Origin of the sequence: Streptomyces sp. NPDC127098, from assembly GCF_042722465.1 — a bacterium.
Classification (GTDB): domain Bacteria; phylum Actinomycetota; class Actinomycetes; order Streptomycetales; family Streptomycetaceae; genus Streptomyces; species Streptomyces millisiae.
The window spans coordinates 1-56,803 of sequence record NZ_JBHXFJ010000037.1 but is presented as its reverse complement, the minus strand read 5'-3'; the positions used below and the strand labels follow the sequence as shown (position 1 = coordinate 56,803).

Genomic DNA, 56,803 nt, shown 5'->3' with positions numbered 1-56,803 from the left:
CACCGACCGCACCTTCGGCTTCGACACGGCCGTCGGCGTGGCCACCGAGGCCATCGACCGGCTGAAGACCACCGCCGAGTCCCACCAGCGGGTGATGGTGGTCGAGGTCATGGGCCGGCACGCGGGCTGGATCGCGCTGGAGGCCGGCATGGCCGGCGGCGCGCACGGCATCTGCATCCCGGAGCGCCCCTTCCAGGTCGACGACCTGTGCAAGATGGTCGAGGACCGGTTCGCGCGCGGCAAGAAGTTCGCGGTCATCTGCGTCGCCGAGGGCGCGCGCCCGGCTGAGGGCTCCATGCCGTACGAGCGCGGCGAGATCGACCCCTACGGCCACGAGCGGTTCGCCGGCATCGGCAACCGGCTGGCCGCCGAGCTGGAGAACCGCCTCGGCACGGAGGCCCGCCCGGTCATCCTCGGCCACGTCCAGCGCGGCGGCACGCCCACCGCGTACGACCGCGTCCTGGCCACCCGCTTCGGCTGGCACGCCGTCGAGGCCGCGCACCGCGGCGAGTTCGGCATGATGACGGCGCTGCGCGGCACCGAGATCGTGATGACCCCGTTGGCCAACGCGACGATGGAGCTCAAGCGGGTCCCGCAGGACCGGATGGACGAGACCGAGGCGGTGTTCTGACCGAACGGCGTTCTGGCCGAACGGGCCTGGCGGGCCGGCGCTGGCCCTGGCGGGCCGGCGCTGGCCCTGGCGGGCCGGCGCCGGGCGTGAGCCCAGGCCGCCGGCCGCCGACCCTGGGCCTGCCCGCCGGGCGCTGACCGCCCGGTGCGCGCCCCGCTGGCGCGGCCGTGGGCGCGACAGCGCGGGCTTGGCGCGCCGCCGCCGGCCGGCCCGGCGGCGCTGGTCGTCCCGCGCGTCCGCGTGCCCGTGGGTCGGCGTCTCGGTGAGGCCCCCGGCAGGGTAGGGGTGGCCCCACCAGGAAGGCGGCGGCTGGCGCCAGTGTGGGGGTGGCGGGCCCGCGCCTAGCGTCGCCGCATGGGAAAGAACAACTGGTTACCACGGGTCGCGGCCTCGGCCGCCGTGCTCGGCGCCTGCGCCGTGGCGGCCCCGGCCAACGCCGCCGACGCCGCCGAAGGCGGCGAGCGTCTCGCCCGGTACCACGCGCAGGAGCTCGACTGGCACGCGTGTGCGCTCGGGCCCGAGGACGAGGTCGGGCGGGAGCTCGACGCGGCGGGGGCCGACTGCGCCGAGCTGACCGTGCCGCTCGACTACGCGGAGCCGGGCGGCAGGACCATCACCGTCGCGCTGTCCCGGCTCCCGGCCGCCGACCGGGAGCACCGCGTCGGGCCGCTGTTCCTCAACAACGGCGGCCCCGGCGGGGCCGGCCTCGACATGCCGCTCACCGTCGGCGCGGCCATGGGGGACGTCGCCGAGCGGTTCGACCTGATCGGGATGGACCCCCGGTTCGTCGGCCGCTCCACGCCGCTCGACTGCGGCTGGGACATCGGCACCGGCATCTACTCGGCGGGCCCCGACCGGGCCTCGTTCGCCGCCTCCGCCGCCCGCGCCCGTGAGCTGGCCGAGCGGTGCCGGCGGGCCGCCGGCGACCTGCTGCCGCACGTCAGCACCCGGAACACGGCCCGCGACATGGACGTGCTGCGCGGCGCGCTGGGCGAGGACCGGATCTCGTACCTCGGCTACTCCTACGGCAGCTACCTCGGCGAGGTCTACGCCGCGCTGTTCCCTGGCCGGACCGACCGGATGGTGCTGGACGGCGTCATCCACCCGGACCGCTACCGGCAGACGCTGCTCCAGGGCGCCGAGGCCGCCAACGAGAGCGCGCTGCGCGGCTGGGCCGACTGGGTCGCCGAGCGCGACGACGCGTACGGCCTCGGTGCCAGCCGGGACGCGGTGCTGGCCGCCGTGGACCGGATCCACCAGGCGGCGGCCGAGAAGCCGTTGGAGGTCGGGGAGTTCAGGCTCGACGCGCACCTGCTGCCGATCGTGTTCTTCGGCGGCCTCGGCAGCGACCTCGACGAACGGCGGGCCGCGCTCGCCGAGTCGGCGGCCGTGCTGGCCCGCGCGGCCGCCGGGGAACAGGTCGAGCCCGGGCCCGGGCTGGCCGAGGAGCTCGCCTGGCTGACCACCGGCGCCGGCTCGCGGCAGGCGAGCGCGCAGACGGCCGTCATCTGCGGGGACGTCGCCGAACGGCGCGGGCTCGGCGCCTACTGGCGGGACATCCAGGGGAGCCGGGCCGAGTACCCGTTCGCCGGGCCGCTGGCGTCCAACGTGAACCCCTGCGAGTACTGGGGCCGCCCGGCCGAGGGGCCGACCGCGCTGCCCGACGACGTGCCGGCGCTGCTGGTGGCCGCCACCGGCGACCCGCGCACCGTGTACGAGGGGACCACGGAGGTGCGTGCCGACTGGCCGTCGTCGCGGCTGGTCACCGTGGCCGGTGCCGCCCAGCACGGCCTGTTCGGCGAGTACGGCAACGCCTGCGTGGACGCGCGGGTCAACGTCTACCTGGCCGAAGGGAGGCTGCCGGCGCGCGACCTGACCTGCCGCCCGTAGCGCGTGCCCGCGCCCTGTCAGCCCGCTGTGCGCCGGCTGACAGGGCGCCCCGGCAGCCTGGCGTCGTCAGTGAACGACGAGACGACGTGAGAGGAGTCCAGGTGAGCTACGCCTTCCGGGCCGAGGGCCTGGTCAAGCGCTTCGGCGACACCACCGCGCTGAACGGGGTGGACCTGGCGGCCAGGCCGGGCACCGTGCTCGGGGTGCTGGGGCCCAACGGCGCGGGCAAGACGACGGCGGTGCGGATCCTCGCGACGCTGCTGCGGCCCGACGCCGGCCGGGCGGAGGTCGCCGGGTTCGACGTGGTGCGGCAGCCGGACGAGGTGCGCCGCCGGATCGGGCTCACCGGGCAGTACGCCTCGCTGGACGAGGACCTGACCGGCCACGAGAACCTGGTGATGATCGGCAGGCTGCTCGACCTGTCCAGGGCAGAGGCCAGGGCCAGGGCGGCCCAGCTGCTCGACCGGTTCGACCTCACCGAGGCGGCCGGGCGGCGCGCCGGCACCTACTCGGGTGGCATGCGCCGTCGCCTCGACCTGGCCGTCAGCCTGGTGGCCAGGCCCGAGGTGGTGTACCTGGACGAGCCGACCACCGGGCTCGACCCGGGCAAGCGGGACGACGTGTGGACGCTGGTGCGGGAGCAGGCGGCGCAGGGCGCCACGGTGCTGCTGACCACCCAGTACCTGGAGGAGGCGGACGCGCTCGCCGACGAGATCGCCGTGATCGACCGGGGCGCCGTCATCGCGCACGGCACCCCGCACGAGCTCAAGGCCGTGGTCGGCGACCAGACCCTCCAGGTGCGGCCGCTCGACGAGGGGCGGCTGCCCGAGGTGGCCGAGGTGCTCGAACGGGTCGCCGGCCAGCGCCCCGACTCGCCTGGCCGGGGGGTGCTCAGCGTCCCGGTGGTCGGCGACGCGACGCTGCGGCCCCTGGTCGCCGAGCTCGCCGAGCGCGGCATAGCCGTCACCGAGCTTTCGCTGCGGCTGCCCAGCCTGGACGAGGTCTTCCACGCCCTCACCGGCGAGGCCGCGAAGCGGGTGGCGGCATGAGCGGCACCCGTCTTCTCTCGCACAGCCTGACCCTGGCCCTGCGCAGCCTGCGCAAGATGGTCCGCACCCCCGAGCAGCTGTTCGACGTGACGGTGCAGCCGGTCATCTTCGTGGTGATGTTCCTCTACCTGCTCGGCGGTGCCGTCTCGGGGTCGACCGGCGAGTACCTGTCGTTCCTGCTGCCCGCGATCATGGTGCAGACGGTGGTCTTCGCCTCGGTGCCCACCGGCATCAACCTCAACACCGACATCAGGAAGGGCGTCTTCGACCGCTTCCGCAGCCTGCCCATCGCGCGCTCGGCGCCCCTGCTCGGCGCGGTGCTCGGCGACATGGTCAGGTTCGTGGTGTGCGTCGTGGTGCTGCTCGGCTTCGGCTACGCGCTGGGCTTCCGGATCGGCACCGACCCGCTGTCCGCGCTCGCCGCCTGCCTGCTGATGATGGTGTTCGCGTTCTCGCTGGTCTGGGCCTCGGTGCTGCTCGGCGTGACCGCCAGGGACCCGGGCAGCGTGCAGGGGATCATGTTCCTGGCGATGTTCCCACTCACCTTCGGCACCAACATGGTCACGCCCACCGAGACCATGCCCGGCTGGCTCCAGTGGTGGGTCGGGGTCAACCCGGTGACGGACGTGATGGAGGCGGCCCGCGGGCTGCTGACGTCAGGGCCGGTGGCGGGGCCCGTCACCAGCACCCTGCTGTGGTCGGCCGGCCTGTTCGCGGTGTTCTTCCCGCTCGCCGTCCGCGCCTACCAGCGCGGCACCGCGTAGCAGGTCGACGGCGGCGTCGCGGTGCCGGCCCGCGCCCCGCCGCAGCGCGGCGGCCCAGGGCCCGGCGCCGAGCGCCGCCTCCAGCCGGGCGGCGAGCGCGGCGGTGTCCCGGCTGCCCAGGTCGGGCATCCCGCGCAGGGCCTGCGCGGCGCCCAGCGCCTCGGCCGCCAGGGCCGGCTCGCCCCGGCCCTCGCACAGCAGGGCCACGGCGACGCCCACCCGGGCCACCACCGGCATGTCCCAGACGTCGCTCGCCTCGTCGAGCGCCTGCCCGAGGAGGGTGCCGGCGGCGCGGGTGTCCCCCTCGGACAGCGCGAGCAGCGCCAGGCCGGCCCGCACCAGCGCGCTCAGTTGGGGCTGGACGAAGGTGCCGCGCTCGACGTGCCGCATCGCCGTCTCGTAGTGCTCCCTCGCCTCGGCCGCATCGCCCCCGCGGCGCGCCAGATCGCCGAGGGCGAGCCGCACGTGCGCCACCCGGTAGCCGGAGCCGAGCCGGTCGGCCGCCTCGGCCAGCGGGATCAACTCCTCGCGCACCGCGTCGAGTTCACCCTGCTCGACCCGGACGACGGCCAGCAGGGCGCGCAGCTGGTCCAGGCCGGACTCCGAGCGCAGCTCGCCCATCAGGCCCAGTGCCTCGGTCAACGTGGCGCGGGCCTCGGCGAGTTCGCCGCGCTGCCGGCACAGTTCACCGAGCGAGGTCAGCGCCATCCCGAGCCCCCACCGGTCCCCGGCCTCCCGGAACCCGGCCACCGCCGGCCGAAGCTCCGCCTGCACCCCGTCGGGATCGCCCGCGTTCTCCAGGATCGCGGCCCGCATCAGGCGCAGCATCGCGCGGGTCCACGGGTCCGGATGGTCGATCGCCGCGGGGAGCCGCGCCCCCTCCGCCGGGGGGTCGGCGAACATCGCCAGGCCCTGTTCGAGCGCCCCGACCAGCGGCAGCGTCCGGGCGTCCACGCCGGGGCGCGCCAGCTCGGCGCGCAGCCGCTCGGCCTCCGGCCACGCCTCGGCCGGGCGGCCGGTGGCCGTGGCGTTGAGCACGAACAGGCCGCTGGCCACGGTGCGCGCCTCCCAGGGCGACGCGCCCGGTACGTCCAGCGCCAGCCGCAGCCAGTGGGTGGCCTCGTCGTGGTGGCCGCGCATCGTCCAGTACAGGCCGAGCGCCGCGACGAGGCGCACGGCGGTGTCCGCGTCCGCCACGGCCACCGCGTGGTGCAGGGCGGCCAGCAGGTTGTCCCGCTCGGCGCTCAGCGTGGCCAGCCAGGTGAGTTGGGCGTGCCCCCGCAGGTGCGGCGCGGCGGTCTCGGCCAGCCGCAGGAAGTACGCCGCGTGCGCGTCCCGCGCCGCGCGGGCCAACCCGGCCGCCGCGAGCCGCTCCCCGCCGTACTCGCGCAGCGTCTCCAGCATCCGGAACCTCGGTGCGGAACCGCCGTCGCCCTCCGCGAGTTGGAGCAGCGACTTGTCGGCGAGCGAGGTCAGCGGCTCCAGGGCCTCGCCGGCCGGCAGCCCGGTGACCCCCTCGGCGCTCTCCGGCGTGACCCCGCCCGCGAACACCGCGAGCCACTCGGCGAGCCGCCGCTCCTCGTCGGACAGCAGCTCCCAGCTCCACGCCACGACGGCGCGCAACGTCTGGTGGCGCGGCAGCGCGGTGCGGTTGCCGCCGGTCAGCAGCCGGAACCGGTCGTCGAGGCGGGACGCCAGGTGGTCGGGGTCGAGGGTGCGCAGCCGGGCCGCGGCCAGTTCGATGGCCAGCGGCAGCCCGTCGAGCCGGCGGCAGATCTCGCGCACCGCGGCGACGTTGCCGTCGTGCACCGTGAAGCCGGGCCGCACCGCCGCGGCCCGCTCCGCGAGCAGCCGCACGGCGGGGGAGGCCGCGGCCTCGGCGGCCCGCGCCCCCGGCGGCGGCAGCCGCAGCGGCGGCACGGGCGCCAGCGCCTCGCCGAGGATGCCGAGCGGCTCCCGGCTGGTGGCCAGCACCCGCAGCCCTGGGCAGTCGCCCAGCAGCCGGTCGGCGATCCCGGCCGCCGAGTCCACCAGGTGCTCGCAGTTGTCGAGAACCAGCAGCGCGGGGGCGCCGGAGAGCGCGTCGACGAGCTGGTCGAGCGCGTCCCGGGAGGCGGCGGACGGAGGTCGGGGCTCCAGGACGCCGTGCGCGTGGGCGCCCAGCGCGTCGAGCGCGGCGCGCGGCACGTCCTCCGGGTCGCCGACCGAGGCCAGCTCGACCAGCCAGACGCCGCCCGGGAAGCCGCCCGCCAGCTCGGCCGCCGCGGTGGTGGCCAGCCGCGTCTTGCCGGCGCCGCCCGGGCCGACCAGCGTCACCAGACGGGCCTCCGCCAGCCGCTCGCCGACCAGCCGCAGCTCCTCCTCCCGGCCGACGAAGCTGGTGAGCGGGGCCCGCAGGTTCCCGGCCGGCGGCCGGGGCGCCGGGGCGAGCGCCGGGTCGGCGCGCAGCACCGCCAGGTGCAGCCCGCGCAGCTCAGGACCCGGATCGGCGCCCAACTCCTCGGCCAGCAGCGACCGGTACTCCGCGTAGCCGGCCAGCGCCTCCGCCTGCCGGCCGGCCGCGTAGCGCGCCCTGATCAGCAGGGCCCGAGGCCGCTCACGCAGCGGGTGCGCGGCGACCAGCGCCTCAAGATCTGCCAGCACGGCCGCCGGCCGGCCGGCGGCCAACTCGGCCTCGGCCAGGTCCTCGACGGCCGCGTCCCGCAGCTCGGCGAGCCGGGCCGCGGCCGCCACCACGTACGGCGCGTCCCCCGCGTCGGCCAGCGCGGGACCGCGCCACAGCGCCAGCGCCTCGCGCAACGTCCCGGCCGCCGCGCCCGGCTCGCCACGGCCGAGCGCCCGCCGGCCGGCGCCGGCGAGGCGCTCGAACCTGGCCGCGTCCACGCAATCCGGCGGGACGGCGAGCCGGTAGCCGCCGGGCTCCGAGACGACGAGCCCGGAGCCGGGCAGCGCCCGGCGCAGCCGGGAGACGAGGGACTGCAGCGCGTTGGCCTGGTCGCCCGGCGGCGCGTCGCCCCACAGCACCCCGGCCAGCGCCTCGCCGCTCACCCGCGCTCCGGCGTCCAGCGCGAGCCTGATCAGCAGCGCCCGCAGCCGCGCGCCGCCGACGCCGACGGCCTCGCCCTGCGCGGAGGTGACCTGAAGCGGCCCGAGGATCCCGACCTGCACGGCGGCAAGTCTCTCACCGGCGGCGGAAACCGACTGGACAGGCGGTCGCCCGGCTCCCTACAGTCGGCGACCATGCGCAGCCCCGAGTCCGACAGAGCCTAGCCACCGGCGTCCGGTGGCTGTCCGCGCTCTCCACTCCGCCCCCGTCGTGGGGCGTCGCGCGCCCTGAACCCCTCCGCACGCCGGCGTGACCGTTCGACGTCATCCGCTCTCTTCCACGGCTGTGGGGTCTCGCTGTGCCTTTTGTGCTGTACGTACTCGCCCTGGCGATCTTCGCCCAGGGCACCTCGGAGTTCATGTTGGCCGGCCTGGTGCCGGACATCGCCGCCGACCTCGGGGTGTCGGTCGGCGCCGCCGGCGGGCTGACCTCGGCCTTCGCGGTCGGGATGATCGTGGGCGCGCCGCTGATGGCGGTGCTCGCGATGCGCTGGCCGCGCCGGCTCGCGCTGCTGTCCTTCCTGGTGGCCTTCCTGCTCACGCACGTCGTGGGTGCCGTGACCACCAGCTATCCGGTGCTGCTCGCCAGCCGGGTGGTGGCCGCGCTCGCCAACGCCGGCTTCCTCGCGGTGGCGTTGGCCGCCGCGACCGCCCTGGTGGCGGCCGACGCCAAGGGCCGCGCCACCTCGGTGCTGCTCGGCGGCGTCACCCTGGCCTGCGTCGCCGGGGTGCCGGGCGGCGCGCTGCTCGGTCAACTCTGGGGCTGGCGCTCGGCGTTCTGGGCGGTGGCGCTGGTTTCTGTGCCGGCGGTGGTGGCCGTGGTGCGGTCCGTGCCGGGCGGCGCGGCCGACCCGGCGGGCGCCGGGGGCGCGCGCGGCGAGCTGCGGGCGCTGCGCCGGCCGCGGCTTCTGCTGATGCTGGCGCTCGGCGCGCTGGTCAACGGCGCGACGTTCTGCACCTTCACCTATCTCGCGCCGCTGGCCACCGAGGTGGCGGGGCTCGGCGACGGCTGGGTGCCGGCGCTGCTCGCGCTGTTCGGCCTCGGCTCGTTCCTCGGCGTCACGCTGGCCGGCCGGGTGGCCGACCGCCGGCCCACGCCGCTGCTGGTCGGCGGCGGCCTGGCGCTGCTCGCCGGCTGGACGACGCTGGCCCTGGCGGCCGGCACCGCGGCCGTCGTGGTGCCGCTGGCCCTCGTGCAGGGCGCGCTGTCCTTCGCGGTGGGCTCCACGCTGATCGCGCGCGCGCTCTACGAGGCGCCCGAGGCGCCCCGCCTCGGCGGCGGCTTCGCCACCGCGGCGCTCAACGTGGGCGCGGCGCTCGGCCCGTGGGCCGGCGGCCTCGCCATCGACGCCGGCCACGGCTACCGCTCCGCGCCATGGGTGAGCGCCGCCCTGCTCGCCCTGGCCCTGACGACGGCGACCCTGGCCACGACGCGCCTCCGCCGGGCGTCCGAGCCGGTCGGCTAGCCGCCGACCGCGCCCCGTGCCGACCAGGTGTGTTCGACGAAGGGTGGCTCGGGGCCGTCCAGGGTCTCGGCCACCCACCGTTCGTAGGCGCCCTCGCCGGTCAGCCGCACCCCGAAGGTCCACATCGGGTCGGCGAACAGCACCGCGCCGTGCGTGAAGGTGAACTCGGCGCAGCGGACCGTGCCGCGCTCGGGCACGGACTCCCGGTTGGTGGTGTAAGGGACAGGGACGCGGACCGGACGGTCACCTCGGGGACGAGGGAAAGCGCGAGCTGGCCCCGGTTGCCGACCGAGTCCATCCGCAGGAGGCCGGCGTCCAGCACCAGGTAGACGGTCGGGGTCCACGGGGCGAACCGGGGGCGCCCCCCGTCCCGGTCGAGGGAGCCGGGCGCGAGCACGTCCGTCACCTCGCGGTCCGCCAGGGCCGCGAGGACCTCCGTCGGCGTCACGACCGCGCGTCGGCGAGCAGCGCCCGGGCCGCCGCGAGGGCCGCGGCGGCGGCGTCGGCTTCGCCGGCGATGGCGAAACTGACGATCGCGCCCTCGTGCAGGCTCAGCAGCTGTACCGCGAGGCGGTCGGGGTCGGTGGCCCCGGCCGCCGTGAGCTCGTGGTGGAAGAAGTCGCGCAGCCACTTCTTCTCGGCGACGATCACCTGCCGGCCCGGGTGCTCGGGCTCCGGCAGCTCGGCGAAGGCGTTGATGAAGCTGCAGCCGCGGTCGGAGTCGCCGAGCCACTCGGGGAGCACCTCGAACGGCACGAGCACCCGGCGCGCCGCGTCGCCCCTCGCGGCGTCGAGGCGCTCGGCGATCAGGTCGCGCCAGCGCTGGTCGCGGGTCTCCAGGTAGGCGACCAGCAGGCCGTCCTTGGAGCCGAAGCGGTCGTAGAGGGTGCGCTTGGTGACGCCCGACTCGGCCGCGATGGTGTCGACCCCGACCGCGTGGATCCCGCGGCGGTAGAACAGCTCGGACGCGACGGCCAGGATCCGCCGGGCGCCCGGGGTCAGCTGGTCGGCGCGCGTGGCTTCGCTCGTCGCACGAGACATCGGATTCCCCCTTGACTTCACAGGTCTGTATACCTAGCCTCGACTCCAGTACTTCACAGACCAGTGTAGTCGGAGGCAATCATGGAGCGAGTACTGCGACCGCTGGCCAGGTTCGTGCGTGACGTCGGCTACGGCGTCCACGCGGGGAACGCCATCCGCCACGGCCGGCCGCTCGACCCGACCACCCGCGAGGCCACCGGGGCCGCCGGGGCGGCGCCCGCCGCCGGGACTCCCCGGGACCGGCGGCTCCTCGGAAGCTAGGCTGCCGGCGAGGGAAGAGGCCGCATGTACGTCGGCCTCCCGCCGACGGCGGGCTGACCCGCCGGGCTCAGTCCACCAGCGAGCGAGGGTCGGTGTTGGCGCCGCACAGCACCACGCAGACCTCCTCGCCGGGCCCGGCCTCCGGCGCCCCGGCCAGGGCCGCGGCCGCCGCGTGTTCGACGGCGAGGCGGTGTTCCCGCCACAGCAGCCGCCTGGCCGCCACGATGACCTCGTCGGAGACCAGCACCGAGCTGACGTGCGGCATCCCGGCCCAGCGCAGCGCCTCGGCCGAGACCCGGCGGGCCCCGAGCGAGTCGGCGGCCACCGAGTCCACCGGCACGTCCACCGGTTCGCCGGCGGCGAGCGCCGCGTTCAGGCACCGGCAGTTCTCCGGCTCCACGGCCACCACCCGGATCCCGTGCTCGGCGGCCGCGGCCGCCACCCCGGTGAAGAGGCCGCCGCCGCCCACCGCGACCACCACCGTGGTCACCGTTGGCCTGGCCGCCACGATCTCGTCCAGCAGCGTGCCGGCGCCGGCGGCGATCAGCGGGTGGTCGTAGGCGTGTGAGGCCAGCGCCCCGCTCTCGGCGGCGAACTCGGCGCAGGCCGCCGCCGCCTCCGCGTACTCGCGGCCCACCGGGCGCACCTCGGCGCCCAGCTCCCGCAGCCGGTCCAGCTTGACCGCCGGCGCCGTCTCCGGCACGAAGACGGTCGCCGGAATCCCGCGCTGCGTGGCCGCCCAGGCGCAGGCGAGGCCCGCGTTGCCGCCCGAGGCGATGGTGATGCCGGCCGCCGGCATGGCGCCGCTCTCCAGGGCGGCGGTGGTGAAGTTCAGCGCGCCACGCGCCTTGAAGGTGCCGGTGTGCTGGAGGTGTTCGAGCGCGAACGACCAGCCTTCCGCCGCCCGCGCCACCGCCACCGGCCGTACCCGTCCCTCGATCCGCTCGCGCGCGGCCTTCACGTCGTCATAGCTGAACACCGCGCCAGCGTAGTCCGCCCCTACGACCGGCCAAGCAGGGTGTCGACGTCGAGTTCCACCGCGGCGCCCACGGACTCGGGCAGGGTGAACGACTCCCCGGGGCGGTAGACGGACCGGGACCGGTACTCGCCCTCCAGGGGGTCGGTCAGCAGCACGGCCTCGCGGTTCTGCCGGTCACCGATGAGGTAGACCGGTACTTCCGCTTCGGCGTAGCAGCGCGGTTTCACCACCGTGTCGTTCGCGTGGTTGGACGAGGTGATCTCGACGACCATGCGAAAGATGGATGGCGCGTAGCAGTTGTAGGGCATCTGGTGGTCTTCGAAGTCGCCGTCCACGACGGCGAGATCCGGGATGACATGGTCGAGCGTGCCGGTGGGAAGCCACAGCCCCACGCCTTGGACGACCAGGGTCTCCTTCCCGTGCAACGCGGCCAGTGCCAGGGTCAGACCGGTGAGGGACCTGGCGTGTTGGCCATCCGCTGGTGGGCTCACGGTGAGCGTGCCTCCGATGATCTCCGGGCGAAAGCCGGGCATGTTCCGACGAACCGTCTCGGCGAGATCCAGCAGATCGGGCGCCGTCTCCAGTGCGGCCGGCGGCTCGAAGGGCGTGACGGGGCGCTCAGGGGCGATGGTCATGTCGGTGTTCCTGTCTCCCTCGCGGGGCATGGACCTCACCTCTGATCCTAGGAGCGGGCAACGGTCACCAGAATCGATTCTGCCAGGTCAGCGGGGGTGAACGTGGGCTGATGCGGCGGTGAGATAGGTTCACTGGCCATGGATATAGCGATCAGATCGGGTCATGTCGTTCCCGTGGACGGGGATCCCATCGAGGGCGGGACCGTGCTCGTCATCGGCGGGAAGATCGCCGCCGTCGGGCCGGACGCGGAGGTCAGTGTGCCGGAGGGGGTGCCCACCGTCGACGCGGCCGGGAAGTGGGTGCTGCCCGGGTTCGTCGAGGCGCACGGGCACATCGGCGTCCACGAGGAGGCCGAGGGCTGGGCCGGTCAGGACACCAACGAGATGACCGACCCCAACGGCGCCAGGATGCGGGCGCTCGACGCGATCAACCCGGCGGACACCGGGTTCGCGGACGCGCTCGCCGGAGGCGTCACCAGCGCCGTGATCAAGCCGGGCTCGGGCAACCCGATAGGCGGCCAGACGGTGGCCGTGAAGTGCTGGGGGCGCAGCGTCGACGAGATGCTGGTCCGGCAGCCGGTGAGCGTCAAGAGCGCGCTGGGCGAGAACCCCAAGCGGGTCTACGGCGAGAAGAAGCAGCTGCCGTCGACCCGGCAGGGCGTGGCCGCCGTGATCAGGGACGCCTTCACCAGGGCGCAGGACTACCAGGCCAAGCGGGACCACGCCGCCGAGGAGGGGAAGCCGTTCGAGCGCGACCCCAGCCTCGAGGTGCTGGTGAAGGTGCTCGCCGGCGAACTGCCGTGGTGCCAGCACACCCACCGGGCCGACGACATCGCCACCGCGCTGCGGCTGGCCGACGAGTTCGGCTACCGGGTGGTCATCAACCACGCCACCGAGGCGCACCTGATCGCGGACGAGATCGCCCGCCGCGAGGTGCCGGTGATCAGCGGGCCGCTGTTCACCACCCGCAGCAAGGTCGAGCTGCGCCACCGCACCCTGGCCAACCCGGGCATCCTCGCCCGCGCCGGGGTCAAGGTGGCCATCACCACCGACCACCCCGTGGTGCCGATCAACTTCCTGGTGCACCAGGTGACGCTCTCCGTCAAGGAGGGCCTCGACCCGGCCGAGGGCCTCCGCACCATCACCGCCAACCCGGCCGAGATCATGGGGCTCGACGACCGCGTCGGCTCGCTGAAGCCGGGACTCGACGGCGACGTGGTGATCTGGTCCGGCGACCCGCTCGACGTGATGAGCCGGGCCCTGCGGGTCTTCATCGAGGGCCGCGAGGTCTACAGCTACGACGAGGAGAAGCGGGTGGGCCGGGTCGCCGACCCGTACTACCGCGAAGCGGCCTGACCCTCACAAGAGCGATCCACCCTGAACTTGCCGTGGCGGAAATTTTTCCGCCACGGCAAGTTTTGCTACGGTGGTCGGCATGACACCGGATGCCGACGCTCCCCTCGGCCTGCGGGAGCGCAAGAAGCGGGAGACCCGAGTCGCGCTGAGCCGCGCCACCATCCGGCTGTGCGTCGAGCGCGGCTGGGAGAACGTGACGGTGGAGGACGTCGCCGCGGCCGCGAACGTCTCGGTCCGCACCTTCCGCAACTACTTCTCCGGCAAGGCCGAGGCCATCGCCGCCAGCCATGTGGAGCGCATGCTGCGGATCGCCGACGAACTGCGCGCCCGACCCACGGCCGAGCCGCTGTGGGACGCGATCACCGGCGTCGTGCTCGCCGAGTTCGGCGGGCCGGCCGAGCCGGCGGGCGCCGAGTCACCGCAGGCCCGCCGCTGGCGCGACGGAGTCCGGCTGATGCTCGCCGAACCCGCCCTACAGGGCGAGATCGTCAAGGCGAACGCGGCGGCGCAGGGCGCCTTCGCCGAGGCCGTCGCCGAGCGCATCGGCAGCGACCCGGCGCACGACGTCTACCCCAAGCTGGTGGCCGCCGTCGTCGGCGCCGCCAGCTCGGTCGCCGTCGAGCACAGCCTGACGGCCGAGCCGCCGGCCGCCGTCGGCCCGGTCCTCGCCGAGATGCTGGAGCGGCTGGCCGTGGGCCTCCGCGCACCGTCGTAGGCGCGTACCGCCCGGTTGTTCTCCGGGCGGTTCACCCTGCCCTTTTTGAATCGGGCACATCCCTCAGAGAGGTGCGTAACACGTGATCGCCGATGTCGTCATAGCCGGCGGTGGCCCCAACGGGCTGATGCTCGCCTGCGAACTCAGCCTGGCCGGCATCCACCCCGTGGTGCTCGAACGCCTGCCGGAGCCCAGCGAGGAACCGAAGGCCAACGGCCTGCTCGGACAGGTGGTGCGGCTCGTCGACCACCGAGGGCTGCACGAGCGGCTCGGCGGCGGCCCGAACCCGCCCCAACCCAACACCAGCTACTTCATGTTCGCCGCGATGGGCCTCAACCTGGGCCTGCTGCCCGCCAGCCCGATCTACGGGCTGCCCGTGCCGCAGCGGGAGATCGTGCGGGTGCTCGAAGCACGCGCCGCCGAACTCGGCGTCGAGATCCGGCGCGGACACCAGCTCGTCGGCCTGGCCCAGGGCGAGGACGACGTCACCACCGACGTGGCAGGGCCGGACGGTGAGTACCGGCTACGGGCGCGCTACCTCGTCGGCGCCGACGGCGCGCACAGCGTCACCCGCAAGCTGTCAGGCATCGGCTTCCCCGGCGTCAGCTACGACCGCAGGACCAACCGCACGGCACACGCCACGGTCCCGGCGGAGTGGGTGGACCCCGCCACGGGCGCCCTGACCGTGCCGGGCCACGGCACCATCCGGCCCTTCCTGCCGCTGCGCACCGAGCACGGCGGCTTCGCCTACGCGCCGTTCCCCGGGCACCCGCCGCTGATCAGCACCACCGAGTGGGACCAGCCGGAGACCGAGGAGCCCATGAGCCTCGACGAACTCCGGGCCTCCGCCCGCCGGGTGCTCGGCGCCGACCTGCCGCTCGGCCCGCCCGTCGGCGAGGAGCACCCCGTGCTGCGCCGGCTGACCGGCGGCAACACCCGGGTCGCCGAACGCTTCAGGGACGGCCACGTGTTCCTCATCGGCGACGCCGCCCATGTCTACGCCGAAGGCGGCGGTCCGGGGCTCAACCTCGGCCTGCAGGACGCGGTCAACCTCGGTTGGAAGCTTGCCGCCGAGCTGCGCGGCGGCGCCCCGGCCGGGCTGCTCGACACCTACCAGACCGAGCGCCGGAAGGCCGCCGACCGCATGGTCATGAACGCGCAGGCGCAGTCCTCGCTGTCCGCCCCCGGCGGCGACATCACGGCGCTGCGGCAGCTGTTCGCCGAGCTGCTGGGCCAGTGGGACGTCGTCCAGCACCTGGCCGCCCTCATCGCCGGCGCCGACGTGCGGTACGACATGGGGGGCGCCGATCCTCACCCGGCGGTCGGCTGGTTCGCGCCCGAGCTGGCGATCGAGACGGCAAGCGGCACGGTCCGCCTCGCGGAACTCACCCGCGCCGCACGTCCGTTGCTGCTCGACCTGACGGAAGGCGGCTCGGCCGCCCGGGCGTTGGAGGATCGCAAGGACCAGCTGGACATCGTCACCGCGCGGCCAGGGACGCCAACCCCGGAGGTCACGGCCCTGCTGCTCCGCCCGGACTGCCATGTGGCCTGGGCGACGGCCTCACCGGACCCAGGCCCCGCCGAACGGGAATCGCTCCGCGCGGCGGCCCACCGCTGGCACGGCGCGCCGTAACCGCCGGGTGGTCAGCGGACGGTGGTCACGAACGCCGACCAGGCGCCGCGCGGGACGTCGAGGTGCGGGGCGGCCGGCTGCTTGGAGTCCCGGACGTGGACTATGGGCCCGGCCGCCACCTCGACGCAGTCTCCGCCGCCGGAGTCGCTGTGGCTGGACCGGTGCCAGTCGTGGGCGACTTCGACGCAGGCACCGCCGCCGTCGTCGCTGTAGCTGGACTTGAACCAGCGCAGGGTGTCGCTCATGCCCACTCCTCTGCCAACTGCTCGATGAACGCCAGGGATTCGTCCTGGCTCAGGGCCTGTGCTCGGATCTTCGCATACCGCTGGGCGAGCTGAGTCACCTTGGCCGGCTCGGAGATGAGCAGGCTCTCGCCCTCGGTTTCGAGGTAGACCACGGTCTGGTGCTCGTTCGTCTCCAGGACCTTCATGGGGCCGCGCAGACCGGCGTGCTGGCCGGTCGCGCCGCGCCGCAGGGGCAGGACTTGGAGCGTGACATTGACGCGTTGAGCCTGTTCGAGCAGATAGCGGAGCTGGTTGACCATGACCTCCGGGGTGCCGATCTGGCGGCGGAGGGTGGACTCCTCCAGGACCAGCTCCAGCATGGGCATGGGCTTGCGGTCGAAGAGCGTGCGACGGTCCATCCGGCCGCGCACCAGGCTCTCCACCTCCTCCGGGTCGCGGGGCGGATAGCCACACTCGATGAGTGCGCGGGCGTACTCCTCGGTCTGGAACAGGCCGTCGATCACCAGGGTCTCGTAGGAGCAGATGCTCAGCGCCGCCATCTCCAGCTTCGCGTAGTTCTTGAAGTAGCGCGGATAGCGGTCCATCCGCAGGTACTCCTGGGCCTCCCGGAGCACCTTCTTGCCGCCGAACAGCGCCTCGTCCAGCTTGGCGAGCTTCATCTCGCTCGGCGGCTGGGCGCAGCGCTCAAGCGCGCTGATCGCCGAGCCCGTATAGCCGGACTGCGTCCCCAGATCCTCCTGCGTCCAGCCGTTCCCCTCCCGCAGCGTGCGCACCAGGTGTGCGACGAACTGGTAGGTCGGTGAGGGGTCCCCGTACTCGTTCACCCAGGCCGACATGTGCAACTCCCCTTCGCTCGATGTCGTGCAACACGCTCAACGTCCGTTCGACCAGCCTCGCCAGTCCCACGGTCATCGAGAGTGACCTCCTACACACACTACGTTTCAGCACTGACAGTGGTGCCGTGAACGCACAAAGCGATGTCGTCGCGGAAGACGACGATGACTTCGAGCTGCCCTGGCTGCCGGACCGGTGGACCGGGTTGCGGCTGGCCGGGGTGCACTTCGACGCGATCCGGATCGACGGGCCCCGGGGGAGGGTGGTCGCCGACCAGTTGGCGTCCATCACCACGGGCGGCCCGGGGCCGGTGATCCTGGCCTACGGCGGGAAGCGGGCCACGTACTTCCTGGTGCCGGTCGGCAGTACCGGGCATCGCGCCTGGCCGCCGGGCGTCGCCCGGCTCACCGGTCCGGTGGCGTGCGAGCGCCGCCGCTACTTCATCGGCGTCCCGGCGTTGCGCGGCTCCACGTGGCCGCTGACCTGGCACTCCCGCCCGACGCCTGACGGACGTCTGGTGAACGTGTCGCTGCTGCACGCGGTGGTGCGGGCGGTGTGGGCGGCATCCGAGTAGCGCCGGGGTCAGGCCGGCCGTAGCCACACCGTGGCGAGCGGCGGCAGGGTCAGGCGGATGCCGTCGTCGTGGTGCTTGATCGGCTCGGAGTTGACGAGGCCGCTGCCGCCGTAGCGTTCCGCGTCGGTGGTGAGGAGCTCGGTCCAGGCCGGGATCGCCGGCGGCGCGGGGACCGGGTAGTCCTCGCGGACGACGGGGCAGAAGTTGCTGATCGCGAGCAGCGGTGGGCCGGCCTTCGGGAGGCGGAGGAAGGCCACGACGTTGTCGTCGGCCCGGTCGGCGGCCAGCCACGCGAAGCCGGCGGGGTCGTGGTCGAGCTCCCAGAGGGCGGGCGTGGCACGGTAGGTGTGGTTGAGGTCGGCGACCAGCCGCTGGACGCCGCGGTGGTCCTCGGCGGCCGGCCAGTCGTCGTCGAGCACCCACCACTGCGGGCCCGCGACGTCCGACCACTCGGTGCCCTGGGCGAACTCCTGCCCCATGAAGAGGAGTTGCTTGCCGGGATGGGCCCACATGAAGGCGAGGTAGGCGCGGTGGGTGGCCCGGCGTCGCCACCAGTCGCCCGGCATCTTGGCGACCAGCGGGCGCTTGCCGTGGACGACCTCGTCGTGCGAGACGGGCAGCACGTACCTCTCCGACCAGGCGTAACTCAGGGAGAACGTGATCTCGTCGTGGTGGAACCGGCGGTGGACCGGGTCGTGCGACAGGTAGCGCAGCGAGTCGTGCATCCAGCCCATGTTCCACTTGAGGTCGAAGCCGAGGCCGCCGGCGGCCACCGGCCGGGTGACGCCGTCCCAGGCGGTGGACTCCTCGGCGATGGTGAGCAAGCCGGGGCAGCGGGCGTGCACGGTGGCGTTGAGCTCGCGGAGGAAGGAGACCGCCTCCAGGTTCTCCCGGCCGCCCTCGGCGTTGGGGCTCCACTGGCCCTCGCCGCGCGAGTAGTCCAGGTAGAGCATCGAGGCGACGGCGTCCACCCGCAGGCCGTCCAGGTGGTACTCCTCGCACCAGTAGACGGCGTTGGAGATCAGGAAGTTGCGCACCTCGGGGCGGCCGTAGTCGAACTCCAGGGTGCCCCAGTCGGGGTGCTCTGCGCGGCGCGGGTCAGGATGCTCGTAGCAGGGGGTGCCGTCGAGGCGGGCGAGCGCCCAGTCGTCCTTCGGGAAGTGGGCGGGGACCCAGTCCATGATCACGCCGATGTCGGCCCGGTGCAGGGCGTCGATCAGGTACTTGAGGTCGTCCGGGGTGCCGAGGCGGGAGGTGGGGGCGTAGTAGCCGGTGACCTGGTACCCCCACGAACCCCCGTACGGGTGCTCGGCTACCGGCATCAGCTCGACGTGCGTGAAGCCCAACTCGGTCAGATAGGGCGGTAGTTCGGTGGCCAGCTCGCGGTAGCCAAGGCCCGGGCGCCAGGACCCGGCGTGGAGTTCGTAGACCGCGACCGGGGCGCGGAGCTGGTCGCGGTGGCGGCGGGCCGCCAGCCAGGCCGCGTCCCGCCAGCGGTGGCGGGAGGCGTGCACGACGGACGCGGTGCCCGGCGGCCGCTCGGTGCGGCGGGCCATCGGGTCGGCACGCAGCGAACGGGTGCCGTCCGCGCCCACGATGTCGAACCGGTAGCGTGCCCCGGCGTCGAGCCCCGGCGCGAACCCCTCCCAGACGCCGGAGTCCCCCAGCGGGCGCAGCGGGCAGCCGGCGCCGTCCCACCCCGCGCGCTCGGTGGCGAGGCCGACCGAGCGGGCGCCAGGGGCCCAGAGCGCCACATGGCTGCCGCGTACGCCCCGGTGGCGCGTCGGATGGGCGCCCAGGACGTCCCACAGACGCGGGTGGCGGCCCAGGGCGATCAGCCGGAGGTCCGACGGGGTGAGGGGCACGGCGGATTCTCCTGGTCAGTCGGGTGTGCTGGCCGCGAGGCGGCGGATGGCGGTCATCGGGACATGCAGCCAGTGCGGGCGGTGCCTGGCCTCGTACAGCACCTCGTAGACGGCCTTCTCCGTCTCGTAGGCGCGCACCAGCTCCAGCTGGTCCATCGGGTCGATCCCCGAGGTGTCCGCGTAACCGCGGCAGTAGGCGGCCCGGTTGGCGCGCGACCAGGACTCGGCCCAGGAGCCGCCGGTGCCGTGCTGGCAGGCCGCGTAGTCGAACGACCGCAGCATGCCGGCGACGTCGCGCACCGGGGGTCCTGGTCGGCGGCGGTCGGTGAGCGGGCGGGCCGGCTCGCCCTCGAAGTCGATCAGCGACCAGCCGCCGTCGGCGGTGCGCAGCACCTGACCCAGGTGCAGGTCGCCGTGGAGCCGCTGCACCCGGCACTCGCCGCCGCGCTCCGCGTACTCGGCCAGCGCCCGGTACGTGCGGCGCAGACCGGCCTGGTAGGGGCGGAGCGCCGGCACCGCGGCGGCCGCCTCGGCCAGCCGCTCGGTCATGCCGGCCGCGGCCTCCTCCAGCTCCGGGCGGCCCAGCGTCCCGGTGGGCAGCGCGGCGGCCAGCGCGGTGTGCACCTCGGCGGTGGCCCGGCCGAGGGCGCGCGCGGCGCCGGTGAAGTCGGTGCGCCGGGTGAGCGAGGCGAGGGCCAGCTGCCAGCCGTCGGCCGAGCCGGCGAGGTAGGGGACGAGCACGCCGAGGGTCAGCGGCTCGGTCGCCTGGCCGAGGAGGGCGGCGCCGGGGAAGGACGCCTCGAACCAGGCGGCGGGCGCCGGCACCCTGGCACACCCGGCCTCGGCCAGCGCCAGCGGCAGTTCGAGGTCGGGGTTGACGCCGGGGCTGACCCGGCGGAACAGCTTGAGGATGTGCGCCTCGCCGTAGACCACCGAGGAGTTGGTCTGCTCGCCGGTGAGCAGCCGGGCAGTGGGGCCGGCGGGGATCGCGGTGCCCGGGGCCCGGCCGAAGCTGAGGGTGCCGTGCCGCCCCGGGGCGCGCAGCCGCTCCAGCATCAGGGCGGCGAGCCGGGTGTCGTGCAGCGCCTCGTAGACGACCTGGCCGCGCAGCGGGCCCTCGGTGGGGCGGCCGACGAGGGCGGGGGAGAGGGTGGGCGGCAGCACCGGGCGGACGCCGAGCAGCAGTTGGTAGCAGTCGTCCGGGGTGGTGTCGCGGGCGCCGCCGTGGCGGGCGCGGACCAGCAGGTGCAGCAGCCCGGGGCCCGAGCCGGCGCCGGAGCAGGGCAGCAACTCGGTGGCGGAGACCAGGGTGAGGGAGCTGAGCGGTCGACCCTTGCCGGCGAACCAGCGTTGCTTGGGCAGCCAGCGCGCGAGCGGGCCCGTCAGGGAGCGCAACAGGGCGCTGCCGTGCGGCACTGACAACTGGGGGAGGCGCGCGTGCACCGTCCGGGGCGAGGAGCTCTCCGTCATGGCGTCCTTTCCCCGGGTGAGAAATATGCCCCGAAGTGTCCCGGATGATGGGCCGGGTTGTCCGGCGGTGCGGGACGTGTCGTGCAGGAACGGCCGTGCGGGTGAGCGTGGAACCGCCCGGATGGCGGCGCGGAACCTGGGCATTCCTGAAAACTCGGGGCCGGGGCGCCATGGCAGGGCCGAGGGCCGCCGCCGGAGGTGGCCGCGGCCCGCGGTGTGTTGGGTCGGTCAGGACTGGGGCGCCGAATCCCGGCGGCCGGGTTCCGGCTTGCGCAGCCGGAACCAGTAGAAGCCGTGCCCGGCCAGCGTGAGCAGGTACGGCAGTTCGCCGACGGGCGGGAACCGGACGCCGCCGATCAGCTCCACCGGGACGCGGCCGACCCAGGAACGCAGGTCGAGCTCGGTGGGCTGGGAGAAGCGGGAGAAGTTGTTGACGCACATCACCAGGTCGTCCCCGTGCTCGCGCAGGAACGCCAGCACGGCGGGGTTGGAGGAGGGCAGCTCGCAGTAGGAGCCGAGCCCGAACGCCGGGTTCTGCTTGCGGATCTCGATCATCCGGCGGGTCCAGTGCAACAGCGAGGCGGGCGAGGACATCGACGCCTCGACGTTGGTGACCTGGTAGCCGTAGATCGGGTCCATGATGGTCGGCAGGGACAGCCGGCCCGGATCGCAGGAGGAGAACCCCGCGTTGCGGTCAGGCGTCCACTGCATCGGGGTGCGCACCGCGTCCCGGTCGCCGAGCCAGATGTTGTCGCCCATGCCGATCTCGTCCCCGTAGTAGAGGATCGGCGATCCTGGCAGCGACAGCAGCAGCGCCGTGAACAGCTCGATCTGGTTGCGGTCGTTGTCCAGCAGCGGGGCGAGCCGGCGGCGGATGCCGATGTTGGCGCGCATCCTCGGGTCCTTGGCGTACTCCGAGTACATGTAGTCGCGCTCCTCGTCGGTGACCATCTCCAGGGTCAGCTCGTCGTGGTTGCGCAGGAAGATCCCCCACTGACAGTGGGCGGGGATCTGCGGGGTCTTGGCCAGGATCTCGGAGACCGGGTAGCGGGACTCGCGACGCACCGCCATGAAGATGCGCGGCATCACCGGGAAGTGGAACGCCATGTGGCATTCGTCGCCGCCCTTGTCGTAGTCGCCGAAGTAGTCGACGACGTCCTCCGGCCACTGGTTGGCCTCGGCCAGCAGCACGGTGTCGGGGTAGTGGGTGTCGATCTCCTCGCGCACCCGGCGCAGGAAGGCGTGGGTGGCAGGAAGGTTTTCGCAGTTGGTGCCCTCCTGCGCGAACAGGTAGGGCACGGCGTCGAGGCGGAAGCCGTCGATGCCGAGGTCGAGCCAGAAGCGGAGGGCGGAGAGGATCTCCTCCTGCACGGCCGGGTTCTCGTAGTTGAGGTCCGGCTGGTGGGAGAAGAAGCGGTGGAAGTAGTACTGCTTGCGGACCGGGTCGAAGGCCCAGTTGGAGGTCTCGGTGTCGACGAAGATGATGCGGGCGTCCCCGTACTGCTTGTCGTCGTCGGCCCACATGTAGTAGTCGCCGTAGGGGCCCTCCGGGTCCCGCCGCGACTCCTGGAACCAGCGGTGCTGGTCGCTGGTGTGGTTCATGACGAAGTCGATGATGACCCGCATGCCGCGCTGGTGGGCGGCGTCCACGAACTCGACGAAGTCGGCCAGATCGCCGAACTCCGGCAGGACGTCGTTGTAGTCCGAGACGTCGTAGCCGCCGTCGCGCAGCGGCGACTTGAAGAACGGCGGCAGCCACAGGCAGTCGACGCCGAGCCACTGGAGGTAGTCGAGTCTGGCCGTGATCCCCTTCAGATCGCCGACCCCGTCACCGTTGCTGTCCTGGAAGGAACGGACCAGGACCTCGTAGAAGACCGCACGCTTGAACCACTCGGGGTCCCGCTCGCGGGCTGGCGTGTCCTCGAAGGTGTCGAGGACCGGCTCATTGACGCTCATGGTTGGGTGACCCTCCGGTCTGTGAGGACGGTCGCAGGGCCATGATGTGGGCGGACGAGGCGTACGCATCCGCACGGCCCGGCTCAAGCCGCACATAGTTGTCCCTGCCCCAGTAGTAGGTCGCACCGGTGAGCTCGTCGCACACCGGGAAGGGTTCGGCGCCACCCGCCTGCGCGGGCGTGAGACCGGCCCCTTCGAGTTGCGCCAAGTCCAACGAGATCGTCGCTTCGTGGGTGTGGTGCGGATCGAGGTTGACCACGATCAGCACGCAGTCGGCGTGCGGTGTCCGGGTGCGCTTGGAGTAGGCCAGGATGTGCTCGTTGTTGGTTCGGTGGAAGTGCAGGTCGCGCAGGCGGCGCAGCGCCGGGTGGCGGCGGCGCAGGGTGTTGAGCGTGGTGATGAGGGGGGTCAGGGAGCGCCCCTCCGCGTCCGCCTTGTCCCAGTCCCTGGGGCGGAGCTGGTACTTCTCGGACTCCGCGTACTCCTCGCTGCCCGGCTCGGCCGGGGCCGCCTCGCACAGCTCGTAGCCGGCATACATGCCCCAGCTCGGGGAGAGCGTGGCGGCGAGGACGGCGCGCGTCTCGAAGGCCGCGCGCCCGCCGCGCTGGAGGTAGGCGTGCAGGATGTCCGGTGTGTTGACGAAGAAGTTGGGGCGCATGTAGGCGCTCGCGGGGCCGCTGAGCTCGGTGAGGTACTCGGTGAGCTCCTGCTTGGTGTTGCGCCAGGTGAAGTAGGTGTACGACTGCTGGAAGCCGATCTGGGCCAGGGTGTGCATCATCGCGGGCCTGGTGAAGGCCTCGGCGAGGAAGATGACGTCCGGGTCGGTGCGGTTGATCTCGGCGATCACCTTCTCCCAGAACACCACGGGCTTGGTGTGCGGGTTGTCGACCCGGAAGATCCGCACCCCGCGCGCCATCCAGAACCGCAAAAGACGCAGCGTCTCGTTGACCAGGCCGCGGAAGTCCTGGTCGAACGAGATCGGCACGATGTCCTGGTACTTCTTCGGCGGGTTCTCGGCGTGCGCGATGGTGCCGTCGGCGCGTCTGCGGAACCACTCGGGGCGCTCCTTGAGCCACGGGTGGTCGGGGCTGCACTGGAGGGCGAAGTCCAGCGCCACCTCGAGGCCGAGGCCGACGGCCGAGGCGACGAAGTGGTCGAAGTCCTCGATGGTGCCGAGGTCCGGGTGGACGGAGTCGTGGCCGCCGGCCGGCGAGCCGATGGCCCAGGGCGAGCCGACGTCGTCCGGCCCGGCTTCGAGGGAGCCGCCGGGGCCCTTGCGGAAGGAGGTGCCGATCGGGTGCACCGGCGGCAGGTAGACCACGTCGAAGCCCATCCGCGCGATCGCGGGCAGCCGCTCGGCCGCCGTGCGCAGCGTGCCGGAGACGGGCGGCGAGCCCCGGCGCACCACGGCGCCCTCGGAGCGCGGGAACATCTCGTACCAGGAGCCGAACAGCGCGCGCTCGCGCTCCACGACCAGGGGCATCGGGCGTGAGCTGGTGACGAGTTCGCGCAGCGGGTGGCGGGTGAGGGCCTCGACCACCTCGGGCGCGCACGCGGCGGCGAGCCGGTCGGCGTCCGGGCGGCCGGCGTCGCCCAGCGCCGCGGCGGCGGCCAGTACGGCGTCCCGGCCCGCGGCCCGCGGGACCTGGGCGGCGGCCTGGCGCAGCAGCGCCGCGCCCTCGGCGAAGGTGAGCTCGGTGTCGGTGCCGGCCGGGATCTTGATCAGGGCCTGCTCGCGCCAGGTGGTGACGGGGTCGCCCCACGCCTCCACCGCGTAGGTCCAGCGGCCCTCGCTGTTGGGGGTGACGTCGGCGCCCCAGCGGTCGGTGCCGGGGGCGAGCTCACGCATCGGAATCCAGGGCCCGCCGCGGCCGTTGGGGTCGCGGAGCACCACGTTGGCGCCGACCGCTTCCGAGCCCTCCCGGAAGACGGTGGCGGTCACCTGGAACGTCTCGCCCGGCACTGCCTTGACGGGGCGTCTGCCGCAGTCGATGCGGGGCTGGACGTCGAGGACGGGGATGCGACCGATCATCTGAGTATCACCTGAAGACGCTTGGGGATTGTGGCCTTTGTCCTTTGTATCGGTTTCGTCCTTCCGGATCGGCGAGTGGACCCCTTCGGGCGGTGGCGTGTCCACGCGAGAGGGCCCGGACCGAGGTCGGTCCGGGCCCCCTCGCCGCCTGGCGCGCGCGGGTTACCGCGCGCCGTCCACGCCGAAGATCTCCGCCATGTCGTCGAGCACCTGGTTGGCGCCCTGCAGGGACACGGAGGTCATCCAGATCTCGTCCCGGACCTCGTACGCGTGCCCGTTCTGCACGGCGGTAAGGCGCTCCCAGAGGGGATTGGCGAGGAATCTCTCCCGCCGCTCCTCGCCGCCCGAGTAGGAGGTGTAGAAGAGGACGTCGGCGTCGGCCTGTTCGATCTGCTCCTCGCTGATCTCGATGTTGAACTCCTCGGGGTCGCGCTGGTTCTCGGGTCGCGCGAGACCCATGTCGGCGAGGATGATGCCGCTGAAGGTCGCGGGCAGGTAGATGCGGGTCGGGCCGTCGAGGAAGCGGACGACGGAGACGGTCGGGTCGCCGAGCTCCTCGTTGACGGCCTCGCCGATCGCGGCCGCCCGGGTCTCGTAGGCGGCGATCTGCTCGGCCGCGCTGTCCTCCTCGGCCAGCGCCTCGGCGAGCAGCTCGATGTTCTCCTTCCAGGACGGGCCCGTGGTCGCCACGAAGACGGTCGGCGCGATCGCGGAGAGCTGGTCGTAGAGGTCGTCGTGGCGGACGGTCGCGGAGACGATCAGGTCCGGCTGGAGGCTGGCGATCAGCTCCAGGTTCGGGCTCTCCAGCGGGCCGACCTCCTCCGTCTCGGCCACCGCGTCGCCCAGGTACTCGGGGAACCCGCCGAGGTCGCGGTAGGAGGAGATGCCGCCGACCAGGTTGCCGTCGAGCGCGACCACGGCCTCGACCAGGCTGTTGTCCAGTGCGACGATCCGCTCGGGCCTGGCCTCCAGGACCGTCTCGCCCTTGTCGTGGGTGATGGTGCGGGGGTAGGCGGCGTCCGAGGCGCCCGCCGGGGCCGCGGGGTCGTCCGCCGTCCCGTCGTCCTCGGACCCGCCGCAGGCGGTCAGGGTGCCGGTCAGGGCCAACGGCAGCAACAGGGCCGCGAGTCGGCCGCGCAGGCGGCCTCCCCGGTTGAGGGTGCTGATCAAGGATCTCTCCAGCGAGTACTTAGGCAAGCCTAACCTTCACAAAATCCGTGTGAGAATACCCCTTGGTCCGAGTCCCGCACCATATGGGGGTGAGGGGCGGGTCAAGTTAGGTTTCCCTTACCGTGTCCTGGTGCACCTGAAGCCCGCACCCGTCCCCGTGGCCGCGAAGCCGCCACCCTCCTCCCCGCCGGCGCCGCCGCGCGCCCGGCGCGCGCTGGCGCTCCCGGTCCTGTTCCTCGCGCTCCTCGTCGTCTGCTGCGCCTCCCTGGCCATCGGCACCAAGTCGGTACCGCTCTCTGACGTGTTGGCCGCCCTCACCGGCAGCGAGGAGGGCGACGCGGTGGTGGTCGCCGAACTCCGCGTGCCGCGCACCCTGCTCGGGCTGCTCGCCGGGCTGGCGCTGGGCGCGGCGGGCGCCGTCGCCCAGGACATCACCCGCAACCCGCTCGGCGACCCCGGGCTCATCGGGGTCAGCGCGGGCGCCTCGTTCGCCGTCGCCGCCGGCATCGGGCTGCTCGGCCTCACCCACTCCTACCAGTACATCTGGTTCGCCTTCCTGGGCGGCGCCCTGGCCGGCGTCCTCGCCTACACCATCGGCGGCACCGGCTACGGCGGCGCCACCCCCGCCAAACTGGCGCTGGCCGGCGCGGCGGTCACCGTGCTGCTCGACGCCTTCACCAACGCGCTGGTGCTGCTCGACGTCCGTACCCTCGACCAGTACCGCGCCTGGGCCGTCGGCTCGTTGGCCGGTCGCGACCCCGACCTCGCCCCGCAGCTCGCCGCGTTCGTGCTCGTCGGCCTGGGGCTCGCCGTCGCGCTCAGCGGCCGGCTCAACGCCCTGGCCCTCGGCGACGACCTGGCCACCACGCTCGGCACCCGCGTCAGGACCACGCGGGCGCTGGGCGCCGTCGCCGTCATCGTGCTCACCGGCGCCGCCGTGGCCGCCTGCGGACCGGTCACCTTCGTCGGTCTCGTCGTGCCGCACGTCGTGCGCGCCTTCACCGGGCCCGACGCCCGCTGGCTGGTGCCGTGCTCCGCGCTCGGCGGCGCGGTGCTGCTGCTCGGCGCCGACGTCATCGGCCGCGTCGTCGCGCGGCCCGCCGAACTGGAGGCCGGCGTGGTCACCGCGCTCGTCGGCGCCCCCTTCCTCGCGCTGCTGGTCAAGCGCGGCAAGCTGCGGGAGCACACCCGATGAGCACCCCGCGCGAACTGCGCCTGACCATCGGCCCCTTCGGCGCCCGCCTGCGGGCGCGGGTGGCGCTCACCGTCGGCCTGCTGGCGGCCACCGGCTTCGTCGGCCTTGTCGCCTCCGTCTCCTTCGGCACCTTCGCCCTCCCGGTCGGCGACGTGCTCGGCGCGCTCTTCGGCGGCGGTCCCGCCGACGCCCGGCTGATCGTCCACGACCTGCGGCTGCCGCGCGCGTTGACCGCGGTGCTCGCCGGAGCCGCCTTCGGCCTGGCCGGCGCGGTCTACCAGGCCGTCACCCGCAACCCGCTGGCCAGCCCCGACCTGATCGGCGTCTCGGCGGGCGCCGGCGCGGGCGCCGTCGCCGCCATCATGTTCGGCGGCGTCACGGCCGCCGGCGCCGCCAGCTTCGGCGCCGTCCCCTTCGGCGCCCTGGCCGGCGCGCTGGCCGCCGCCACGCTCATCTACCTGCTCGCCTACCGGGGCGGCACCGTCACCGGCTACCGCTTCGTGCTGGTCGGCATCGCGGTCAACGGGGCGCTGGCCGCGCTCACCCGCTGGATGCTGGCCCGCGCCGACATCGACCAGGCCGCCCGCGCCATGGTCTGGCTCACCGGCAGCCTCAACGGCCGCGGCTACGAACACGTCCGCTGGGCCGGGCTCGCCCTGCTGCTCCTCGTCCCGCTCACGCTGGCGCTGATCCGGCCCTACCAACTGCTCCAGTTCGACGACGACACCGCGCGCGGCCTCGGCATGCCGCTCGCCCGCGCCCGGATCGCGCTGCTGGTGCTCGCCACCTGCCTCGCGGCGCTCGCCACCTCGGCGGCGGGACCGGTCGCCTTCGTCGCGCTCGGCGCGCCACACATCGCCCGCCGCCTCGCCGGCACGGCCGGCATCCCCCTGATCACCAGCGGCCTCACCGGCGCGGCGCTCCTGGTCCTCGCCGACCTGGCCGCACGGCTCGTCCTCGACCCGATCGAACTCCCGGTCGGCATCATCACCGGCGCCGTCGGCGCCCCCTACCTGCTACTGCTCCTGGCCCGCGCCAACCGGGCCGGAAGGGGAGGCTGACGTGTCACTACCGTTGGGTGAAGCGGCGTCCAACGACCACGGCCGACCGCCGGGTGGCGCCGACGGCGCCACCGAGGCGGCGGCGGGTGCCGGCGAGGCAGGGGCCGGTCCCGTCGCGCCGGCGGCCTGGCCGCCGGCCGGTGGGGTCGGCTCGGCACCGGCGCCGGGTGGTGCCGACGGCGTTGGCGGCCTGACGCCGAGTGCGGTCGCGCCTGGCGGCGGGCCCGGCTCGGCGTCTGCGTCTGTCGGCTCCGTCGAATCCGAGTCCGGTTCGGCTCCTGCCCGGTCCGGCGGCCTGCCGCCCAACCACCGGCGGGGTCCGGCAGGCTCGCCTGGAGGCGGGTCCAGCCCGGCGCCTGCCGGTGCCGGCCGAGCCGGGTCCGACGTGGCCGGCCCTTCGGCCGGCCGGACGCCGGGTGCCGCCGCCTCGCCTGGCGGCGAGCCCGGCTCGGTGGCCGGGCCCAGCGGGGCGTCTGCGCCCGGCTCCGTCGAGTCCGAGCCAGGCTCGGCGCCTGCGCCTGCCGGATCCGGCTCGGCCGAAGCTTCGGCCGACATGGCTGCGACCGCCGGTGAGGCGAGGTCCGGCTCCGCCGGGTCGGCGGTCCGGCCGCGGGCCGGGGAGGCCGGCTCGGGCCGCCTCGACCGCACGTCCGCGCCGGTCGGCTCGCCCGGCGCCAACGGCGCCGTTGGCGCGCCGCTTGGCGGTGAGCGGCTGCGGCTCGGGTACGGGGACCGGGTGGTCGCCGAGGGGCTTGACCTGGAGATCCCGGGTGGGGTCGTCACCGCGCTGGTGGGGCCCAACGCCTGTGGGAAGTCGACCGCGCTGCGCGCGCTGGCGCGGCTGCTCAGGCCGTCGGCCGGCGCCGTCCACCTGGACGGCGCGGACATCGCGCGCCTCCCGGCGCGCGAACTCGCGCAGCGGCTCGCGCTGTTGCCGCAGAGCCCGGCCGCACCCGACGGGATCACCGTGCGGGACCTGGTGGCGCGGGGCCGCACCCCGCACCAGCGGTGGTGGCGGCAGTGGTCGCGCGAGGACGAGGCCGTGGTGGACGCCGCCCTCGCGGCGACCGGCAGCGCCGAGCTCGCCGATCGGTCCATCGACGAGCTGTCGGGGGGCCAGCGCCAGCGCGTGTGGATCGCCATGGCGCTGGCCCAGGACACCGGCGTGCTGCTGCTCGACGAGCCGACCACCTACCTCGACCTCGCGCACCAGGTCGACGTCCTCGAACTCGTCGCGGGCCTGAACCGGGACGACGGCAGGACGGTCGTCATGGTGCTGCACGAGCTGAACCTCGCCTGCCGCTACGCCGACCACCTGATCGCGATGCGCGACGGCCGCGTGGTGGCCGCCGGGCCGCCGGGGGAGATCGTCACGCCCGAGCTCGTGGCGGACGTGTTCGGCCTGCGGGCCGCGGTGATCGCCTGCCCGGTCGCCGGGACCCCGCTGGTGATCCCGGAGGGCGGCCGTCGCGCGGGCCTCGGTCAGCGGTAGGTGATGTCCGAGGCCGCGTAGCGGCAGTAGGTGCCGTCCGCGTCGGCGCCCGACTCGTCGGGCTCGTCGCCGTCGTCGTTGCCGATGTACTTCTGGCAGGGCACGACGTCCCGGCCCGAGTCCCCGACGATCGTGACGTTCCGCAGCGTGGCGGTGTCCCCGTAGTTCTCGTTGATGCCGACGAGGCGGTCGGCGGGCACCGTCACCTCGACGCCGTCCAGCACGATGTCGCGCTGGTACTGCGTCGAGCAGTTGCCGCACGAGCGGACCAGGGTCGCGAAGTCCTCGGCCACGAAGTTCCGCACCGTCAGCGTGCCGCCGCCGTTGTGCTGGAACACCTTGTCGTCACCGGCCACCGCCGCCCCGCCGGAGACCGTGAACCGCGAGCCGTCGCCGCCCCTGAAGGTGGCGGCGTCCTCGCCGATGTTCTCCCACCAGACGTTGGTCAGCGTGCAGCTGTCGTAGCAGTGCACGCCGTCCACGCCCGGCGAGCCGATGATGACGTTGGACAGCGAGCCGCCGTCCTCGACGCGGAAGACCGGCAGCTGGTCCTCGTTCTGGTCGCCCGCGCCCAACTCCGGTCCTGGCACGTAGCGGACGTTCTCGCCGTCGAACGGCTCGTCGACCAGGATGGTCTCGTGGACGACGATCTCGTCGGTCGGGGTGGGGAAGTCGGCGGCCAGCGGCCGCTCCACGGCGGGGGCCGACGCGGCCGGCTCCTCGGCGCCCGCACCGCCGGCCAGCGTCGTGAGACCGGTGGTGGCGAGCAGCGCGGCCAGACCGATCGACAGCAGCGACCGGACGCCTCGGGTACCGATGTGGCGATGTGGGGATCGCACGTGACGCTCCAATAGCTCTCGTGGGGGGCCCTCGGGGGAGGGGGATTGTCACCGTGGTGTTGCCGCCGCATGGTCCTGAGGTTGCCGAGACAGAAGAATTCCCGTGAAACGCCGGAACCGAAGCGGAAACAAACGGAATTGTCCGTCTTTTGACGGCAAGATCTCAGCTCGGTATCGCCGTTCTACGCGCGGTTCCCTGGTATGTACTAGAGCAGTAATGTGCCGTCCACCGGAACGTCTTACCACCGCCAACCCACTGAGGTGGACGATGCGCACAGCAAGACCCAAGGCCGCCGCACGGGCATTCGCGGCCGTTCTCGCGATCGGCCTGATAGCGGCCGGCTGCGCCAGTGAGCGCGAGGACGACGATGGGCCGTCAGGAGGCTCCGACACCTTCGTCTTCGGCGCCGCGGGCGATCCCGCCGCCCTCGATCCCGCCCTGGGCAGCGACGGCGAGACCTTCCGGGTCACCCGCCAGGTCTTCGAGACCCTGATCGAACACGAGCCGGGCGGCACCGAGATGGTCCCCGGCCTCGCGGAGAGCTGGGAGAGCAACGAGGCCGGCACCGAGTGGACGTTCCAGCTGCGGGACGGGGTCACCTTCCACGACGGCGACGAGCTGACCGGTGAGGTCGTCTGCCAGAACTTCGACCGCTGGTACAACTGGAGCGGCACCTACCAGAACACCACCCTGTCCTACTACTGGCAGACGGTGTTCGGCGGATTCGCCGAGAACGAGAGCGACGAGACCCCGCCCCCCAACTACGTGGGCTGCACCGCCCCCGACGAGCTCACCGCCGTCATCGAGGTCGCCGAGCCCTCGGCGAACTACCCGGGCGGATTCTCGCTCCAGTCCTTCGCCCTCCAGTCCCCGACCGCCATCGAGGCCATGGCCGAGGACAACCCGAGCGGCGAGGGCGAGAACATCACCTTCCCGAACTACAGCCAGGAGGCCGGGATCGTCTCCGGCACCGGTCCTTTCCGGGTGTCCGAGTGGAACAAGAGCAACGGCGAGATCACCCTGGAGCGGTTCGACGACTACTGGGGTGAGGCGGCCGGCGTCGAGGAGCTGGTGTTCCGCACCATCCCCGAGGAGGACGCGCGGCGCCAGGCGCTCCAGGCCGGTGACATCCACGGCTACGACCTGGTGGCCCCGGCCGATGTCGAGACACTGGAGGCGGACGGCTTCCAGGTCCCGGTCCGCGGCGTGTTCAACATCCTGTACCTCGGCATCACCCAGGAGAACAACCCCGCCCTGGAGCAGCTCGAGGTGCGGCAGGCCATCGCCCACGCCATGGACCGCGAGAACATCGTGAACACCCAGCTGCCCGAGGGCGGCGTGGTGGCCACCCAGTTCGTGCCGGACACGATCGACGGCTACTCCGAGAACGTGACCACGTACGAGCACGACCCCGAGCTGGCGCAGCAGCTGCTCGCCGACGCCGGGGCCGAGGACCTGACGGTCGACTTCTGCTACCCGACCGAGGTCACCCGCCCGTACATGCCGGCCCCCGCCGACATCTACGAGCTGCTGCGCGCCGACCTGGAGGCCGTGGGCATCACCGTCAACCCGGTCGCGCTCAAGTGGAACCCGGACTACCAGGAGACCACCCGCGACGGCGGCTGCGGCATCTACCTGCTGGGCTGGACCGGCGACTTCAACGACGCCTACAACTTCCTCGGCACCTGGTTCGCCGACTACTCCAGGGAGTGGGGCTTCGAGAACCAGGAGCTCTTCGACCTGCTGGCCGAGGCGTCCACCGAGCCCGACGTCGACACCCGGGTCGGCCTCTACCAGGAGGCCAACGAGTACATCATGGACTACCTGCCCGGCGTGCCGATCTCCAGCTCGCCGCCGTCCATAGCCTTCTCGCCCGACGTCAACCCGCCGACGGTGTCCCCGCTGACGCAGGAGAACTTCGCGGAGGTCTCCTTCAAGTAGCCAGGTAGCCAAGCCAACAGACCAAGGCTCACAGACCAAGGCTCAAGGTAAGCCCGCCCGGCCGCGGCACCCCGTGGCCGGGCGGCTCTCTGTCAGGGAAGGGGGAGCCCTTCGGTGCTCCGTCTCATCGTCCGCAGGCTCCTCCAGGTGGTACCCACGCTGTTGGGCCTGTCGGTTCTGCTCTTTCTGTGGCTGCACCGCCTGCCGGGCGGCCCGGCCTCCGCGCTCCTCGGCGAGCGCGCCACCGAGGCCAGCCGGCGACAGATCGAGGAGGCGCTCGGCCTCAACGACCCCGTCTGGGTGCAGTACGCCCACTGGATGGAACGCCTCGTCCAGTTCGACTTCGGCGCCTCGGTGCGCACCGGCCGGCCCGTCCTCGAGGAGTTCACCCAGCGCTTCCCGGCCACCGTCGAACTCGCCCTGTCCGCGATGCTGATCGCCGTCGTCATCGGCATCCCGCTGGGCTACTTCGCCGCCCGCAGGCGCGGCAGCTGGCTCGACGTCGGCGCCGTCTCCGGGTCGCTGATCGGCATCTGCATCCCGGTCTTCTTCCTCGGTTTCATCCTGCGCGCCGTCTTCGCCGTCAACCTCGGCTGGCTGCCCAGCTTCGGTCGCCAGTCCACCGGCATCAACGCCACCGAGGTCACCGGCTTCTACGTGCTCGACGGGCTGTTGACCGGCGAGTGGGACGCGTCCTGGGACGCCGTCGAACACCTGATACTGCCGGCCCTCGCCCTCTCCTCCATCCCGCTCGCCGTCATCGTCCGCATCACCCGCGCCAGCGTGCTCGAGGTGCTGGGCGAGGACTACGTGCGCACCGCCGAGTCCAAGGGCATCGCCCGGCGCGTCGTGCGCGGCCGGCACGTGCTGCGCAACGCGCTGCTGCCCGTCGTCACCACGGTCGGCCTGCTCACCGGCTCGCTGCTGTCCGGCGCCGTGCTGACCGAGTCCGTCTTCGCCTTCGGCGGCATCGGCTCCTTCATCAGGGACGCCATCGACGCCCGCGACTACCCGGTGCTGATGGGCTTCATCCTCTTCATCGCGCTGCTGTACGTGGCCATCAACCTGCTGGTCGACCTGGCCTACAGCCTGATCGACCCGAGAGTGCGGGTGAACTGATGAGCACCACGACCCCGAGTCCCAAGAAGGTCGACAAGATCGACCGGCTCGCCGAGCTGACCGCCAACACCGAGACGGCCAGCGGCGCCAGCCTGTGGGTGGAGGCGCTGCGCCGGCTGCGGCGCAGCAAGATGGCGATGATCGGCGGCGGCATCATGGCCGTCTTCGTCGTGCTCGCGATCGTCGGGCCCTGGATCGCCCCCTACAGCCCCACCGCCCAGACGTGGCGGGACGAGGTCTTCGTCAACCGCGGCGAGTTCGTCGGGCCGCGCGGCGACAACTGGCTCGGCCTCGACCACCTCGGCCGCGACCTGTTCTCCCGGCTGCTGGAGGGCACCCGGCAGACGCTGCTGGTCGGTGTCGTCTCCACGGTGCTCGCCTTCGTCGCCGGAGCCCTCGTGGGCGGCGTCTCCGGAGCCGCGCTCGCCTTCGGCGGCCGGCTCGGGCAGCGGATCGACACCGTGCTGATGCGGCTGATCGACATGATGCTGGCGCTGCCCTCGCTGCTGCTCGCGGTGTCGATCGCCGCCATCCTGGGCCAGTCCCTGACCACGGTGATGATCGCCGTCGGCGTGGCACAGATCCCGATCTTCGCTCGGCTGCTGCGGGGCTCGATGCTCGCCCAGGCCAACGCCGACTACGTGCTGGCGGCCCGCGCGCTCGGCGTGCGCCGGCGGCGCATCGTGCTGGCCCACGTGCTGCCCAACTCGCTCGGCCCGCTGATCGTCCAGTCCACGCTGGCGCTCGCCACCGCCATCATCGAGGCGGCGGCCCTGTCCTACCTGGGCCTCGGCAACCCGGACGCCGCGCAACCCGAGTGGGGCGTGATGCTCGCCCAGGCGCAGCGGTTCTTCGACCAGGAGCCGATGATGGCCGTCTATCCGGCGCTCGGCATCATCATCACCTCCCTCGGCTTCACCCTGCTCGGCGAGGCCATGCGCGAGGCACTCGACCCGAGACTGCGGAGCTGATGCGGCATGTCCCTGCTTGATGTGGACGAACTGACGGTGACCTTCGCCGGCCGCGGCGGGTCCGGCACCCAGGCGGTGGCCGGGGTCTCCTTCGCCGTGGATCAGGGCGAGGTGGTCGGTCTTGTCGGCGAGTCAGGATGCGGCAAGAGCGTCACCTCGCTGGCCCTGATGGGCCTGCTGCCCGATCGGGGCGTGACGATCGGCGGCCGGGCCGCCTTCGACGGCACCGACCTGCTGTCGCTGCGGCCCGCCGCGATGCGCGACCTGCGGGGCAGCCAGCTGGCGATGATCTTCCAGGACCCGCTGTCCTCCCTGAACCCGGTGGTGCCCATCGGCGTCCAGGTCACCGAGATCCTCCAGCGGCACCGCGGGCTGCGCGGCGCCGCGGCCCGCAAGGAGGCCGCGAACCTGCTGGACCGGGTCGGCATCCCGGACCCGACACGGCGCCTCAAGGAGTACCCGCACCAGCTGTCCGGCGGCATGCGGCAGCGGGCGCTGATCGCCATGGCGGTGGCCTGCGCCCCCCGGCTGCTGATCGCGGACGAGCCGACCACCGCGCTCGACGTCACCATCCAGGCGCAGATCCTGGAACTGCTCAAGGAACTGGTCGACCAGCAGGGCACCGCGCTGCTGATGATCACCCACGACCTGGGCGTGGTCGCGGGCCTGTGCGATCGGGTCAACGTGCTGTACGCCGGCAAGGTCGTGGAGGCCGCGGAGCGCCGCCCGCTGTTCGCCGCCCCCGCCCACCCGTACGCGCACGGCCTGCTCGGCTCCATCCCGCGCCTCGACGCGCCACGCGGCGACCGGCTCAACCCCATCCGGGGCTCCATCAACGACCGGATCGACTGGGCCGACGGCTGCGCCTTCGCCCCGCGCTGCGACTTCTACACGCTCGAGTGCCTCCAGGGCGCCCCCGGGCTCTCCCCGCTCGGCGGCGCCCAGGACGCCGGTGACCCCGGCCACGAGGTGCGCTGCGTCAACCCGGTGACCACCACGACCGAGGCGACGGAGGCCGCGGTATGAGCCTGCTCGAACTGGACGACGTGAAGGTGCACTTCCCCGTGCGGCGGGGCGTGCTCTTCGACCGCGTCGTCGGCCACGTCCAAGCCGTCGACGGCGTCTCGCTCACCATCGAGGCCGGCCAGACCTACGGCCTGGTCGGCGAGTCAGGATGCGGCAAGACGACGCTCGGCCGCGCCGTGCTGCGGCTGAACGACATCACCTCGGGGCGCGTCGTCTTCGACGGCACCGACCTCGCCGCGCTGCCCGACGAGGAGATGCGCCGTACCAGGCACCGGCTGCAGATGGTCTTCCAGGACCCGCTCGGCAGCCTCAACCCCCGGCAGAACATCGAGTCCATCCTGGCCGAGGGCATGGCGGCGCACGGCATCGGCGCCACCCGCGAGGAGCGCCGGGAGAAGATCGTCGAGATCCTCCGCCGGGTCGGCCTGCCCGCCGGGGCTCTCTCCCGCTACCCGCACGAGTTCTCCGGCGGCCAGCGGCAGCGCATCGGCATCGCCAGGGCGCTGGTGCTCGAACCCGACCTCATCATCTGCGACGAGCCGGTGTCCGCGCTCGACGTCTCCATCCAGGCGCAGGTGCTCAACCTGCTGGAGGAGCTCCAGGACGCGCTCGGCCTGACCTACCTGGTCATCGCCCACGACCTGGCCGTGGTCCGGCACATCTCGGACCGCATCGGCGTGATGTACCTGGGCTCGCTCGTCGAGGAGGCACCAAGCGACACGCTCTACGCCGAGCCGCGCCACCCCTACACGCGGGCGCTGATGTCGGCGGTGCCGGTCCCCGACCCGGACGTCGAGGACAGCAGGGAGCGCATCCTGCTCCGCGGCGACCTGCCGTCCCCGGCCAACCCGCCCGCCGGCTGCCGCTTCCACACCCGCTGCCCGTGGCGGCAGCCGGAGCGCTGCGACACCGAGCGGCCTTCGCTGACCGATCTGGGCGGCGGGCACCGGGTGGCCTGCCACTACGCGACCGAGATCGCCGACGGCACCATCCAGCCGACCAGGGACCTCGCGCCCCCGGTGTTGAAGGAGGTGCCGGCCGGCGTCCCGGGGCAGGCCGGCGAGGGAGAGGAGCCGGTGGCGACCACGTCCTGATGGTCCCCGGGGGTGGTTTACGGGTGGATTCCGGCCGCTTGGGCCGGGATCCACCGTGACCGTCCGCTTCGTCCCGCTACGGTCGTGCGCTGTGAAGGCCATCCGTCGCTTCTCCGTACGCCCCGTCCTCCCCGAACCCCTCCGACCCCTGCACGAACTGGCGTTCAACCTGCGCTGGTCCTGGCACCCCGACACCAGGGAACTGCTGCGCTCCGTCGACCCGGCCGGCTGGCAGGCCGCCGGCGAGGACCCGGTGCGACTGCTCGGCTCCGTCGACGCCGACCGGCTCGCCGAGCTCGCCACCGACCGCGGCTTCCTGCGCCGCCTCGACCTGGCCGCCGGCGACCTCGGCGACTACCTGACGGAACCCCGCTGGTACCAGGCGGCCGACGCCCAGAGCGGCGGCGAACTCCCGCGCGCCATCGCCTACTTCTCACCCGAGTTCGGCATCACCGCCGCCCTGCCCCAGTACTCGGGCGGCCTCGGCATCCTCGCCGGCGACCACCTCAAGGCCGCCAGCGACCTCGGCGCCCCCGTCATCGGCGTCGGCCTCCTGTACCGGCACGGCTACTTCCGGCAGAGCCTCTCGCCCGACGGCTGGCAGCAGGAGCACTACCCCGTCGTCGACCCGCACGAGCTGCCCCTCACGCCGCTGCACGAACCGGACGGCGGCCCGGCCCTGGTGCGGCTCGCGCTGCCCGGCGGCCGCACCCTCACCGCCCGGATCTGGCAGGTGCGGGTCGGCCGCGTCCCGCTGCTGCTGCTCGACTCCACCCTCGCCGAGAACGGCCCAGCGGAACGCGACGTCACCGACCGGCTCTACGGCGGCGGCGGCGAACACCGGCTCCTCCAGGAGATGCTGCTCGGCATCGGCGGCGTCCGCGCGGTCCGCGCGTTCTGCCGGATCACCGGCCACGCCGAGCCCGAGGTCTTCCACATGAACGAGGGCCACGCCGGCTTCCTCGGCCCCGAGCGCATCCGCGAACTCGGCGAGTACGGCGTCGACTTCGACGCCGCCCTGCACGCCGTGCGGGCCGGCACCGTCTTCACCACCCACACCCCCGTGCCGGCCGGCATCGACCGGTTCTCCGAGGACCTGGTGGCCCGCCACTTCGGCGAGGGAGCCGAACTCGCCACCATCGACCAGCAGGCGCTCCTCGGCCTCGGCCGCGAACCGGCGGCCATCGCCGGCACCGACGTCACCGACACCGGCCTCGCGGGCCCCCCGCAGTTCAACATGGCCGTGCTCGGGCTGCGCACCGCCCAGCGCGCGAACGGCGTCTCGCTGCTGCACGGCAGCGTCAGCCGCGCCATGTTCGCCGGCCTGTGGCCCGGCTTCGACCCCGAGGAGGTGCCGATCGGCTCCGTCACCAACGGGGTGCACGCGCCCACCTGGACCGCCGACGCCATGCAACGCGCGCACCACGCCGACCTCGGCGACGCCGAGCTGTGGGAACTCCGCCGCACCCTGCGCGAACAGCTCGTGCACGAGGTACGCGCCAGACTGCGCGCCGCCTGGCGGCAGCGCGGCGCGGGACAGGCCGAACTGGGCTGGGTGGACGGCGTCCTCGACCCCGACGTCCTCACCCTCGGCTTCGCCCGCCGCGTCCCCTCCTACAAGCGGCTCACCCTGATGCTGCACGACCGCGACCGACTGCGGTCCCTGCTGCTGCACCCGGAACGCCCCGTCCAGATCGTGGTCGCCGGCAAGGCACACCCCGCCGACGACGGCGGCAAGCGGCTCATCCAGGAACTCGTCAGGTTCGCCGACGACCCCGAGGTACGGCATCGCATCGTCTTCCTCCCCGACTACGGCATGGCCATGGCCCGCTCGCTCTACGCCGGCTGCGACGTCTGGCTCAACAACCCGCTGCGCCCGCTCGAGGCGTGCGGCACCTCGGGCATGAAGTCCGCGCTCAACGGCGGCCTCAACCTCTCGGTGCGGGACGGCTGGTGGGACGAGTGGTTCGACCCCGACTTCGGCTGGGAGATCCCCACCGCCGACGGGCTGGCCGCCACCGAACCGGAACGGCGCGACGCGCTGGAGGCCGCGGCGCTCTACCGGCTGCTCGCCGAGCAGGTCACCCCCTGCTTCTACGACCGGGGCCTGGGCGGCGGAGGCGTGCCGACCCGCTGGATCGAGATGGTGCGCGCCACCCTCGACCGGCTCGGCCCGCTGGTGCCGGCCGAACGGATGCTGCGGGAGTACATCTCCGACTACTACGCGCCGGCGGCGCGCGCCCACCGGGCGCTGACCGCCGAGGCGGCCGGCGAACTCGCCGCGTACGCGGCGCGCATGCGGCGGGAGTGGCCGCGGGTGGCCGTCGACCACGTCGAACCGGGCGCAGAACCGCCGACACTCGGCGGCACGGTGTCCCTGCGGGTGCGGGTGGCCCTCGGCGACCTGGAGCCCTCGGCCGTCGAGGTCCAGGCCGTGACCGGGCGGGTCAACGGGGACGACACGCTGGCCGATCCGGTCTACGTCTCCCTCAAGCCGGAGGGCGGCCCCGACCTCTCGGGGCGCTGGACCTACACCGGCGAGCTCCCCCTCCACCGGACCGGCCCCTTCGGCTACACGGTCCGCGTCCTCCCGGCGCACCCGCTGCTGGCCGCCCGCCCCGAACTGGGCCTGACACGCCTCCCGGACGGCGAGAACGCACTCCTGGCGGAAGCCTGAACGCTGCCGCTTGGCGGGCGGCGGAGCCGCGCCCACCCATCCGCCCTTGGCGGGTGGCCTCGGCGCGGCATCGGCGGCGCAGCCGCCGAGGTCGGCCCCGGCGGACGCCGGCCCGCTACCGCGCGAAGCGCGCACAAGGGCGGGTGGGTGGGGGAACTCCGCCGTTGGCCAAGCGCGCCGAGCCTAGGGTCTGTCTGATAATTCCCGGTGGATCAGCGAGCGGCGGATGGCGCCCGGCTGGCAAGGCGCCGGATCGCAGCTCGTACTTGGCCGTACTCGCGCGATTCGGCAACGCAGCCAGGCGGGATGCCAGCCGTCGCGAGCCCGCCGGGGATTGTCAGACAGGCCCTAGGCCAGGCTGTCGCGCCAGGCGCGGTGGAGGGACGAGAACCGGCCCTCGCCGGCGATCAGTTCATCAGGGGGGCCGTCCTCCACGATGCGGCCGGCGTCCATGACCAGCACCCGGTCCGCGATCACCACCGTGGAGAGCCGGTGCGCGATCACCATCGCCGTCCGGCCCTGGAGGACCGTCACCATCGCGTCCTGCACCGCCTTCTCGCCCGGGATGTCCAGCGAGGACGTCGCTTCGTCGAGGATCACCACCGACGGGTCGGCCAGCACCACCCGCGCGAACGCCACCAGCTGCCGCTGGCCGGCCGAGATGCGGCCGCCCCGCTTGCGGACGTCCGTGTCGTAGCCCTCCGGCAGCGAGCTGATGAAGTCGTGCGCGCCGATCGCCTTCGCGGCCCGCTCGATCTCGTCCCTGGTCGCGTCCGGCTTGCCGAGGGCGATGTTCTCCGCGACCGTCCCGGAGAACAGGAACGCCTCCTGGGTCACCATCACCACCCCGCGCCGCAGCTCCGGCATGCTCAGGTCCCGCAGGTCCGTGCCGTCGAGCAGCACCCGGCCCTCGGTCGGGTCGTAGAACCTGGCGAGCAGCTTGGCCAGCGTCGACTTGCCCGCGCCCGTGGCGCCCACCAGCGCCGTGGTCTGACCGGCCGGCAGCGTCAGCGAGAAGCTCGGCAGTACCTCGCCGCCCGTCCGGTAGGCGAAGCGGACGTCGTCGAAGAGCACCTCGCGGCCCGGCTGCCCCGCCGCGCGGGCCGGCAGCTCGACCGGCCGCTCCGGCTCGGGGACGTCGGGTCGCTGGGCCAGCAGCCCGGCGATCTTGTCCAGCGAGGCCACCGCCGACTGGTAGTTGTTGAGGATCATCGCGAAGCGGTCCAGCGGGTCGTAGAGCCGCCGGATGTAGAGCGCGCCGGCGGCCAGCGCGCCGAGCTCCAGGTCGCCGGAGGCCACCCGCTGCGCGCCCCACAGCACGATCCCCGCCACCGCGACCGCCGCGATCAGCCGGGAGAGCACCACGAACCTGGCCATCTCCAGGATCGTGTCGCCGTTGACCCGCTCGTGCGTGCGGTTGAGCCGCTCGAAGTCCTCGTCGTTGGCCTGCTCACGGCGGAACGCCTTCACCGGCCGTATCCCGTTGAGCGTCTCGGAGAACTTGACGATCACCGCCGCGATCGCCGTCGACCGGCGCAGGAAGCGCTCGGCCGAGCGCTTCCTGAAGCTGCGCACCAGCAGGTAGAGCGGGACGAACGAGAGCAGCGCCGCCCCGCCGAGGCCCGGGTCCAGGTAGAGCAGCAGGCCGCCGATGTAGACGATGGACACCAGGATGTTGAGCATCTCCTGGAGGCCCTCGTTCAGCAGCTCGCGCAGCGACTGGACGTCGCTGGTCGAGCGGGAGATCAGCCGGCCCGAGGTGTAGCGGTCGTGGAAGTCGAGGCTGAGCGCCTGGGCGTGCCGGTAGATGCGGCCGCGCACTTCGAGCAGCACGTTCTGGTTGATCCGGGCCGAGATCCGGATGAACACGGCCTGCAGCACGCCGGCGCCCACCGCGCACAGCAGATAGGCCACGGCGACGGCGATCAGCGGGCCGTTGTCGTCCTCGCGCAGCGCGGGCACGCCGCTGTCGATCGCGTAGGCGACCAGCAGCGGCACGGCCTGCACCGCCGCCTGCTGGGTGAGCAGCAGCACGGCGGCGAGCACGACCCGGCCCCGGTAGGGCCGCAGCAGCGAGCCGAGGAGGCCGCGCGAGGCGCCCTTGGGCGACGGGAGGGTGTCCTGGGCCAGCGGGTCGGACTCGGCCGCCGGCCGCTCGTCCCGCTGCTTCTCGTCCGGGGTGTCCAGGGTGGTGGTCATCGCGCGGCGACCTCGCTGTAGGCGTCGTGTTCCTCGGCGCGCTCACCGGTCATCAGGTGCCGGTACTCCGCGTTGCCGTGCAGCAGCTCGGTGTGGGTGCCGACGGCGGCGATCCGGCCGCCGGACAGCAGCGCGACCCGGTCGGCCAGCTGCACGGTGGACGGCCGGTGGGCGACCACCAGCGCCGTGGTGGTGGCCAGGACCTCGCGCAGGGCGGCCTCGACCCGGGCCTCGGTGTGCACGTCGAGCGCGGAGAGCGGGTCGTCGAGCACCAGGAAGCCGGGCTGGCCGATGACGGCGCGGGCCAGCGCCAGGCGCTGCCGCTGGCCGCCGGAGAGGCTGAGCCCCTGCTCGCCGACCTGCGTCTCGCTGCCGGCCGGCAGCGCGCCGACGAAGCCGTCCGCCTGGCTGACCCGCAGCGCGCGCTCCAGGTCCTCGTCGCCGGACTCCGGGCTGCCCATCCGCACGTTCTCCGCGACGGACGCGGAGAACAGCGTCGGCTCCTCGAACGCGACGGCGACCCGTCGCCGCACCTCGTCCCGCGACAGGCCCGCGATGTCGACGCCGTCGAGGGTGATGCGGCCCTCGGTGACCTCGTGCAGCCGGGGGACCAGGGCGATCAGCGTGGTCTTGCCACTGCCGGTGCCGCCGACCAGGGCCATGGTCTCGCCCGGTCTGATGTGCAGGTCGACGCCGTCCAGCACGGGCGGGCTGTCGGGCGGCGCGTCCGGGTAGCGGAAGACGACGTTCTCGAAGCGGAGGCCGTCCCGCCGCTCCCCCACGGCGGGCGCGCCGGACGACGGCGCCGCGTCGGCCGGTATCTCGACGTCCATCACCTCGAAGAAGCGGTCGGTCGCGGTGGCCGCCTCGTTGCACAGCGCCAGCAGGAAGCCGATGGACTCCACCGGCCAGCGCAGCGCCATGGCGGTGGTCATGAACGCCACCAGGGTGCCGGCGGTCAGCGCGCCGTCGGAGACCTGGACGACGCCGATCACCAGCGCGATGCCGAGGAACAGCTCGGGCAGGCTGAGGATGACCAGCCAGATCGCCGCGAGCAGCCGGGCCTTGTGCAGCTCGGTGTCCATCAGCTGGCGGGACAGCTCCCGGAAGGCGCGGGCCTGGCTGCGGTGGCGGCCGAAGCCCTTGATGACCCGGATGCCGAGGATGGACTCCTCGACCACCGTGGTCAGGTCGCCCGCCTGGTCCTGCGCACGGCGCGCGACCACCGAGAACCGCTGCTCGAAGAGCCAGCAGACGACGATCAACGGCACGACGGGCGCGATCAGCACCAGCCCGAGGCCCCAGTCCTGGGCGAGCAGCACGCCGAAGCCGATGAGGATGGTGGCGCTGTTGACGATGAGGAAGGTGAGGCCGAAGGCCAGGAACATCCGCAGCAGCTGCAGGTCCCCGGTGCCCCGCGAGAGCAACTGCCCGGTGGGCCAGCGGTCGTGGAAGGAGACCGGCAGCCGCTGCACGTGCCGGTAGAGCGCGGAGCGCATGTCCGCCTCGACGCGGGTGAGCGGGCGGGCCACCAGCCAGCGGCGCAACCCGAACAGCGCGGCCTCGACCACGCCGACCACCAGCAGCACCAGGCCGCCCAGCCACACGCCGGCGCTGTCGCCGTCGCTCACCGGACCGTCCACGATCCACTTGAGCACCAGCGGCATCACCAGGCCCATGCTGGCGGCCACGATGGCCACCCCGGCGGCGGAGAAGACCCGCGCCCTGACCGGGCGCACATACGGCCACAGCCGCAACAGGGATCGGACGACGGAACGTTTTCGGGCTGGGGCATCGGCTGTGGCAGACATCGCTATCGAGCCTACGGACCGGCACTGACAGTTCCCACGGGTTTTCGCCCTAGGTCGGATGGCGGAGCAGCCTTGGACCCGCGGGCCGGGCGACTGTCGGTGCGGGTGCTTAGGGTGTGCGACATGAGTCAGCTGACACGGATGCGGGAGCTTCGGGACCTCCAGGCGGCGCTGCGGACGGCGTCCGACATCGCCTTCGACCAGGAGGCGCCGGCGGGGGAGCAGGCCGAGGTGCTGGTGGACGCGTTGCGGCGGGCCCTGACGGCCGCGCAGTCGCTCAGCGAAGGGCCGGGCGAGACGGGCTGCCGGGAGCATCCGCGGGGTGCGGTCGATCCGCTGTACGGCGACAAGGACGACCCGCTGCCGGCCGGCTGGGGCCGCTGCCTCCTCTGCAACGACCGCCGTCGCCGCGCGACCCGCGCGGCGAGGCGCGCGTAGCGCGACCGGCGCTCCGCGCCGGCGGCTTCGCCGCCGTCGGGTCTCGCCGGCACGGCCGGCGGCGAAGCCGCCCGGGCGCGCAACGCCACCGCGCCCGGCCCGGCGCGCAGCGCCGCTCGCGCGCAGCGCGCGAAAGGGGTGGGTGGGCGGGGGGAAAAAACACCGGCGCGGAGCGCCCAGGCGGTCGCGTCGCCTCACGCTCAGCGCGCAGCGGTCCGCATCTCGAACCAGACCGACTTCCCCCACGGCAGCAGGTCGACGCCCCACCGGTCGGCCAGGGTGTCGACGAGGAAAAGGCCCCGGCCCGTGATCACGTCCATCTCGCGGACCGGCAGCAGGCAGGGAAGCGCCCGGGACGGGTCCTTGACCTCGACCCGGACCCAGCCGCGGCGGCGGCGGATCCGTAGGCCGAAGGCGGGGGCGCCGGCGTGCTGGACCGCGTTGCCGACGAGTTCGGAGACCAGCAGCACCGCGTTCTCCGTGAGTTCGGCCGGCAGCAGCCAGCGGGTGCCGAACTGTTCTCGGGTCAGCCTTCTGGCGATCCCGGCGGACTCGGGACGGGACGGAAGCCGCACCTCCTGGACCGACGGATCAGCGCCGACGGGTTCCAGGGCCGCGTCGGTCAGTTGCTCCTCGCGCATGAGGTCCCGCATGGGGGTGTCCGCCGCTGCTGCCATGCCCCCCATCATGGCGTGCATATGCCCGGAGCGTGGGCGGTTCCGGGGGAAGTGCCCCCGCGGGGTGAGCGTGGTTTCTCAGTCGCGCGGCCAGAACCTGGCCTTTCCCGGCCCTTCCTCGACGAAGCTCCGCATGCCGTACTCCCGGTCCCGGGTGGCGAACAGGCCGGCGAACCAGGAGCGTTCGATGGTGAGGCCGGTGTCGATGTCGGTTTCGAGGCCGCCGTCCACCGACTCCTTGGCGGCCCGCAGCGCCATCGCGGGCCCGGTGGCCAGTCGGGCGGCCCAGTCGTGGGCCTCGGCCAGCACCCGGTCGGCCGGCAGCACCCGGTCGACCAGGCCGATCGCGAGTGCCTCGGGCGCCGTCACCTGGCGGCCGGTGAAGATGAGGTCCTTGGCCCTGGACGGGCCGACCAGGCGGGCGAGCCGCTGGGTGCCGCCGGCGCCGGGGATGAGGCCGAGCAGGATCTCCGGCTGGCCGAGCTTCGCGTCCTCGGCGGCGAACCGCACGTCGGCGCAGAGCGCCAACTCGCAGCCACCGCCCAGCGCGTAGCCGGTGATCGCGGCGATCACCGGCTTGGGCAGCCGGGCAATGGCGGTGAAGGCGTCCTGGAGGCCGCGCGAGCGCGCCACCATCGCCTCGTGGTCCATCGCCCGCATCTCCTTGATGTCGGCCCCGGCCGCGAACGCCCGCTCGCTGCCGCGGAGCACCACGGCGCGCACGTCGTCCCGTTCCGTCACCTCGTCGGCGAGTTCGCGCAGTCGGTCCTGGGTGGCGATGTCCAGCGCGTTGAGTGGCGGACGGTCGAGTCGGATGGTGCCGACGCCGTCCGCCACCTCCAGATGAACGGTCATGACCGCCAGGCTAGTCAGCCCCGGTCACACGCCCCAGTCCTCCCAGGCCATGTTCCAGCCGTTGAGGCCGTTGTCGGGGGCGATGACGTCGTCGTTCGAGTTGACGACCTCGACCACGTCTCCGATGAGCGAGTTGGCGAAGAACCAGGCGGCCGGGGTGTCCGGGTCGCCGGCGCCCCGTACGTCGCGCAGGCCGACGCAGCCGTGGCTGGCGTTCTCGTTGCCGAAGACGTCGCCGCCCCAGTAGTTGCCGTGGATGAAGGTGCCCGAGGTGGACAGCCGCATGGCGTGCGGCACGTCGGGGATGTCGTACTCGCCGCCGTAGCCGACGGTGTCGCCGTTCATCCGGGTCTCGACCAGCTTCTCGGTGATGACCATCCGGCCGTTCCAGGTCTCGTAGCCCGGGGCGCCGGTGGTGACCGGGATGGTGCGGATGGACTCGCCGTCCCTGACCACGTCCATGGTGAGGGTGTCCACGTCCACGGTGCTGATCTGGCTGCGGCCGATGGTGAACGAGACGTCCTCGCGGGCCGTGCCGTAGACGCCGGGGGCGCCCTCGACGCCGCGGATCCGCAGCCGCACGTCGACCTCGGTGCCGGGCTCCCAGTACTCCTCGGGCCGGAAGTCGATCCGCTGGTTCCCGAACCAGTGGCCCCTGACCTCGACCGGCGGCTCGGTCACGATCTGGATCGCGTCCCGCACCTCGTCGGTGTTCTCGATCGGCGTGTCGAAGGTGACCGAGAGCTCCATGCCGACGCCGACCTCGGCGCCGTCGGAGATGTTCCAGTTGCTGGTGAAGGTGGATCCGGCCGCCAGCGTGGTGAAGCCGGTGGTCCTGGTGGCCTCGGTGCCCGCCGCGTTCTCGCCGACCACGGCGACGGTGTACTCGGTGTCGTTGGCCAGGTGTTCGGTCGGTTCCCAGCCGGTCGCGTCCTCGGTGAGCTCGCCCGCCACCTCGGTGCCCTCGGGGTCGGTGACCCGCACCTCGGTGAGGGTGCCGTCCTCGGCGCCCACCCGCAGTTCGCCGGAGGTGGGCACGTCCGTCGCGCCGTCATCGGGCGCGATGGATATGGATACTTCGGCCGCCTCGGTCGGCCCGTCGTCCGGATCGGCGTCCCGGCCCTGGCCGCCGCCCCCGCTGCACGCCGTGACCGTCAGCAGCAGTGCCCCCAGCAGTGCCGCCGTCGCCCCCGAGACTCGTCTTCTCGCACGCCGCGTTCTCAATTTGTTTCGCTTTCTCCCTCGCGCGCGACATACCGCGCGCCGCCCCTCTGTGTGGCCAGGTAATCACATTGTTGCCGGTGGGAATCCCCGACTCCTGTCACCGTTCCGCTGCAGACGGCCTGGTCGTTGCCGTCGGACGCTCCCTGCGCCGTGGCAAAATGCGCATCCCCGGCATTCGGGGTGTAGGGACCAGTGGAAGACCGAGCGGAAGAACGACGGGAGGGCCGCCGTGCGCCACGCACCCCAGCCCGGGCCTGCCGACGTCTGGCCCGGCCGGCCGGAACCGCTCGGCGCCCGGTTCGGCCCGGGGCCCGACGCGGTGGAGGGCACCAACTTCGCCCTGTGGGCGGGCGGCGCGGACGCCGTCGAGCTCTGCCTCTTCGACGACGCGGGGCACGAGACCCGGCACCGGCTCACCGAGCTGACCCACGAGATCTGGCACGGCTTCCTGCCCGGCGTCCGCCCCGGACAGCGCTACGGCTACCGGGTGCACGGACCCTGGGACCCGCTCGCCGGCGACCGCTGGAACCCGGCCAAGCTGCTGCTCGACCCCTACGCCAGGGCGGTGGACGGTGAGTTCGACGGAACGCCGGCCGAGGTGTACGGCCACGACCGCGACCACCCGGCGGCGGACCTCGCGGACACCCTGCGCGACGCGCGGGACTCGGCGCCGTTCGTCCCCAAGGGCGTGGTGGTGCCCGACCTCAAGACCCCGCCCCCGGCCGCGCCGCGCCCGCGCACCGACTGGGCCGACTCCGTCATCTACGAGCTCCACGTGCGCGGGTTCACCATGCGCCACCCCGGCGTGCCACCCGAACTCCGCGGCACCTACGCCGGACTCGGCCACCCCGCGGCGATCGAGCACCTCACCCGACTGGGCGTCACCGCCGTCGAGCTGCTGCCCGTCCACCAGTTCGCGCACGACGGGCGTCTCGTCCGCCGCGGCCTGCGCAACTACTGGGGCTACGACTCCATCGGCTACTTCGCCCCGCACGCCGGCTACAGCGCCTCCGGCACCCGCGGCGAACAGATCGGCGAGTTCCGCGCCATGGTCGACGCGCTGCACGAGGCCGGCATCGAGATCATCCTCGACGTCGTCTACAACCACACCGCCGAGGGCGGGGAGCAAGGCCCCACCCTCTCGCTGCGCGGCATCGACAACGCCGGCTACTACCGGCTCGCCGCCGACCCTCGCCACTACACCGACTACACCGGCTGCGGGAACACCCTGCACGTCGTCCGGCCCCACGTGCTGCGGCTCATCACCGACTCGCTGCGCTACTGGGTCACCGAGATGGGCGTCGACGGCTTCCGCTTCGACCTGGCCGCCGCCCTGGCCCGCGCCATGCACGACGTCGACATGCTCTCGCCGTTCCTCGCCGTGATCGCCCAGGACCCGGTGCTGCGGCGGGTCAAGCTCATCGCCGAACCGTGGGACGTGGGCAGCGGCGGCTACCAGGTCGGCGCCTTCCCGCCGCTGTGGACCGAGTGGAACGACCGCTACCGCGACACCGTCCGCGACTACTGGCGCGGCGCGCTGCCCGAGCTCGGCGACCTCGGCTACCGGCTCTCCGGGTCGAGCGACCTCTACGCGGGCAGCGGCCGCCGCCCCTACGCCTCCGTCAACTTCGTGACCGCGCACGACGGGTTCACCCTGCGCGACCTCGTCACCTACGAGCGCAAGCGCAACGAGGCCAACGGCGAGGACAACCGCGACGGCAGCGACGACAACCGCTCCTGGAACTGCGGCGTCGAGGGCCCGACCGACGACCCCGGCGTCGCCGCGCTGCGCCGCAGACAGCAGCGGAACCTGCTCACCACGCTGCTGCTGTCCACCGGGGTGCCGATGCTGCTGGCCGGTGACGAGCTCGGCCGCACCCAGGCCGGCAACAACAACGCCTACTGCCAGGACAACGAGGTCGGCTGGCTCGACTGGGCGTCGGCCGAGGACCCCGAGTGGCGCCCGCTGCTCGACCTGACCAGGCGGCTGATCCGGCTGCGCCACGACCACCCCGTGCTGCGCCGCCGCGCCTTCTTCTCCGGCCGCCGACACGGCCCGGCGGGACTGCGCGACCTCGGCTGGTTCACGGCCGACGGGCGCGAGATGACCGAGGCGGACTGGAGCGCGCCGAGCGCCACGTTGGGCATGTTCCTGTCGGGGCGTGACATCCCGGGGCGTGACCCGGCGGGCCGGCCGATCGTCGACGACAGCTTCCTGCTGCTGCTGCACGCCGGCCCCGAGCCGCTCGACTTCCCGCTGCCGGGACCGCCCTGGGCGTCCGCCTACCGGCTGCTGGTCGACACGGCTCGCGAGGACCAGGACCTGGCGCCCCACACCACCCACCCCGGTGGCGGCACGCTCCGACTCCAGGACCACTCCGCACAGTTGCTCCGGGCCGAGTGACGTCCCGGAAGTATTGCAGGACCGACACAAAGCCGGCTGTGGCGCGTGCGGTGTCAGTGGCAGTGCGTAGTGTGCTGTTCAGCCGCCGACGCCGGCGGCCGGGCACTCAGAAGGGGAACAGCCAGCCATGGGTATCGACTTGTCGAAGGGGCAGGCCATCAGCCTGCAGAAGCAGGACGGCGGCTCGCTGAGCGCCGTGCGGATGGGGCTCGGCTGGCAGGCGGCGCCCCGGCGCGGGCTCTTCAGGTCCCGCACCCAGGAGATCGACCTGGACGCCTCCGCGGTCCTCTTCGCCGACAAGCAGCCCGTCGACGTGGTCTTCTTCCAGCACCTGGTCAGCGACGACGGCTCCGTGCGGCACACCGGCGACAACCTGGTGGGCGGCGCCGGGCAGGGCGGCGACGACGAGGCGATCCTCGTCGACCTGCCGCGGGTTCCGGTCCACATCGACGCCATCGTCTTCACGGTCAACTCCTTCACCGGCCAGTCCTTCGCCGAGGTGCAGAACGCGTTCTGCCGCCTGGTCGACGAGACCACCGGGCAGGAGCTCGCCCGCTACACGCTGACCGGCGGCGGCGACTACACCGCGCAGGTCATGGCCAAGGTGACCCGCCAGGGCGCCGCCTGGCAGATGACCGCCATCGGCGAGCCGGCCAGGGGCCGCACCTTCCAGGACCTGATGCCCGCGCTGGTGCCGCACCTGTAGGGCGGTCGGCGCCACCGGTACCATCCGGGGCTCCGGCCCTTCGGGGCGGGCACAACAGACAGCGGCGAACACACAGCGCGAGCGAGGAAACGACAGGGGGCGCGGCGATGGCGGCCGAGCTGATCCGCGGGCAGAACCATCCACTGACCGACACCCGACTCGAGATCCGGGTGTCGGCCGGGCAGCCGGTGTTGGCCGGGGTGACGCTCAACGACGACCAGGGGCGGATGCGGGAGGCGGCGTGGATAGCGCACCCGGCCTCGCCCCGGCTGCCGGGCATCGAGGTGTCCCGGCAGGCCGCCGCCGACCACCGGCTCGCGGTCGACCTCGACGCGCTGCCCGAGGCCGTGCACCGGGCGAACGTGCTGCTCGCCCTGCCGTCGGGGGTGGGCGGCCCGGCCAGCTTCGGCTCGGTGGCCGCGCCCACCATCGCCGTCACCGGCCTCGACGGCACCGAGATCGTCCGCTACACGGTCACCGACCTCGCCACCGAGTCGGCCATCGTCGCCGTCGAGCTGTACCGGCGCGGCGGCGGGTGGAAGGTGCGCGCCATGGGGCAGGGGTACTCGGGTGGGCTCGCGGCCATGCTGGAGGACCAGGGCCTGCCGCAGGCGCGGGAGTTGGCCACCACCATCAACGAGGCGGTGGCCAGCGGCATGGCCCGCTCCGTCGCCACGCCCCCGCCTCCGCCCCTGCCCTCGCCGGGCCAGGGGGCCGCCGTCACCCCGCCGTCAGGGCAGCCGGACCAGCCGGTCGCCGGGGACGCGGCCGGGCACACCATGGAGGAGCGGCTCTACAACCAGGTCTGGGGCATGTTCGAGGACCTGGCGAGGACGACGGCCGCCTACCGCAGCGCGGTCGACTTCGCCGACTCCCGGATGGAGCGCGAGCTCGACCAGGTGCTGTCGGACCCGGCCACCCGGGTCGGCCCGGCCGCCGACGCGGCCCGCGTCCAGGCCCGCGCCAAGCACAGCCAGCTCGTCGACCAGGCGCGCGCCAACTTCGAGCGGGACGTGGCGCAGCTGGTCGCCGAGTCGGAGGTGGTCGAGCCGGCGCTGCCGCCCGCCTTCGCCCGCTGGGACAACCCGGTCTGGCAGGCGTACCAGGTGCCGGGCCAGACGCCGATGGCGCTGCGGCTCGGCGACCTCAGCCTGCCGGAGCGCGCCGACCTGCGGATCCCGATGCTGGTGCGGCTGCCGCTCCAGCGGGGGCTGTGGATCGACTCCGGGCGGCGCGTCGCCGCCTCGCCCGAGGCCGCCGCGGTGGACGCGGACGGCCTGCGGCGGCTGGCCGCCGAGACGGCCACGGCCGTGGTGGCCAGGGTGCTCGCGGTCCACCCGGTGGGCGCGTTCAACGTGCAGGTGATCGACCCGGCGGGCGCCGCGGCCGGCGCGCTGGAGCCGCTGCTGAGCACCGGCGCGCTGCGCGAGCCGCCGGCGGTCGGCCACGCGGGGGTGCGCACCGTCCTCGACCGGCTGACCCAGCGCGTCGACCTGATCCAGATGGCCGTGCGCAGCGGGGCGGTCGACTCGCTGCCGCCGGACCTGGATCCGGCGGAACAGCTGCTCGTCGTCCACGACTTCCCGCACGGCTTCGACGACCGGGCCATCACCCAGCTGCGCTACCTCGCCGACGAGGGCCCCTCGATAGGGGTCAACCTGATCATGGTCGCCGACCGGGACGACGCCCGGGCCTACGGTCCGGTGCTCGACCCGCTGTGGCGGGCCCTGCTGCGGATCACGCCGGTGCCGGACGACCACCTCGCCGACCCCTGGGTGGGCCACTCCTGGACCTACGAGCCGCCCCTGGCGCCGGGCAACAGCCGGGTGGTCTCGCAGGTCCTCGAGCACCTGGCCGTCGCCCGGCAGCGGTCGGCGTCCTGAGCGCGGCCGTACCGGAGACAGGTCCTCACGCCGTCGGGAGAGCCGCACCTCCTCGATGTCGAGGGCGGTCTGCACCTGGCGGAGCACGGTGTCGTCGATGCGCTGCTGGTCGCGGAGCCTGAGCACCGTGGCCCGCTTGCGCGGGCCAGCAGCGCCAGGCGCAGAAGAGCAGCAGCACCACCTCGGGCGGCAGGTGGACCTGCCGCAGCGCGGGCACGAAGCCCAGCAGGGCGCCCCGGGCGATGCCGCTGCTCAGCAGCTGACCAGGCGGGCCCCCGGATCCCGGTTTCTCAGGGCGCCATGAGCGGGTGGACGCTGCCGGCGGCGGCCAGCGCCCGGTGCAGGGCGAGCTCGGCGGTGGGCGCCTCGGTCAGCAGGAGGCCGGTGCAGCCGCGCTGGTCGTCGAGGTGGTGCACCCGGTCGCCGGGGGAGAGGGTGGGGTACCACTCGGGGTTGCCGGGGAAGGCGGACAGGGCGTCAAGGCCTGACCAGCCGGTGAGGGTGCCGGCGGTCGGCGGGTAGACGAGGACGAAGCCGCTGGCCGGGCCGGCGTCGCGGGGCGCGTCGAGCAGCCCGGGGCGCCGGCCGAGGGTGGTGTCGATCAGGGCGTCGTAGACGTTGACCCCCAGCCGGCGGCACAGCGCCTCGCCGACCAGCGCGCCGCCGATCCGCCGGTTGATCTCGACGAGTTCCGGGCCTCGCTCGGTGAGCACGAACTCGACGTGTGCGAACCCCGCCTCATGCCCGACGGCGGCCAGCAGCCGGCCGATCCACTCCTCGACGCCGGCCGCCTCGGGACCCGGCAGGGCCACCGGGAAGGAGGCGGCCTCCTCGCGGACGGCCGGTTCCGGCGAGACCAGCCGGCTGCACACGCCGAGCAGCCTGGTGCGGCCCGCCCAGCTCAGGGTCTCCGCGCTGTAGAGCGGCCCGGCCGCCAGGGGTTCGGCGAACAGGCCGCCGCGCAGCGGGGTGCCGGCGGCGGCGGTCAGGGCGGCGCGCAGCGCGGCCTCGTCGCGCACCAGCCAGACGCCGCGCGACGAGGTGCCCGCGGTGTCCTTGAGTACGGCGGGCAGCCCGATCGCGTCGAGCACGGTCGCGGCGTCGGCCGCCGGGTCCTCGCCGGTCAGGGGTCTGGCGGGCAGCCGGCTGAGGCCGCGGTCGTGCAGCAGGGCGCGCACCGCCGCCTTGTCGCGGACCAGCCGGACGGCCGCCGGCTCTGGGCCCGGCAGTCCGAGCCCGGCGGCGAGGTCGGCGGCGACCACACCGAAGGTGTCGGTGGAGTTGATCAGCCCGGCCAGGTCGGGGATCCCGGCCAGGGCGGCGGCGCTCGCGGCCGGGTCGAGGGTGTCCACGTCCACGACGTCGAAGGCTCCCCGGGCGTCGGGCGGAAGGTGCGCCAGCTCGTGCCGGTAGACGGCGCGGTCCGCGGTGAGCAGGACGAGCCGGTGCCCGGCGTCGGCGGCGGCCGCCACGATGCGGCCGAGTCCGAAGGAGAGCAGTTCGAGCGCGGCGATGGTCATGGCGCGTCCTCCAGGACGGTGACGTGGGGCGCGTGGCGGGCCTGTTCCGGAGCGTCGGCGCCGCGCCAGGCCATCACCGACCAGGGCGGCGCGAGGTCGGCGAGCCGGGTGACACGGCGCGGCCGGAGCGCACGGGCGTCCGGCATCTCGCGGTGCCGGGCGAAGGCCCGCTCCACGTAGCGGTGTCCGGTGTCGGGTCCGATCACCAGGTGGGTCCGCTCCGGGTGCTGGGTCGCCTCCCAGCCGGCGGCCAGGTAGGCGGCGCCGGTGGACAGGCCGGCGAAGACCGCGTGGTCGCGCAGCAGCCCGACGGCGCCGGCGGTGGCGTGCCGGAAGTCGATCCAGTGCAGGGTGTCGTAGAGCCGGTGGCGCACGTTGCCGAACGGGATGGCGCTGCCGATGCCGGCGATGATCGCCTCGGGGTCGCTCAGGTGGTCGCTGCCGAAGGTGACGCTGCCGAACGGCTGGAGTCCGACGAGCCGGACGTCGAGGCCGTGCCGGCGCAGCGGCAGCACGAGGCCCGCGGTCGAGGCGCCGGTGCCGACCGCGCCGACCACGGTCAGCGCCTGGCCCGGCAGCGCGGCGGCCACCAGGTCGGCGAACTCCTGGTAGCCGGCGTAGTGGACGGGGTCGTGGTACTGCCGCATCCAGTGCGTGCCGGGCCGCTCGGCGAGGATCTCGTGGACCCGCCGCACTCGCCGTTCCTGGTCGAGGCGGAGGTCGTGGGAGGGCGGCATCTGGTCGACGGTGGCGCCGAGGATCTCCAACTGGACCCGCATGGTGGCGTCCACGGTGGTGGAGGCGACGATGTGGCAGTGCAGCCCGTACCGGTGGCAGGCCAGGGCGAGGGCGAGCGCGTAGATGCCGCTTGAGCTGTCGATCACGGTCCCGCCCGGGCGGATCGTGCCGCGCTCCAGCAGGGTGCGCACGGCGCCGAGCGCCGCGTAGACCTTCAGCGTCTCGAAGCGGGCCAGCAGTGTGTTGGGGGTGAGGCGGACCAGGTCGGGGGCTTTGACGGCGTCGCTGATGTGCTCGTGGACCGGGGCGCCCATGGCGGTCACCGGGCGGCGGCGCGGGTGCCGCGCACCACGAGCCGCTTCGCGTGCTGGTCGTAGGGGGAGGCGTCGAAGCCGCCGTAGCAGGCGACGTCGACGAAGCCGGCCGCCTCGAACAGCGCGCACAGTTCGGCCCCGCTGTAGAGCCAGCTGCTGATCGACGCCTCGCGCGCGGTGCCGCCCCTGACCAGCGTCCAGTCGGTGCGCAGCCGGCGCCAGCCGTCCAGGACGGTGTCGCGCTGGACGACGTAGCCGCCGTCCTCCAACTCCACCAGCTGCGGGCGGCCGATCCAGCCGGCCAGCACCTCCTTGCCGAGCACGTCCACGATGAGCTGCCCGCCGGGCACCAGCGAGTCGTGGGCGTTGCGCAGCACCCGGGCGTTGTCCGCGGGTTCCTCGAAGTAGCCGAAGGAGGTGTAGACGTTGAGCACCACGTCGAAGGATTCCGGCTCGGTGAACGTCAGCATGTCCGCGCTTATCAGGCGGGGCATGGGAACACCGGCCCGGGCACAGGCCGTTTCCGCGCGTTTCAGCATGGTCGGGCTCAGGTCGACGCCGGTCACCTCGTAACCGCAGCGCGCCAGTGGCACCAGAAACAGCCCGGGGCCGCAGCAGAGATCCAACACCCGGGATCCCCCGGGGAATTCGAACAACGGCGCGCCGGCCACCAGACGTGCGACCTCGTCGGCCCTCCGGGCCGAGAACATCGTGCTGGAGAAGTCCGACCATAAAGTCTCGTCCTCGTACCACCGCATTCGCGGGCACCTCTGTTCCGGGAGAGAGTGAAGGACTTTCATGCCGCGCGGAACGGTAGTTCACGGGCGGTGCGCTGACAAGAGAAAAGGCGTGCGAAAGGGAGAGACGGAAAGGCGGGAACTCGGGGGCCATTTCGGCCGACTACGGGGAGGGGCTGTCGAATTTCCGCCTTCCTTCGCTCGGTGCGGCTTTCTCGTGGTCACTTGTTCAGTCGGGCGCGGCGGGCGCCTGGTTCCCGGACGACCTCCCGATACATCGCAGGGCGAGCAGCCCACCGACGCCGGGGACGAGGGAGCGCCGGCGGGCCGCGGGGGAGGCGGTGGCCTGCCAGGTGACGGCGATGGTCGCGAGGTAGGCCGTGCCGTGTGTCGGGCCGGCCAGCGAGGTGACGGCCTCCGCGTGCACGGTGACGAGGTTGACCAGCAGGAGCGCGAGGGAGGCGGCCTCGACGGCGGCCGCGGCGCGCAGGGTTCGCATCGGGCTCAGACTCCGGTCGTCGATCCGGGGCGCACGATCATCAGGACCACGACGATCGCCCACAGCAGGTTGAAGGTCCCGGTGAGCATGGCGAGCCGGGCCGCGGCGCCCGGGACGACCTCGCCGGCGGGTGCCGCGAGCACGCGCGCCTGGCCTGGCAGGATCGCCGTCGCGAGGAGGGCCGCGGCGATCGCGGTCAGCACGATCGACGCGATCAGCCAGGCGTCGGTCAGCACGCCCAACTGGGCGCCGGTGGCGAGCCCGAAGACCGGGACGAGGATGCCGAAGACCGCGTAGCCGCGGCATATCCGGTGCAGGAGCGCGGCGCCCGCGCCCGGCTCCGGCTCCGGCTCCCGGGCGTAGCGCGGAAAGATCGAGGCGGCCACGGCGACCGGGCCGATGGCCAGGATCGCCGCGAGGACGTGGACGGACAACAGCAGCTTGGCCATCGGGTGGCTCCCCCAAGCACGAGAACTGGACGTATATGTTGGCTGGCAATGCATAGTACGCCAAGTCATTCGCAGTGCGGCCCGGCCACCCCCTCTCCGGGGTTCCTCGGGGGACAAGTACCGGGAAGAGCCGGGGGTTTGCCGGATCGCGGCCCGCCGCTGGACCGGCCGATCCTGGGACGGGGCTCCGGAGCGTCCGGGGCGAGGGGAGGGACCCGATGGCCGCGCACCCGCGCGCCTGGACACCGGCCGGCCGCGCCGCCGGCGGGTACGTCGACCTGTTCGCGCTCGCCGGGATCGCCACCGTCCTCGGCACCCGCGCGTTCCTGGCCCAGGCCGGCTACCCCAAGCTGGGCGGGGGCGGCGGCAGCCTGCACATCGCCCACATGCTGTGGGGCGGGCTGCTGATGGCTAGCGCGGTCCTGCTCATGGTCTGCTTCCTCGGGCACGCCGTCCGGCGCGCCGGGGCGCTCGTGGGCGGCGTCGGCTTCGGCCTCTTCATCGACGAGATCGGCAAGCAGGTCACGGACGAACCCGGCTACTTCTACCAACCGGCCGCCGGCCTCATCTACGCCAGCTTCGCCCTGCTCCTGCTCCTCGCCCGCCTGGTGCGCCGCCGGACGGCCGACCCGGCCCGGCTCACCGCCGAGCGGCGCACCGCGCACGCCGCCGACCTGGCACTCGCCGGCGTCACGCGCGGCCTCACCGCCGAGCAGCGGCGATCCGCGCTCGCCCTGGTCGCGGACTCGGAGCGGGACATCGACACGGCCCTCGCCCGGCTGCTCGCCACGGTGCCGGAGCGCGCCCCCGCCAAGCGCCACCCGGCCCGGGCGGCGGGCGCCGTCCGGGCCCTGCGGCGGCTGGCCGGCACGCGTCTCGCCGCCACGCTCGCCATCGTCTGTGTCGTCACCGAGGCGCTGCTGCTGACCTGTTGGACCCTCGCCGACCTCGCCGGCGGCCGGCTGTCCGGCGACCCACAGGTGGGCGCCAGCGTCGGCATCCTGCTCAGCGCCGCCGTCTCGGCCGCCCTCTGCCTGGCCGGGCTGCTGCGCCTGCGCCAGGACCGGGCGGGCGCGCTGCGGCTGTTCTGGCTGGCCCTGCTCGTCGACGTGCTGGTGGGCCAGGTCTTCAAGTTCACCGTCAACCAGTTCGCGGCCGTCAGCGAACTCGCCTTCGACCTCGGGGCGTTGTGGGTGCTGACCCTCGCCCTGCCGGCGCGGCGCGAGGCGTCGGGGGGGGGCGCCCGCCGCAACGCCCCCCCC

47 protein-coding genes (1 of these 47 cut by a window edge) are annotated in these 56,803 nt (G+C 73.4%); 24 read left to right on the top strand and 23 right to left on the bottom strand.

Annotation, left to right across the window (positions count from 1 at the left end; genetic code table 11):
• From ACFWI8_RS22565 to ACFWI8_RS22550, 4 genes are all read left to right on the top strand, one after another.
• Window positions 1-631, top strand: partial view of an ATP-dependent 6-phosphofructokinase gene (locus ACFWI8_RS22565; protein ID WP_132928608.1) — the 3' portion only. 395 nt of this gene lie to the left of the window's left edge; the window shows 631 of its 1,026 coding nt (coding positions 396-1,026); the start codon falls outside the window, past its left edge; its stop codon occupies window positions 629-631.
• 354 nt (window positions 632-985) lie between these two features.
• Window positions 986-2,521 (top strand): alpha/beta hydrolase, encoded by a 1,536-nt coding sequence (locus tag ACFWI8_RS22560; RefSeq protein ID WP_387094506.1) that lies wholly within the window; start codon window positions 986-988, stop codon window positions 2,519-2,521.
• A 101-nt stretch (window positions 2,522-2,622) separates the two neighbouring features.
• A complete protein-coding gene (locus tag ACFWI8_RS22555; RefSeq protein WP_387094503.1) occupies window positions 2,623-3,570 on the top strand; it encodes an ATP-binding cassette domain-containing protein in 948 nt (315 codons plus the stop codon).
• Window positions 3,567-4,334: an ABC transporter permease gene (locus ACFWI8_RS22550; RefSeq protein ID WP_387094500.1), complete on the top strand. Its 768-nt coding sequence runs from the start codon at window positions 3,567-3,569 to the stop codon at window positions 4,332-4,334. The genes ACFWI8_RS22555 and ACFWI8_RS22550 overlap by 4 nt, the downstream gene beginning before the upstream one ends.
• On the opposite strand, the gene ACFWI8_RS22545 is transcribed toward ACFWI8_RS22550, so the two are convergent.
• Complete coding sequence (locus tag ACFWI8_RS22545) at window positions 4,227-7,502, bottom strand: BTAD domain-containing putative transcriptional regulator (RefSeq protein WP_387094497.1); 3,276 nt, start codon at window positions 7,500-7,502, stop codon at window positions 4,227-4,229. The genes ACFWI8_RS22550 and ACFWI8_RS22545 overlap by 108 nt on opposite strands.
• Before the next feature lie 236 nt (window positions 7,503-7,738).
• Between ACFWI8_RS22545 and ACFWI8_RS22540 the strand changes: the two genes are divergently transcribed.
• Window positions 7,739-8,905 carry a Cmx/CmrA family chloramphenicol efflux MFS transporter gene (locus ACFWI8_RS22540; protein WP_387094494.1) on the top strand — a complete coding sequence of 389 codons (1,167 nt, stop codon included), beginning with the start codon at window positions 7,739-7,741 and terminating at the stop codon, window positions 8,903-8,905.
• Here ACFWI8_RS22540 and ACFWI8_RS22535 read toward each other — a convergent pair.
• The gene (locus ACFWI8_RS22535) at window positions 8,902-9,102 is read right to left on the bottom strand and encodes a hypothetical protein (RefSeq protein WP_387094492.1); all 201 of its coding nucleotides are present in this window, start codon (window positions 9,100-9,102) and stop codon (window positions 8,902-8,904) included. The two genes, ACFWI8_RS22540 and ACFWI8_RS22535, sit on opposite strands and share 4 nt — an antisense overlap.
• A 247-nt stretch (window positions 9,103-9,349) precedes the next feature.
• The gene (locus tag ACFWI8_RS22530) at window positions 9,350-9,946 is read right to left on the bottom strand and encodes a TetR/AcrR family transcriptional regulator (protein WP_387094489.1); all 597 of its coding nucleotides are present in this window, start codon (window positions 9,944-9,946) and stop codon (window positions 9,350-9,352) included.
• An 81-nt stretch (window positions 9,947-10,027) separates the two neighbouring features.
• Between ACFWI8_RS22530 and ACFWI8_RS22525 the strand changes: the two genes are divergently transcribed.
• Complete coding sequence (locus ACFWI8_RS22525) at window positions 10,028-10,207, top strand: hypothetical protein (RefSeq protein WP_387094487.1); 180 nt, start codon at window positions 10,028-10,030, stop codon at window positions 10,205-10,207.
• A 67-nt stretch (window positions 10,208-10,274) separates the two neighbouring features.
• Here the strand turns inward: ACFWI8_RS22525 and ACFWI8_RS22520 are convergent, their stop codons facing one another.
• Window positions 10,275-11,186 (bottom strand): serine/threonine dehydratase, encoded by a 912-nt coding sequence (locus tag ACFWI8_RS22520; RefSeq protein WP_387094484.1) that lies wholly within the window; start codon window positions 11,184-11,186, stop codon window positions 10,275-10,277.
• Window positions 11,187-11,206: 20 nt separating this feature from the next.
• Window positions 11,207-11,851 (bottom strand): Uma2 family endonuclease, encoded by a 645-nt coding sequence (locus ACFWI8_RS22515; protein ID WP_387094481.1) that lies wholly within the window; start codon window positions 11,849-11,851, stop codon window positions 11,207-11,209.
• Window positions 11,852-11,995: 144 nt separating this feature from the next.
• Here ACFWI8_RS22515 and ACFWI8_RS22510 point away from each other — a divergent pair, with 144 nt between their 5' ends.
• The 3 genes from ACFWI8_RS22510 (at window position 11,996) to ACFWI8_RS22500 (ending at window position 15,525) form a co-directional block, all read left to right on the top strand.
• Window positions 11,996-13,177 carry an amidohydrolase gene (locus ACFWI8_RS22510; protein ID WP_387094478.1) on the top strand — a complete coding sequence of 394 codons (1,182 nt, stop codon included), beginning with the start codon at window positions 11,996-11,998 and terminating at the stop codon, window positions 13,175-13,177.
• 79 nt (window positions 13,178-13,256) lie between these two features.
• Window positions 13,257-13,892, top strand: a complete 636-nt coding sequence (locus ACFWI8_RS22505; RefSeq protein WP_387094475.1) for a TetR/AcrR family transcriptional regulator — start codon at window positions 13,257-13,259, stop codon at window positions 13,890-13,892.
• A gap of 82 nt (window positions 13,893-13,974) precedes the next feature.
• Window positions 13,975-15,525: an FAD-dependent monooxygenase gene (locus ACFWI8_RS22500; protein ID WP_387094472.1), complete on the top strand. Its 1,551-nt coding sequence runs from the start codon at window positions 13,975-13,977 to the stop codon at window positions 15,523-15,525.
• Window positions 15,526-15,536: 11 nt separating this feature from the next.
• Here the strand turns inward: ACFWI8_RS22500 and ACFWI8_RS22495 are convergent, their stop codons facing one another.
• Together ACFWI8_RS22495 and ACFWI8_RS22490 are read right to left on the bottom strand one after the other, a co-directional pair.
• Window positions 15,537-15,770, bottom strand: coding sequence for a DUF397 domain-containing protein (locus tag ACFWI8_RS22495; RefSeq protein ID WP_387094469.1), 234 nt, complete (start codon window positions 15,768-15,770; stop codon window positions 15,537-15,539).
• Window positions 15,767-16,606: a Scr1 family TA system antitoxin-like transcriptional regulator gene (locus ACFWI8_RS22490; protein ID WP_387094466.1), complete on the bottom strand. Its 840-nt coding sequence runs from the start codon at window positions 16,604-16,606 to the stop codon at window positions 15,767-15,769. Before ACFWI8_RS22490 ends, ACFWI8_RS22495 begins: the two co-directional genes overlap by 4 nt.
• Before the next feature lie 125 nt (window positions 16,607-16,731).
• Here ACFWI8_RS22490 and ACFWI8_RS22485 point away from each other — a divergent pair, with 125 nt between their 5' ends.
• Window positions 16,732-17,178 (top strand): hypothetical protein, encoded by a 447-nt coding sequence (locus tag ACFWI8_RS22485; RefSeq protein ID WP_387094463.1) that lies wholly within the window; start codon window positions 16,732-16,734, stop codon window positions 17,176-17,178.
• An 8-nt stretch (window positions 17,179-17,186) separates the two neighbouring features.
• On the opposite strand, the gene glgB is transcribed toward ACFWI8_RS22485, so the two are convergent.
• From glgB to ACFWI8_RS22460, 5 genes are all read right to left on the bottom strand, one after another.
• The gene (gene glgB, locus ACFWI8_RS22480; protein ID WP_387094460.1) at window positions 17,187-19,043 is read right to left on the bottom strand and encodes a 1,4-alpha-glucan branching protein GlgB; all 1,857 of its coding nucleotides are present in this window, start codon (window positions 19,041-19,043) and stop codon (window positions 17,187-17,189) included.
• A gap of 15 nt (window positions 19,044-19,058) precedes the next feature.
• Entirely contained in the window at window positions 19,059-20,513 is a 1,455-nt protein-coding gene (locus ACFWI8_RS22475) for a maltokinase (RefSeq protein WP_387094457.1), read from the bottom strand.
• A 228-nt stretch (window positions 20,514-20,741) separates the two neighbouring features.
• A complete protein-coding gene (treS, locus tag ACFWI8_RS22470) occupies window positions 20,742-22,469 on the bottom strand; it encodes a maltose alpha-D-glucosyltransferase (RefSeq protein WP_387094454.1) in 1,728 nt (575 codons plus the stop codon).
• Window positions 22,456-24,501, bottom strand: a complete 2,046-nt coding sequence (locus ACFWI8_RS22465; protein ID WP_387094451.1) for an alpha-1,4-glucan--maltose-1-phosphate maltosyltransferase — start codon at window positions 24,499-24,501, stop codon at window positions 22,456-22,458. Before ACFWI8_RS22465 ends, treS begins: the two co-directional genes overlap by 14 nt.
• A 162-nt stretch (window positions 24,502-24,663) precedes the next feature.
• Window positions 24,664-25,671 carry an ABC transporter substrate-binding protein gene (locus ACFWI8_RS22460; RefSeq protein ID WP_387094448.1) on the bottom strand — a complete coding sequence of 336 codons (1,008 nt, stop codon included), beginning with the start codon at window positions 25,669-25,671 and terminating at the stop codon, window positions 24,664-24,666.
• A 130-nt stretch (window positions 25,672-25,801) separates the two neighbouring features.
• Between ACFWI8_RS22460 and ACFWI8_RS22455 the strand changes: the two genes are divergently transcribed.
• From ACFWI8_RS22455 to ACFWI8_RS22445, 3 genes are all read left to right on the top strand, one after another.
• Complete coding sequence (locus tag ACFWI8_RS22455; RefSeq protein ID WP_387094445.1) at window positions 25,802-26,866, top strand: FecCD family ABC transporter permease; 1,065 nt, start codon at window positions 25,802-25,804, stop codon at window positions 26,864-26,866.
• Entirely contained in the window at window positions 26,863-27,927 is a 1,065-nt protein-coding gene (locus ACFWI8_RS22450; RefSeq protein ID WP_387094442.1) for a FecCD family ABC transporter permease, read from the top strand. The genes ACFWI8_RS22455 and ACFWI8_RS22450 overlap by 4 nt, the downstream gene beginning before the upstream one ends.
• 553 nt (window positions 27,928-28,480) lie before the next feature.
• Window positions 28,481-29,419 carry an ABC transporter ATP-binding protein gene (locus ACFWI8_RS22445; protein WP_387094439.1) on the top strand — a complete coding sequence of 313 codons (939 nt, stop codon included), beginning with the start codon at window positions 28,481-28,483 and terminating at the stop codon, window positions 29,417-29,419.
• On the opposite strand, the gene ACFWI8_RS22440 is transcribed toward ACFWI8_RS22445, so the two are convergent.
• Entirely contained in the window at window positions 29,410-30,258 is an 849-nt protein-coding gene (locus ACFWI8_RS22440; RefSeq protein ID WP_387094436.1) for a pectate lyase, read from the bottom strand. The genes ACFWI8_RS22445 and ACFWI8_RS22440 overlap by 10 nt on opposite strands.
• 268 nt (window positions 30,259-30,526) lie before the next feature.
• Here ACFWI8_RS22440 and ACFWI8_RS22435 point away from each other — a divergent pair, with 268 nt between their 5' ends.
• The 6 genes from ACFWI8_RS22435 (at window position 30,527) to glgP (ending at window position 39,087) form a co-directional block, all read left to right on the top strand.
• Entirely contained in the window at window positions 30,527-32,200 is a 1,674-nt protein-coding gene (locus ACFWI8_RS22435; RefSeq protein ID WP_387094433.1) for an ABC transporter substrate-binding protein, read from the top strand.
• A 114-nt stretch (window positions 32,201-32,314) separates the two neighbouring features.
• Window positions 32,315-33,319, top strand: a complete 1,005-nt coding sequence (locus ACFWI8_RS22430; protein ID WP_387094430.1) for an ABC transporter permease — start codon at window positions 32,315-32,317, stop codon at window positions 33,317-33,319.
• Window positions 33,319-34,290: an ABC transporter permease gene (locus ACFWI8_RS22425; RefSeq protein ID WP_387094427.1), complete on the top strand. Its 972-nt coding sequence runs from the start codon at window positions 33,319-33,321 to the stop codon at window positions 34,288-34,290. The genes ACFWI8_RS22430 and ACFWI8_RS22425 overlap by 1 nt, the downstream gene beginning before the upstream one ends.
• Window positions 34,291-34,296: 6 nt before the next feature.
• On the top strand, window positions 34,297-35,316 hold the full coding sequence (locus tag ACFWI8_RS22420; protein WP_387094424.1) for an ABC transporter ATP-binding protein: 1,020 nt from the start codon (window positions 34,297-34,299) through the stop codon (window positions 35,314-35,316).
• Window positions 35,313-36,410 carry an ABC transporter ATP-binding protein gene (locus ACFWI8_RS22415; protein ID WP_387094421.1) on the top strand — a complete coding sequence of 366 codons (1,098 nt, stop codon included), beginning with the start codon at window positions 35,313-35,315 and terminating at the stop codon, window positions 36,408-36,410. Before ACFWI8_RS22420 ends, ACFWI8_RS22415 begins: the two co-directional genes overlap by 4 nt.
• 91 nt (window positions 36,411-36,501) lie before the next feature.
• Entirely contained in the window at window positions 36,502-39,087 is a 2,586-nt protein-coding gene (glgP, locus tag ACFWI8_RS22410) for an alpha-glucan family phosphorylase (RefSeq protein WP_387094419.1), read from the top strand.
• Window positions 39,088-39,435: 348 nt separating this feature from the next.
• Here the strand turns inward: glgP and ACFWI8_RS22405 are convergent, their stop codons facing one another.
• Both ACFWI8_RS22405 and ACFWI8_RS22400 read right to left on the bottom strand, forming a co-directional pair.
• Window positions 39,436-41,286 carry an ABC transporter ATP-binding protein gene (locus ACFWI8_RS22405; protein WP_387094417.1) on the bottom strand — a complete coding sequence of 617 codons (1,851 nt, stop codon included), beginning with the start codon at window positions 41,284-41,286 and terminating at the stop codon, window positions 39,436-39,438.
• Window positions 41,283-43,097, bottom strand: a complete 1,815-nt coding sequence (locus tag ACFWI8_RS22400; RefSeq protein WP_387094414.1) for an ABC transporter ATP-binding protein — start codon at window positions 43,095-43,097, stop codon at window positions 41,283-41,285. The genes ACFWI8_RS22405 and ACFWI8_RS22400 overlap by 4 nt, the downstream gene beginning before the upstream one ends.
• 123 nt (window positions 43,098-43,220) lie before the next feature.
• On the opposite strand from ACFWI8_RS22400, the gene ACFWI8_RS22395 reads away from it, so the two are divergent.
• On the top strand, window positions 43,221-43,535 hold the full coding sequence (locus ACFWI8_RS22395; protein WP_387094412.1) for a hypothetical protein: 315 nt from the start codon (window positions 43,221-43,223) through the stop codon (window positions 43,533-43,535).
• A gap of 200 nt (window positions 43,536-43,735) precedes the next feature.
• On the opposite strand, the gene ACFWI8_RS22390 is transcribed toward ACFWI8_RS22395, so the two are convergent.
• The 3 genes from ACFWI8_RS22390 to ACFWI8_RS22380 all read right to left on the bottom strand — a co-directional run bounded on the left by ACFWI8_RS22390 (window position 43,736) and on the right by ACFWI8_RS22380 (window position 46,291).
• On the bottom strand, window positions 43,736-44,212 hold the full coding sequence (locus ACFWI8_RS22390) for an ATP-binding protein (RefSeq protein ID WP_387094409.1): 477 nt from the start codon (window positions 44,210-44,212) through the stop codon (window positions 43,736-43,738).
• Window positions 44,213-44,290: 78 nt separating this feature from the next.
• Entirely contained in the window at window positions 44,291-45,067 is a 777-nt protein-coding gene (locus ACFWI8_RS22385; protein ID WP_387094406.1) for an enoyl-CoA hydratase/isomerase family protein, read from the bottom strand.
• A gap of 24 nt (window positions 45,068-45,091) precedes the next feature.
• Window positions 45,092-46,291, bottom strand: coding sequence for an Ig-like domain-containing protein (locus ACFWI8_RS22380; RefSeq protein WP_387094404.1), 1,200 nt, complete (start codon window positions 46,289-46,291; stop codon window positions 45,092-45,094).
• Window positions 46,292-46,520: 229 nt separating this feature from the next.
• On the opposite strand from ACFWI8_RS22380, the gene glgX reads away from it, so the two are divergent.
• The 3 genes from glgX to ACFWI8_RS22365 all read left to right on the top strand — a co-directional run bounded on the left by glgX (window position 46,521) and on the right by ACFWI8_RS22365 (window position 51,284).
• Window positions 46,521-48,695, top strand: a complete 2,175-nt coding sequence (glgX, locus tag ACFWI8_RS22375; protein ID WP_387094402.1) for a glycogen debranching protein GlgX — start codon at window positions 46,521-46,523, stop codon at window positions 48,693-48,695.
• A 127-nt stretch (window positions 48,696-48,822) separates the two neighbouring features.
• Window positions 48,823-49,401, top strand: coding sequence for a TerD family protein (locus tag ACFWI8_RS22370; RefSeq protein ID WP_387094399.1), 579 nt, complete (start codon window positions 48,823-48,825; stop codon window positions 49,399-49,401).
• A gap of 107 nt (window positions 49,402-49,508) precedes the next feature.
• A complete protein-coding gene (locus ACFWI8_RS22365; protein WP_387094396.1) occupies window positions 49,509-51,284 on the top strand; it encodes a TerD family protein in 1,776 nt (591 codons plus the stop codon).
• Between the two features lie 290 nt (window positions 51,285-51,574).
• Here ACFWI8_RS22365 and ACFWI8_RS22360 read toward each other — a convergent pair whose 3' ends face one another.
• The 5 genes from ACFWI8_RS22360 to ACFWI8_RS22340 form a co-directional block, all read right to left on the bottom strand.
• Window positions 51,575-52,804, bottom strand: a complete 1,230-nt coding sequence (locus ACFWI8_RS22360) for an argininosuccinate lyase (RefSeq protein WP_387094394.1) — start codon at window positions 52,802-52,804, stop codon at window positions 51,575-51,577.
• Window positions 52,801-53,856 (bottom strand): pyridoxal-phosphate dependent enzyme, encoded by a 1,056-nt coding sequence (locus tag ACFWI8_RS22355; protein WP_387094391.1) that lies wholly within the window; start codon window positions 53,854-53,856, stop codon window positions 52,801-52,803. Before ACFWI8_RS22355 ends, ACFWI8_RS22360 begins: the two co-directional genes overlap by 4 nt.
• A 5-nt stretch (window positions 53,857-53,861) precedes the next feature.
• On the bottom strand, window positions 53,862-54,614 hold the full coding sequence (locus ACFWI8_RS22350) for a class I SAM-dependent methyltransferase (protein ID WP_387094389.1): 753 nt from the start codon (window positions 54,612-54,614) through the stop codon (window positions 53,862-53,864).
• Window positions 54,615-54,822: 208 nt separating this feature from the next.
• Window positions 54,823-55,092 (bottom strand): DUF3817 domain-containing protein, encoded by a 270-nt coding sequence (locus ACFWI8_RS22345; protein WP_387094386.1) that lies wholly within the window; start codon window positions 55,090-55,092, stop codon window positions 54,823-54,825.
• 5 nt (window positions 55,093-55,097) lie between these two features.
• On the bottom strand, window positions 55,098-55,541 hold the full coding sequence (locus tag ACFWI8_RS22340; RefSeq protein WP_387094384.1) for a hypothetical protein: 444 nt from the start codon (window positions 55,539-55,541) through the stop codon (window positions 55,098-55,100).
• Window positions 55,542-55,759: 218 nt separating this feature from the next.
• Here ACFWI8_RS22340 and ACFWI8_RS22335 point away from each other — a divergent pair.
• Window positions 55,760-56,803: hypothetical protein (locus ACFWI8_RS22335; RefSeq protein WP_387094382.1), on the top strand; the 1,044-nt coding region annotated here is incomplete at its 3' end.

What these genes read in the sequence shown, in the direction of transcription:
- ACFWI8_RS22560 (WP_387094506.1), top strand. Translation starts at nt 986, where the DNA reads ATGGGAAAGAACAACTGGTTACCACGGGTCGCGGCCTCGGCCGCCGTG.
- ACFWI8_RS22550 (WP_387094500.1), top strand. Translation starts at nt 3,567, where the DNA reads ATGAGCGGCACCCGTCTTCTCTCGCACAGCCTGACCCTGGCCCTGCGC.
- ACFWI8_RS22530 (WP_387094489.1), bottom strand. Translation starts at nt 9,946, where the DNA reads ATGTCTCGTGCGACGAGCGAAGCCACGCGCGCCGACCAGCTGACCCCG.
- ACFWI8_RS22525 (WP_387094487.1), top strand. Translation starts at nt 10,028, where the DNA reads ATGGAGCGAGTACTGCGACCGCTGGCCAGGTTCGTGCGTGACGTCGGC.
- ACFWI8_RS22515 (WP_387094481.1), bottom strand. Translation starts at nt 11,851, where the DNA reads ATGCCCCGCGAGGGAGACAGGAACACCGACATGACCATCGCCCCTGAG.
- ACFWI8_RS22505 (WP_387094475.1), top strand. Translation starts at nt 13,257, where the DNA reads ATGACACCGGATGCCGACGCTCCCCTCGGCCTGCGGGAGCGCAAGAAG.
- ACFWI8_RS22495 (WP_387094469.1), bottom strand. Translation starts at nt 15,770, where the DNA reads ATGAGCGACACCCTGCGCTGGTTCAAGTCCAGCTACAGCGACGACGGC.
- ACFWI8_RS22490 (WP_387094466.1), bottom strand. Translation starts at nt 16,606, where the DNA reads ATGTCGGCCTGGGTGAACGAGTACGGGGACCCCTCACCGACCTACCAG.
- ACFWI8_RS22475 (WP_387094457.1), bottom strand. Translation starts at nt 20,513, where the DNA reads ATGACGGAGAGCTCCTCGCCCCGGACGGTGCACGCGCGCCTCCCCCAG.
- treS (WP_387094454.1), bottom strand. Translation starts at nt 22,469, where the DNA reads ATGAGCGTCAATGAGCCGGTCCTCGACACCTTCGAGGACACGCCAGCC.
- ACFWI8_RS22465 (WP_387094451.1), bottom strand. Translation starts at nt 24,501, where the DNA reads ATGATCGGTCGCATCCCCGTCCTCGACGTCCAGCCCCGCATCGACTGC.
- ACFWI8_RS22450 (WP_387094442.1), top strand. Translation starts at nt 26,863, where the DNA reads ATGAGCACCCCGCGCGAACTGCGCCTGACCATCGGCCCCTTCGGCGCC.
- ACFWI8_RS22445 (WP_387094439.1), top strand. Translation starts at nt 28,481, where the DNA reads ATGGCTGCGACCGCCGGTGAGGCGAGGTCCGGCTCCGCCGGGTCGGCG.
- ACFWI8_RS22435 (WP_387094433.1), top strand. Translation starts at nt 30,527, where the DNA reads ATGCGCACAGCAAGACCCAAGGCCGCCGCACGGGCATTCGCGGCCGTT.
- ACFWI8_RS22425 (WP_387094427.1), top strand. Translation starts at nt 33,319, where the DNA reads ATGAGCACCACGACCCCGAGTCCCAAGAAGGTCGACAAGATCGACCGG.
- ACFWI8_RS22420 (WP_387094424.1), top strand. Translation starts at nt 34,297, where the DNA reads ATGTCCCTGCTTGATGTGGACGAACTGACGGTGACCTTCGCCGGCCGC.
- ACFWI8_RS22415 (WP_387094421.1), top strand. Translation starts at nt 35,313, where the DNA reads ATGAGCCTGCTCGAACTGGACGACGTGAAGGTGCACTTCCCCGTGCGG.
- ACFWI8_RS22405 (WP_387094417.1), bottom strand. Translation starts at nt 41,286, where the DNA reads ATGACCACCACCCTGGACACCCCGGACGAGAAGCAGCGGGACGAGCGG.
- ACFWI8_RS22400 (WP_387094414.1), bottom strand. Translation starts at nt 43,097, where the DNA reads ATGTCTGCCACAGCCGATGCCCCAGCCCGAAAACGTTCCGTCGTCCGA.
- ACFWI8_RS22395 (WP_387094412.1), top strand. Translation starts at nt 43,221, where the DNA reads ATGAGTCAGCTGACACGGATGCGGGAGCTTCGGGACCTCCAGGCGGCG.
- ACFWI8_RS22390 (WP_387094409.1), bottom strand. Translation starts at nt 44,212, where the DNA reads ATGGCAGCAGCGGCGGACACCCCCATGCGGGACCTCATGCGCGAGGAG.
- ACFWI8_RS22385 (WP_387094406.1), bottom strand. Translation starts at nt 45,067, where the DNA reads ATGACCGTTCATCTGGAGGTGGCGGACGGCGTCGGCACCATCCGACTC.
- ACFWI8_RS22370 (WP_387094399.1), top strand. Translation starts at nt 48,823, where the DNA reads ATGGGTATCGACTTGTCGAAGGGGCAGGCCATCAGCCTGCAGAAGCAG.
- ACFWI8_RS22365 (WP_387094396.1), top strand. Translation starts at nt 49,509, where the DNA reads ATGGCGGCCGAGCTGATCCGCGGGCAGAACCATCCACTGACCGACACC.
- ACFWI8_RS22360 (WP_387094394.1), bottom strand. Translation starts at nt 52,804, where the DNA reads ATGACCATCGCCGCGCTCGAACTGCTCTCCTTCGGACTCGGCCGCATC.
- ACFWI8_RS22355 (WP_387094391.1), bottom strand. Translation starts at nt 53,856, where the DNA reads ATGGGCGCCCCGGTCCACGAGCACATCAGCGACGCCGTCAAAGCCCCC.
- ACFWI8_RS22350 (WP_387094389.1), bottom strand. Translation starts at nt 54,614, where the DNA reads ATGCGGTGGTACGAGGACGAGACTTTATGGTCGGACTTCTCCAGCACG.
- ACFWI8_RS22345 (WP_387094386.1), bottom strand. Translation starts at nt 55,092, where the DNA reads ATGCGAACCCTGCGCGCCGCGGCCGCCGTCGAGGCCGCCTCCCTCGCG.
- ACFWI8_RS22340 (WP_387094384.1), bottom strand. Translation starts at nt 55,541, where the DNA reads ATGGCCAAGCTGCTGTTGTCCGTCCACGTCCTCGCGGCGATCCTGGCC.